This is a genomic window from Stenotrophomonas maltophilia (assembly GCF_023518235.1).
Classification (GTDB): domain Bacteria; phylum Pseudomonadota; class Gammaproteobacteria; order Xanthomonadales; family Xanthomonadaceae; genus Stenotrophomonas.
Genome location: NZ_CP090423.1, coordinates 57672 through 114743, shown reverse-complemented (window position 1 = coordinate 114743; position 57072 = coordinate 57672). Strand labels below are relative to the sequence as shown.

The window sequence follows — 57072 nt, the reverse complement described above, 5'->3', positions numbered from 1 at the left end:
CTCGATCGGCCACGCATCCTTGCCCGGCTGCAGCACCACCGCGTGGGCACCGAGCTGGAACGCCCCCAGCTCGAAGCTGGTGCGGGTGCGCATGGACGGGTTGAAGAACACCAGCGCGATCGACTTGCCCTTGAGCTGGTCGCCGAGCTTGTTGCGCTTGAACAGCGCGGCCTGGGTCAGCAGCGCGTCGAGATCACTGCGGCTCCAGTCCTGGGTGTTCAGGAAGTGCTTGGGGGACATCGGTTTTCCTTGCGTAGCGGCGCCGGGTCCGGCGCGGTGGAAGGGAAAAGCAGGAACCAAAGGTGGATCGAAAAGGTTGCAGTTGCAGCTTTCAGAACGCGTAAACGAAAAAACCCAGCCGGCGGGCTGGGTTTTTTTCGGACGAACAGCAAAAAGCTCCGGTTACCCAGCGAGAATGTGGGGTTCCGGTCGACGCGCACGCGAGGTCATGCCCGACGCCTGTCGGGCTGCGCTGCTGTCGTGCTGGAAGTCGGTGAGCTTCATGGCCGGCAATCTTTGCATGCGGCCGGAGCCGGCGCAAGGGGCAGCGGTCCCGAAATCAGGGATTGCTGGCGGTGCCCTGCTCGGGGCCGACCCATGGGGTGATCGACACCCGGATCTTGAGCCGGTTGCCGGGATCCTCAGGCAGCCGCGAGCGGTACTTGGTGCCCTTGTAGACATAGTCCACGTCATAGGCGATGGGACGGCGGAATTCACGCCCCACCGGCACGATGCGGCAATCACGGGTCAGCATCGGCCCATTGTTGGCCGGGGCCGGAGCCGGGGTCTCGGTGGCGGCCTCTTCGGTCGCCTCCTCGTCGCTGCGCTTGAACATCGAGCGCACCGAATCCCAGAAACGGCCGATCCGCCCCTTGTCCTCCACCGGCTCTTCACCGGTGACGTTGACCGGGGCCAGGGTGCGGGTCGATACCGGCTCGCAATGCTCCTCGGTACGGGTCGCGCGCAGCGTCTGGAACACCGGCTCCACGTTCAGCACCTGGGCATAGTCGAACTTCACGTTCTCCACGATCACCACCCGGTTGCGGGGCTCGGCCTCCTGCGCCAGGGCCACGGCGGGCAGCGCCGACAGGCAGGCCAGGGTCAGCAACGCGGTGGATTTCATTGGCGACGGGAGCAAGGACACGGCAATAGTGTAGGCAGTGACGAGCACAAGGGGCTGAACATTACCCGTCCACGCCGCTCCTGCCCACCCCACCCTGGGCGGGCGCGGCGTCCACCGGTGGCAGCGGGCGCCCCAAAGGGGCTCGACACGTTCTAAAATCGAAGGCTTGTCCCCCAGCCACAGCCCCATGACCCTGCGCCTGCACAACAACCTGACTCGCCAGCTCGAACCGTTCACCCCGCTCGACCCGGCCTGTCCGACGCTGTATGTGTGCGGCCCGACGGTCTACAACTACGTGCACATCGGCAACGCCCGTGGCCCGGTGGTGTTCGGGGTGCTGGCCGATCTTCTGCGCCGCCGTTTCGGCGCACTGCGCTACGCCCGCAACATCACCGACGTGGACGACAAGATCAACACGGCCGCGCGCGAACAGGGCGTGCCGATCAGCACCATCACCGACCGCTTCGCTGCGGCCTACCGTGAAGACATGGCCGCGCTGGGCGTGGCGCCGCCGGACATCGAGCCGGAAGTGACCGCGCACATGCCGCAGATCATCACCATGATCGAGCAGCTAATCGGCAGCGGCCACGCCTACGCCGCCGAGGGCCACGTACTGTTCGCGGTGGCCAGCTTCGATGGCTACGGCAAGCTCTCGCGCCGCGATCCCGAAGAGATGCTGGCCGGCGCCCGCGTCGATGTCGCCCCGTACAAGCGCGACCCGGGCGACTTCGTGCTGTGGAAGCCCTCCACCGACGACCTGCCCGGCTGGGAATCGCCGTGGGGCCGTGGTCGTCCGGGCTGGCACATCGAGTGCTCGGCAATGGCCGCCGCGCATCTGGGCCAGACCATCGACATCCACGCCGGCGGCGTCGACCTGCAGTTCCCGCACCACGAGAACGAGATCGCGCAGAGCGAATGCGCCCACGGCGGCAGGATCTTCGCCCGCTTCTGGCTGCACAACGGCATGCTCAACTTCGGCGGCGCCAAGATGAGCAAGTCGCTGGGCAACATCGAGCGCGTGCACGACCTGGTGCGCCAGCACCCGCCGGAAGCGCTGCGCCTGGCCCTGCTGTCGGCCCATTACCGGCAGCCGCTGGACTGGACCGACGGCCTGATCGAGCAGTCGGTGCGCACCCTGGACCGCCTGTACGGGACCCTGCGCGAACTGGCGTCGATCGAGGCCGCGGCGGTCATCCCGGCCAGCGTCGAAGCGACCCTGGACGACGACCTGAATACCCCGCAGGCGCTGGCCGAAGTGGCCCGCATCGCCGCCGATGCACGCCGCGCCACCGATCCGGCCGAGCAGGCGCGCCTGAAGGGCGAGCTGCTGGGCGCGGGCCTGGCGCTGGGCCTGCTGCAGGCCGACCCGGCGCAGTGGTTTGGTACCGCGGCCGGCGACGACGGCGATGATGCCCGCATCCAGGGCCTGATCGACGAACGCGCTGCGGCCAAGAAGGCGCGTGACTTCGCTCGTGCCGACGCCATCCGCGACCAGCTGGCCGCTGAAGGCATCGTGCTGGACGACACCCCGCAGGGCGTGCGCTGGTCGCGCAAGCGCGGCTGACCTGTCCTGCCCCGTGGCCGGTCCGCCGGCCACGCCCCCACTGTAGAGACTGCTGTGATCGACTCCCCGTTCCCGCTTGAACCCACCGCCGCCGAGGCCCAGGCCGCCATCGCCGAGGAATTCGGCTTCTTCGGCGACTGGTCCGAGCGCTACCAGTACCTGATCGACCTCGGCCGCAAGCTGCCGGCCTTCCCGGAAGACTGGAAGACCGAGGAGCATCGCCTGCTGGGCTGCCAGTCGATGGTCTGGATCGTGCCCGAAGGCAACGCGCAGTCGCTGCGCTTCCACGCCATCAGCGATTCGGCCATCGTCTCCGGTCTGATCTTCCTGGCCCTGCGCGTGTACTCCGGGCGCTCGGCGCAGGAGATCGTGGCCACCGAACCGAGCTACATCCAGGACATCGGCCTGGCCCGCCACCTCTCGCCCACCCGCAGCAACGGCGTAGCGGCGATGCTGGCCTTCATCCGCGAGACCGCGCAGGCGCAGCTGCAGCGCGAACAGCCGTGAGCGAGCCTGCCACGGCCGAAGACACCGCGCTGGGCCTGCTGTCCCGGCCCGGTTTCGCCAAGCTGCTGGCCTACCGCATCTTTGCGATGCTGTCCTACCAGGTGGTTGCGGTCACCGTCGGCTGGCATATCTACGAAGTCACCCGCAATCCGTTCTCGCTGGGCCTGATCGGGCTGGCCGAGGTGCTGCCGTTCTTCTGCGTGGCGCCGTTTGCCGGCTACCTGGTCGACCATCTGCCGCGCCGCCGGCTGGGCATGGCCGCCTGTTCCGGGCTGATCGCCACCGCACTGGTGTTGACCGGCGTCGCTACAGGCTGGCTACCCTTTGAAGGCGTGTGGCCGATCTATGCGGCCATCGCCTTGACCGGCATGGTCCGGGCGTTCCTCTCGCCCATCTACAACGCGCTGTTCGCCCGCGTGCTGGCCCGCGACCAGTTCGCGCGCGGCGCCGGCCTGGGTGCGGTGGTGTTCCAGGCCGGCATGGTCGCCGGCCCGGCACTGGGCGGCGTGCTGGTCGGCTTCGGCGGCAAGGGCCTGTCGTATGCGGTGGCCACCGCCTTCGCGCTGGTGGCGATGGCCTGCCTGGCCACGCTGAAGGTCGACGAACCGGTGCACACCGGTCCGGCCGCCCCGATCTTCAAGAGCATCGCCGAAGGTGCCCGCTTCGTGGTCGGCAACCGCATCATGGTCGGCGCGATGGCGCTGGACATGTTCTCGGTGCTGCTGGGCGGCGTGGTGGCGATGCTGCCGGCGTTCCTGCACGAGATCCTGCACCACGGCCCGGAGGGGCTGGGCGTCCTGCGCGCGATGCCGGCACTGGGTTCGGTGTGCGTGGGCCTGTGGCTGGCCCGCCATCCATTGCATCGCAATGCCGGCCGCGTGCTGCTGTGCGCGGTGGCCGGGTTCGGGCTGTGCGTGATCGGCTTCGGACTGTCCCAACACTTCTGGCTGTCGGCACTGATTCTGCTGTTCTACGGGGCGTTCGATGGCGTCTCGGTGGTGATCCGCTCGACCATCCTGCAGTTGGCCACGCCGGAGGAAATGCGTGGACGGGTGTCGTCGATCAACGGCATCTTCATCAGTTCGTCCAACGAACTGGGCGCGTTCTATGCCGGCACGATGGCGAAGCTGCTGGGCCTGGTGCCGGCAGTGGTGCTGGGCGGGTTCGCGGTGCTGAGCGTGGCCGGGATCACCGCGTGGAAGAACCCGACGCTGCGGAAGTTGAATCTTCGCGACCTGCAGTGATGCTGCGAACAGCGGATTCAGCGGAGCCGGGCGTTTGGCTGGGTCCGTTGCTCTCCCTCGATGATTGGGCTTGTCACTTTCTTTTCGCGAAAAGAAAGTAACCAAAGAAACGCTCCACCATCCGCGAGCCGGCGCTGCGCGCCGGTGCCCTGTGCTCCTCGGTGAATCAGGGGACGGCGCCGAACTCGCTGCGCTCAAACAGCGGCGCCTCTTCGCCCCTGATTCCCCTGCGGTGCTCGGCTCGCTACAAGGCGGACTCAAGTCAAGAGCCGCAGCCGCGCACGCAGGCTTCGGTAGCGCCGGGCCATGCCCGGCGAGCGAAGTGGCGGTCTTTACTCTCATTCCTCCCTCCAAGCCCGCGCCTTCGGCCCGAGCCGAGCATGGGCTCGGCTTTACAGCAACCGCGCACGCAGGAAACCGTCGAGAGCCTGCGGGTGGGTCCGGGCAGGACCGTCCACAGCATGGATGCCGCGGCCGAGCTTACAGGGATGTACTTGCAGCGTGTCCTGCCCGGACCCACCCGCAGGCTCCACCCGATACCTGGAAGGCGCCGTTCTACCCAGCCAACCACACCCAACAAAAAACCCGGCCGAGGCCGGGTTTTTCGCATGACCACACAACGATCAGGAATCAGTCGCCCTGCTGCTTCTGCAGGTGCTCCCAGCGCTCCTGGGCGTCGATGGTGCGCTCGGCGGTCAGGCGCGCTTCCAGGCGCTCCAGGCCGATTTCTTCACCGGTGTCCACGCAGTAGCCGTAGTCGCCGGCTTCCAGGCGCTTGAGGGTGCTGTCAATCTTGCCGATCAGCTTGCGGTAGCGGTCGCGGGTACGCAGTTCCAGCGAGTTCTCGGTCTCGCGGGTCGCGCGCTCGGCTTCGTCGCCGATGTCACGCACTTCCTCGCGCAGGTTCTCGATGGTCTGCTTGGACTCTTCCACCAGGTCCGCGCGCCAGTTCTGCAGGCGCTGGCGGAAATACTCCTGCTGCAGCGAGCTCATGTATTCCTCTTCCGAGGACGGCTTGTAACCGGCCGGCAGGATCGGGCGGCCGGTGGCCTCGTCGGTCTTGTACTCGACCACCTTGTACTTGCTGCGCGGGGCCGGTGCCGCCGATCGGGCGGCGACAGCGACGGCGACCTTGCCGACAGGGCGCGACACGGTCTTCGGGGCGGAATCGGATTTCACGGCGGTTTTGGCAGGCGATTTCGAAACGGGCACGGGATTCTTGGATTGCGGGGCCTTCGATGCAGCAGAAGCGGCGGCCGGGGCCGGCTTGGGAGCCGGTTGGGCTGCTGCCGCTGCCACGGTCTTGGCCGGGACAGGCTTGGCCGGAGCCGGCTTGGCAGCAGGCTTCGGTGCGGACTTCACTACGGGGGCCGGGGCCGGCTTGGCGGCCGGTACGGCGACATTCTTGGCAACGTTCTTTACAGCAGCAGGCGTGGCGGCCGGTTTGGCCGCAGCGACCTTCTTCGCCGCCGGCTTGGCAACCGGCTTGGCGGTGGCCTTCTTCACCACCGCCTTCGGCGCCGGCTTGGCGGCGGGCTTCTTCGCCACCGGCTTGGCGACGGCCTTCTTCACCGGCGCGGCCTTGCTCGCAGCCTTCTTCACCACCGGCACCTTCTTGCCGGCAGCAGCAGGTTTGGCCTTGGCGGGTGCGGCGGCCTTCTTTGCCACCGGCTTGGTCGCCTTGACCGGTGCTTTCTTCGCGGTGGCCTTCCTGGCCGCCGGTTGCGAGGACGTTGCCTTGGTCACCGCCTTGCTGGCCGGCTTTTTGGCAACGGGCTTTGCCGCCAACTTCTTCACAACAGGCTTGGCGGTTTTCTTGGCGGCCGTTGCGGCCTTCTTTGCAGTTTTTTTAGCAGCCACGAAACGCTCTTCCTTGGATTCCCCGGGGCCCGGGAAAGCGGGCCTTTATAGCCTACCCGACCCGCAGCAGCAACCTCGGCGCCCTGCTCCATTCAGTCCTGGAGCCAAGGCACCCAAAGCGCGGTCCGACGAACACGGACCGCCTTGCGCGGTACGGAACCTGGCCGGCACCCAGCGGTGCCGACAGCGGTCGCAGGCCATCGGCGACATGCGACCAACGGCCCATCCTGCACAAATGCGGCCTTCATGCCAACTGGCATAAGATGACTGGGTGATCTCGCGCCTGCTCATTGCCCTGCTGCGCTTCTACAAGCGCTTCATCAGCCCCCTGCTGGGGCCGCGCTGCCGCTTCGTGCCCAGCTGTTCTGAATACGCCATGGATGCCATCGCCCGCCACGGTCCGCTGCGCGGCAGCTGGCTGGCCGCGCGCCGGCTGGGCCGCTGCCATCCGTTCCACCCCGGCGGCTTCGATCCAGTGCCCGAGTCTCCCCACGCCCCCTCTTGCCGTTGCACAGGAAAACACTGACATGTCCTCCACGCTCATCACCAATGCCCGCATGGTCAACGAAGGCCGCACCTTCGACGGCGACCTGCGCATCGAGAACGGTCGCATCGCGCAGATCGGCAGCGGGCTGACGCCGCGCGACGGCGAACAGGTGGTGGACGCGGCCGGGCGCTGGCTGCTGCCGGGCATGATCGACGACCAGGTGCACTTCCGCGAACCGGGCCTGACCCACAAGGGCGACATCGCCAGCGAATCGGCTGCGGCCGTGGCCGGCGGCCTGACCAGCTTCATGGACATGCCCAACACCAATCCGCCCACGCTGGATTCGACCATCCTGGAAGCGAAGTACGAGCTCGCGCGCGGCCGCGCCTGGGCCAACTATGGCTTCTACCACGGCGCCAGCAATGACAACCTCGACGCGATCCGCGCCCTGGACCCGAAGAAGGCGCCGGGCGTGAAGGTGTTCATGGGCGCGTCCACCGGCAACATGCTGGTGGACAACCCGGAAACGCTGGACGCGATCTTCCGCGAGTGCCCCACTCCGATCATCACGCACTGCGAAGACACGCCGATGATCGATGCCAACCTGAAGGCGTTCCAGGAGAAGTACGGCGACGCACTGACCCCGGACATGCACCCGGACATCCGTTCGCGCGAGGCCTGCATCAAGTCCACCCGCCTGGCCATGTCGCTGGCCCGCAAGCACGGCACCCGCCTGCACGTGCTGCACATCTCCACCGCCGACGAGCTGGCATTGTTCGAGAAGGGCCCGCTGATCCGCGCCGACGGCAGCCGCAAGCAGATCACCGCCGAAACCTGCGTGCACTTCCTGCACTTCGCGCGCCCGGACTACGCGACGAAGGGCAACCTGATCAAGTGCAACCCGGCGATCAAGGAAGTGTCCGACCGCGAGGCGATCACCGCCGCGCTGGCCGACGACGTGCTGGACGTGCTGGCCACCGACCACGCCCCGCACACCTGGGAAGAGAAGCAGAAGCCCTACGCGCAGGCGCCGTCGGGCCTGCCGCTGGTGCAGTACGCGCTGGTGGCCGCGCTGGAGCGCGTGCACGAGGGCAAGCTGACCCGCGAGCAGGTGGTGCAGAAGTTCGCGCATGCGCCGGCCCAGCTGTTCGACGTGGAAGAGCGCGGCTTCCTGCGCGAAGGCTACTTCGCCGACCTGGTGCTGGTGGAAGACGTGCCGTTCACCGTCAAGCGCGAGGACGTGCTGTCCAAGTGTGGCTGGTCGCCGTTTGAAGGCACCACCTTCCGTTCGCGCGTGGCCTCGACCTGGGTCAACGGCCAGCTGGTGTGGGACGGCAGCACGCTGGTCGGCGAACCGGCCGGCCAGCGCATGACCTACGACCGCTGATGCGCGCGGCTCTCCTGACCGGGGCGCTGCTGCTGGCCGCGCCGCTGCTCTGCACATCTTCGGCAAGCGCACAGGATGCCATCGGCAGCCTGATCGACAGCCGCGTGGTGTTTCCGGCCAGCGCGTCGCAGGGCGCGCTGGTGATCGGCAAGGTCCCGGCCGGCAGCCGCGTGCAGTACGCCGGCCGCCAGCTGCGGGTGAGCAACTATGGCAGCGTGGTGTTCGGCATCGGACGCGACGAAAAGGGCCCGTTGCGCGTGCAGGTGCAGCGCACCGACGGCGGCAGCGAAACGGTGACCATCGCGGTGACGCCGCGCGACTGGCCGACCGAGCGGGTCAACGGCGTGCCGCCGAAGACGGTCAATCCGCCGCCGGCCATTGCCGAGCGGATCAAGCGCGAACAGGCACAGGTAACGGCGGCGCGTGCCCGCGATGACGACCGCACCGACTTCACCCAGACCTTCATCTGGCCGGTGCAGGGCCGCATCAGCGGCCGCTTCGGCAACGCACGCGTGTACAACGGCCAGCCGGGCGCGGGTCACTCCGGCATGGATATCGCGGTGCCGACCGGCACGCCGGTGAAGGCGCCGGCGGCCGGTATCGTCACCTTCGCCGGCCCGGACCTGTACCTGACCGGCGGCACGCTGCTGCTCGACCACGGCTTCGGAGTCAGCTCCAACTTCCTGCACCTGTCGCGCATCGACGTGAAGGTCGGTGACCGTGTGGAACAGGGCCAGGTGATTGCGGCGGTCGGCGCCACCGGCCGTGCCACCGGCCCGCACCTGCACTGGGGCATGAACTGGTTCGACACCCGTATCGACCCATTGCTGGTGCTGGAACGCAAATAACGCGCGCGAATCGGGCATTCATCCACGCATGGCGTGGATCTACCGCAATGCGACTTGGTAGGTGCCGACCTTGGTCGGCACGATCCCGCAGAACGTGCGGACCAAGGTCCGCACCTACCAGGAGCGATCAACCGCGCGCGGCCCACCACACGCGCAGCAAAGTGCGCATCGGTGTCGCTTCAATCGGCTTGCCCGCGGCCTGCGCGGCCACGCGGGCACGCGCCAGGCTGGACCACACGCGCCGCGGCCGAGGGCCGGGCACGCGGGCGCCCCACCCTTTCAACAGCGACTGCGCCCAGCGCTGCGCAGCACTGCTGGAATCTTCATCCAGCACGCTGCGCGGCACACCGGCCACGCCGGCGTCCTGCAAACGCTGGGCCAGGGTCTGCAGCAGCACCGCACGACCAGCGCCGGTGCGCGGCTTGTCGCTGAACAGCGCCGCTTCCACCGCCGCCACCGCATCGGCGTAGTTGGCCAGCGCGCGCTCGGCGCTGGCGGCATCGAGCGCGACGGTGCGCGCTTCGACCAGATCCGGCAGCGCGTCGGCCAGCTGCGCCCACGGCGCACGCACCGGTTCCAGCAAACGACCCAACGGGTGGCGCGACCGGCGCGCAGCCCAGCTGCGCAGCTCCTCGCCCCACCACGCCAGCTTGGCATCGGCCGGCAGCGGATCGCCGCCGGTGTTGAGCATGTCGTCGAACTCCTGCAGCAGCGCGAACCACGCCACCGCGAGTTCGCGTTGCGATTCGGCCACGAACGGGGCGGCCACCGACCATTCCGGCCAGCGGCTGCGCCACTTGTCGAGGAAACTTTCCAGCGCGGTACTGCTCACTACGGGGTTCCTTACGGCTGGGCCGGGGCTGCCGGCCGGGTCGGCCACAGACTGGCCAGTTGCAGAAGTCCGGCGTTCTCCACCAGCACGTCGGCCTGCCAGGCCAACGGGTCGTCGCTGTGCAGGCGATAGCCCCACAGCGCCGCCACCGAGGGCATGGCTGCGGCCCGTGCGGCGATGATGTCGCGCTCATCGTCGCCCACGTAGACGCAGTCCTCGGCAGCAATGCCGAGGGCCTGCGCAGCGTGCAGCAGCGGCAAGGGGTGCGGCTTGCGTTCGGCCAGGGTATCGCCGCCCACCAGCACCGCACAGCGCTGCTGCCAACCGTACTGCGGCACGATCAAGCGCGCCAGGTACTCCGGCTTGTTGGTGACGATGCCCCACACGGCACCGGCGGCATCGAGAGCCGCGAGCATGTCCGCCACACCCTCGAACAACACGGCGTGCTGCCCGATCAGGGCTTCGTAGCGCTGCAGGAACTCGGGAATCAGTGCATCACGCGCCGCCGTGTCCAGTTCGGGGAAGGCGGCCGAGACCATCGCACGCGAGCCCTTGGACACCACCGGGCGCAACAGGGCCGGATCGATCGGCGCGCGGCCACGTTCGGCCAGCATCGCATCGCAGGTGGCAACGAAATCCGGCGCACTGTCCAGCAGGGTGCCGTCCAGGTCGAACAGCACCGCGCGCGGGAAGCCTGCGCGGCTCATTGCGGCTTGACCGCGTAGGCCAGGTAGTTGATGTCGGTGCGGCTGCTCAGCCGCGCACGGTTGCGCCACGGCTCGTAGGCCATGCCACTGACGTCCACCAGCTGCACATCGGCCTCGCGCAGCCAGCGTGCCAGCTCGGCCGGCTTGATGAATTCCTGGTAGTGGTGGGTGCCCTTGGGCAGCAGTCGCGCCACGTATTCGGCGCCGACAATGGCCACCGCGAAGGCGGCGGCGGTGCGGTTGATGGTGGACAGGAACAGGTGGCCGCCCGGCTTCAGCAGGCGCTTGCAGGCCTCGATGATCGCGCCCGGGTCGGGCACGTGTTCCAGCATCTCCATGCAGGTGACCACATCGAAACTGCCCGGCTGCTCGGCAGCCAGATCCTCGGCGGCCTGCACCCGGTAATCGACCTTGGCACCGCTTTCCAGCGCGTGCAGGCGCGCCACCTTGACCAGTTCCGGGGCCAGGTCGATGGCCGTGACGTCGGCGCCGGCCTGGGCCAGCGCCTCGCTCAGCAGGCCACCACCGCAGCCGATGTCGAGCACGCGTGCACCGCGCAGCGGCACACGGTCGGCCACGTACTGCAGGCGTACCGGGTTCAGCGCATGCAGTGGCTTCTGCGGGCCGTCAGCGTCCCACCAGCGGTTGGCCAGCGCGGCGAACTTGTCCAGCTCGGCCTGATCGAAATTGGAAGAAGCGTGGGGGGCGGTCATGAGAAGTCCTTGCGGCGCTGGGGTTCAGGCGCGGATATGGCGGATGCGCTCGCGCCACTGGCGCGCGTTGGCGATGATGCCCGGCAGGTCCATGCCGACCAGCTCGCGCTGCACCAGCTTCGGCTTGCCGGCGATCCAGACATCGCTGACCTGCTGGCGGCCTGTGGCGTAGACCAGCTGCGAGAGCACGTTGTGCAGGGGCTGGGTTTCCAGCGCCGACAGGTCCACGCAGACCAGGTCGGCCTGCTTGCCGACTTCGATCGAGCCGATGCGCTCGCCGAAGCCCAGCGCACGCGCGCCGCCCAGCGTGGAGGCACGCAGCGTGGTGGCCGCGTCCAGTGCGGTGGCATCGTCGGCCACCGCCTTGGCCAGGATCGCCGCGGTGCGGTTCTCGCTGAACATGTCCAGGTCGTTGTTGCTGGCGCAACCGTCGGTGCCGATCGCCAGGTTCACGCCTGCGCGCTGCAGGGCGCAGGCCGGGCAGAAGCCGGAAGCCAGCTTCAGGTTCGATTCCGGGCAGTGCACCACGCTGACGCCGCGCTCGGCGCACAAATGGATTTCCGCGTCGGTCAGCTGGGTCATGTGCACCGCGATCAGGCGGTCGTTGACCAGGCCCAGGCGATCCAGACGCGCCAGCGGACGCTGGCCATGCAGCTTGATCGAATCGGTGATCTCCTGCGCGGTTTCATGGGTGTGCAGGTGCACCTGCATGTCCAACTGGTCGGACAGCATGCGCACGCGCTCGAAATTGGCGTCGTTGACGGTGTACGGCGCATGCGGCGCGAAAGCGGTGCCGATCAGCGGGTCGGTGCGCCACTGGTCGTGCAGTTCACCGGCCTTGGCAAAGTACTCGTCGTCGGTCTTGGCCCAGGCGGTGGGGAAATCGATGATGACCGCGCCGACCAGCGCGCGGAAACCGTGCTTCTTGTAGACCGCCGCCTGTACGTCGCCGAAGAAGTAGTTCTCGTTGGCACAGGTGGTGCCACCGCGCAACATTTCGGCGATGGCCAGCGTGGTGCCATCGGCGACGAACTCGGGGCCGATCACCGCCGCTTCCACCGGCCAGATGTGCTGCTGCAGCCAGGTCATCAGCGGCAGGTCGTCGGCGACGCCGCGCAGCAGGGTCATCGGGTTGTGCGTGTGCGCGTTGACCAGGCCCGGCATCAGCGCCGCCTCGGGGCGGCTGACCACCTGTGCGGCGCGGAAACGCGCGCGGGCTTCGGCACGCGGCAGGATGGCGACGATCTCGCTGCCACGCACAGCCACGGCGTGGTCTTCCAGCACCACCGCATGCGGCTCGATCGGAACGACATAACCGGCTTCGATGAGCAGGTCGCAGGCTTCGGGGAGGTGCGGGCTATCGCTCATGCGGGCTCACTGGCTGTGGGGGAAGGGCCTGGCTGGAGGCGGTAGCGCCGGGCCACGCCCGGCGGCTGTCCGTTGCGGCACCATCGGCGCCGGCAACGGGTTCCGGGCGGTGCCCGGAAAGCCGAGCATGGCTCGGCTCTACAGGTAATCCGGCTGTGCCGGATTACTTGACGCGTGCGGAGTATTCGCCCGAACGGGTGTCGACCTTGACGATCTCGTCCTGGTTGACGAACAGCGGCACGCGGACCACAGCGCCGGTTTCCAGGGTGGCCGGCTTGCCGCCGCCGCCCGAGGTGTCACCACGGACGCCCGGATCGGTCTCGGTGATCTTCAGTTCGACGAAGTTCGGCGGCTGCACGAAGATCGGCGAACCGTTGAACAGGGTGACGATGCAGGACTCTTCGCCCTTCAGCCACTTCTCGGCACCGCCCATGCCGGCCTTGTCGGCCTGCACCTGCTCGAAGGTTTCCGGGTCCATGAAATGCCAGTACTCGCCGTCGCTGTACATGTAGTTCATGTTGGTGTCGACCACGTCGGCCACTTCCACGTCATCGGTGGCCTTCATGGTCATTTCCACGGTGCGGCCCGACTTGATGAAGCGATAGCGCACGCGCGTGAAGGCCTGGCCCTTGCCCGGCTTGATGAACTCGGTCTCGGAGATGACGGCCGGTTCATTGTTGACCAGGATCTTCATCCCGTTCTTGACATCGTTCATGCCCGCAGTGGCCATGTTCAAGCTCCTCAAATGGCGAAACCGCCGCGCGTGCGGCGAGGCGGATAGAATGGAAAGCCCACCGAAGGCCGGTGGGCGACAGTTTTTCTGCCCCCATGATAACCGCAGGCCCCCTCCCCATGCAGCTTTCCGCCTTCCCCCGGCCCCAGTCGCCAGGCGCGCCCGCACGCTGGCAGCAGCTCTGGCGCCAGGCGCTGCGCGAGCCGCAGACCCTGCTGGCCCGGCTGGAGCTGGACCCGGCTGCGCTGGGCGTCTCGGAAGCGGCCATGGCCCAGTTCGCGCTGCGCGTGCCCGAAGGCTTCGTGGCCCGCATGCGCAGGGGCGACCCGGCCGACCCGCTGCTGCGCCAGGTGCTGCCGATCGACGCGGAAATGCGCCCCGCACCGGGGTTCAGCTTCGATGCGGTGGGCGATGGCGCGGCGAAGAAGGCCACCGGGGTCATCCAGAAGTACCGCGGGCGGGCCCTGCTGGTGGCCACCGGCAGCTGCGCGATCAATTGCCGTTACTGCTTCCGCCGCCACTTCGACTATGGCGCCGAGAACGCCGCCAAGGGCGGCTGGCAGGAGGCGGTGGCGGCCATCGCAGCCGACCCGGACATCGACGAAGTGATCCTGTCCGGCGGCGATCCCCTGTCGCTGGCCACGCACAAGCTGGTCGAGCTGACCGACGCGCTGCGCGCGATTCCGCACCTGCGCCGGTTGCGCATCCACACCCGCCTGCCGATCGTGCTGCCCGAGCGCGTGGACGAGGAGCTGCTGGCCTGGCTGGGCAGCCTGCCGTGGCCGCTGGCGATCGTGGTCCATGCCAACCACGCCAATGAATTCGACGCCAGCGTGGACACTGCGATGGCACGCCTGCGCGGCACCGGTGCACAGCTGCTCAACCAGGCGGTGTTGCTGCGCGGGGTCAATGACAGCGTGCAGGCGCTGCAGGACCTGAGCGAGCGCAGCTTTGCCGCCGGCGTGCTGCCCTACTACCTGCACCAGCTGGACCGGGTCGAGGGCGTGGCCCATTTCGAGGTGGACGACACCCAGGCCAAGGCGCTGATCGCCGGCCTGACCGCACGCCTGTCCGGCTATCTGGTTCCCAAGCTGGTGCGCGAACTGCCGGGCGACCCGAGCAAGCGCCCGGTGTAAGGGCACGGCCGGGGTCAGATCCCTTTTCCTGCGGAAAAGGGATCTGACCCCGGCACAAGACCCCGGTAGGTCCCCGCCGTGCGTGGATGGGGTGTCAGAGCCCCGATTCGATCATCCGCACCACTTCGGTGGCGGTCACCGGGTGGCTCAACCAGTAGCCCTGGCCGAGATCGCAGCCGCGCTGGGCGAGAAGTTCGAACTGCGCCTGCTGCTCGATGCCTTCGGCCACCACCGTGATCCCCAGCGCATGGGCCATGGCGATGATCGCCGTGGTCAAGGCCAGATCGTCCGGGTCGCGCTGCATGTCGGCGACGAAACTCTTGTCGATCTTGACCCCGTCCACGGGCACCTGGCGCAGGTGGCTCAGGCCGGAGAATCCGGTACCGAAGTCGTCCAGCCAGACTTTCACGCCGGTGCGGTGCAGCTTGTCCAGCAGCTGCGCAGCGACCATTTCATCGCCGATCACGGCGGTTTCGGTCAGCTCCAGATGCAGGCGCGAAGCCGGCAGCCCGGACTCGTGCAGGCACTGCGCCACCAGTGCCGGCAACTCCCCTCCGCGCAGCTGGCGGGGCGAGACGTTGACCGAAACGAACAGGTCATCACCGCCTGCCCCACGCGGCCACTGCGAGGCTTCCATGCAGGCCGCGCGCAGCACCTTCGGGCCGATGATCTCGATCAATCCGCTCTGCTCGGCCACTTCGATGAACACCGACGGCGGAATCGTTCCCAGGGTCGGATGCTGCCAGCGCAGCAGCACTTCCACGCCGACCATGCGGCGATCACGCATGCGGAAGATCGGCTGGTAGGCCAGCCGCAGCTCGCCGCGCTCCCATGCGCCACGCAGCTCCTGCTCCATGTGCACGCGGCGTTCTACCGCGTGATCCATCGCACGGCTGTAGTAGCGATAGCAGTTCTTGCCAGCCATCTTCGCCTGGTACATCGCGATATCGCCGTTCTTCAGCAGCGTGGTCGCATCGGCCGCGTCGTCGGGGAACAGGGTCACGCCGATGGAGGTGCCCAGGAACAGCTCCCTGCCCTGCACCACCAATGGCTTGCCCAACTCGCGCACCAGCACTTCGGCCAGCAGCCGTGCGTTGGCGGCCACGTCACCGTCGCCCACCAGGATCACGAACTCGTCGCCACCGAACCGCGCCAGCAGGGCCTCATCCCCACCAGCCTCGGTGACGGCGCGGCCGATGCGCTGCGCGAACTGCAGCAGCGCCTCGTCGCCGGCCTCGTGGCCGAGCGTGTCATTGACCCGCTTGAAATCATCGATGTCGGCAAACAGCAGGCCCAGCCGATGGTTGGAGGCACGCGCGGCCATCAGGCGATGGTCCAGTGCCTCCCGGAACGCCAGCCGGTTGGTCAGCCCGGTCAGGGCATCGGTATAGGCCATGTGCCGCACTTCGCGGTCGTGGCGGGCAATCGCATCGCGCATGCGGGCAAACCCGCGCACCAGCTCGCCGACTTCATCATCGCGGGTGTTCTCGGCCAGCGGTGCCTGGTAGTCACCGGCTTCGATGCGCCGCGCGGCGGCAGCCAGGTCACGGATCGGCGCGACCAGGGTGCGCTGCACGTACAGGATCACCACTACGCCGATCACCACCAGCAGGCCCAGCATCAGCAGCAGCCAGCCCAGGTGGCGGCTGCCGACCTGCTGCAGGCGTTCGCCCAGGGTGGCATTGGCGGCCTGTTCGCGCTGCTGCACTTCATCGAGCGCCATGCCGACGCGGACCCCACCGATGCGCTGGCTGCCGACCATGATCGGCATGGTGTTGTCGAGCACCTTCGGCGATTCCTGCACCACCAGCGCCCGCGCTGCAGCCGCCTTGGGCGCCAGCGGATCGGCCATCGGCTGGCCGAACCCGGAAACCTCCACCGAACCGTCATGCACCAGCCGGCCGCGCTCGTCGAACACCAGCACGTAGCGCACCACCGGCTGCCGCGCGGTGCTGCGCACCAGCGCGCCGACCTGGTCCAGGTCACGGTAATACAGCGGGTTGGCCAGCGCGTCGGACAGCTCGCGCGCCACCGCTTCACCACGGCTGCGCACGCTGCGGTCGAACAATTCATGGATGACGCCCCCGCTGAGGGTACGCACCTCGCTCTGCATCGCCGCCTGGCGTCCCAGCAGCACGGCCAGAATCGCCACCACCACGACCATCGCCCCGCCCATCGCGAGCAGGAACCTGGCCTGCATTCCCGAGCCGAGCCACTTCATTCCACTTCCATCCGCACGCGCGTCAATCCTTGTTTCAATTCATCCAACCGCTGCTGCGCATGCGCATCGACGCGGTGGAACCCAGAAGTGCCGAAAAACCGATGCAACGCCCCCTGCGCCCGTGGGTCGCTGGCCGCCTGCAGCAGCACCTGCTGCAGACGATCACCCACCTGCGGATCGAGGTCGGCGCGCACCATCTCCACCGCCCGCGGGTAGGGCTCGGTACGCCGCAGTTCGCGAAAATCGCGCCGGAATGCCGCCGGCACCCGCCGCTCGTCGTCCCAGTCCACACTGCTCACCGCCCCCGCTTCGACCAGCCCCTTGTGCACGAACGTAGCGATGTTCAATTCGCTGCGCGCAAACACATACCCAACGCTGTTGCGCCCCGGCGTGTCCCATTCCCCGGCCAGGATCTGCGGCGACAACCCTTCCTGCAGCAGGGTCATCACCGGCACCAGGTAGGCACTGGTGGACGCGGTGTTCTGCAACGCCAGACGATGGCCGCGCAGATCCTCCATGTTCTGGATCGGACTGTCGCGGCGGACAAAGAACACCGTCTGATACTGGCGCACGCCATTGCGTTCGGTCAGCAGCAACGGTCGTGCACCGCTTCGCTGGCCCAGCGCCATGGCCGTGCCGGACGTTTCCGTGACCCAGTCCACCCGCCCCCGCCGTAGATAGCTGGCCATCTGCTGCGGATCGCGCGCCATCAGGATCCTCCCCTCCCTGATGCCGACGTCGTGCATATGCGCCACCACATAGTCCAGCAACGGCTGCAGCTGCTCGTAGTGGGCCTTGGGATCATCACTGATCCGGCCCAGCACCAGCACCGGATCCGGTGCCGCATGCAGCGACCCGGCCAGCAGGAACATGGCCAGGCCCAGCAGTCCCCTCTGCACTGCCTTTCGCAGACCCGACACAGGTTTCATCCCCCCAGGGTATCCGGACAGACTACCCGAAAAAATGAGACCGTCGTCAGTCGTCCCTGCTGCCGGCACGGGCCAGCCGGGCCATGCGCTGGGTATCGGCCAGGATGCCGCGCAGCAGGCGCACTTCCTGCTCGCTCGGCTGATTGCGCAGGAACAAGCGGCGCAGCTTGCGCATCGCCGACTCCGGGGCACGCCCCTTGTGGAAATCGATCTCGTCCAGGGTGTCGCCCAGCTGGGCAAAGAAGCTCTCCATCTGTTCGTGGCTGGCCGGCTGCTCGCGGAAGCCCGGCTCGGTCTCCGCCACCGGCTGCGCGCCGAGCAGCTGCATGCGCGTTTCATAGGCCAGCACCTGCACGGCAGCGGCCAGGTTGAGCGAACTGAACGCCGGATCGGACGGGATGTGCACCGCGGCATGGCACAGCTGCAGCTCTTCGTTGGTCAGCCCGGTCCGTTCGCGACCGAACACCAGCGCCACCTCGGCGCCTTCGCCGGCCCGGGCCACCGCGCGGGCGGCGGCGTCGGCCGGCAGGTACTCCTCCAGCTGCACGCGACGGGCGCGGGCGGTGCAGCCCAGCACCAGGGTGCAGTCGGCCACGGCTTCGGCCAGGGTGGCGACCACCGGGGCATCCCCGAGCACATCCTCAGCACCAGCCGAACGCCGGAAGGCCTCCTCATCCAGCGGTTTTTCGGGGGCAACCAGCACCAGGCGGGCCAGTCCCATGGTTTTCAGGGCGCGGGCGGCAGCCCCCATGTTGCCGGGGTGCTGGGTGCCAACCAGGACGAAACGGAGGCGGGTGGCGGCAGGAAACTGGGACATGAACAGGGAAAAGGTCGAGCTGGACGATGACCAATGGTAAACTGTGCGGCCGGCCACTGCGCCGGACCCGCTCTTTTCCCCCGCCAGTCCATCTCTTCTGCCTTTCCGGGAGCCCACGCCATGCAGAAACCCGCCGTCACCGTCATGGTCAAGGCCGCCCGCCTCGCCGGCAACGTCCTGTTGCGCAACATCAACAAGCTCGAGGCGCTCAATGTGGTGCAGAAGGGCCGGATGGACTACGCCAGCGAAGTGGATGCGGATGCGGAAAAGGTCATCGTCAAGGAACTCAAGCGCGCCTACCCGGACTACGGCATCTTCGGTGAAGAAGGCGGCGTGCAGGGCGAGCGTCGCCAGATGTGGGTCATCGACCCGCTGGATGGCACCAGCAACTACCTGCGCGGCGTGCCGCACTACTGCGTGTCGATCGCGCTGGTGGAGAACGGCGAGCCGACCGATGCGGTGATCTTCGACCCGCTGCGCAATGAACTGTTCACCGCCAGCCGCGGTGCCGGCGCGGTGCTGAACGACCGCCGCATCCGCGTGGCCGACCGCAAGGACCTGGACGGCACCATGATCCACACCGGCTTCGCCCCGCGCGAGCGCAACCGTGCCAGCGCCCAGCTGAAGGCGGTCGACGCCCTGCTGGTGCACGGCGAAGACATCCGCCGCACCGGTTCGGCCGCACTGGACCTGGCCTACGTGGCCTGTGGCCGCGCTGACGCCTACTTCGAAGCCGGCGTGAAGGCATGGGACATCGCTGCCGGCCTGCTGCTGGTGCGCGAAGCCGGCGGCAAGGTCTGCGATTTCAAGGGCGCCACCCTGGGCCGCATGGACAACCGCGGTCCGGAGACCCACCAGATCGTGGCCGGCAACCTGAAGGTGGCCGAGTCGCTGCAGAAGGTGCTGGTGAACACCGGTTACGCCGCCGAGTTCGACGCGAAGTTCTGAGCTTCCGCGTAAAGCGGTTCACGGGAATGGCACCTGCGAAGGTGCCGTTTTCGTATCCGCGATGATCGTGCTTGTCACTTTCTTTGCTCGTGCAGAGAAAGTAACCAAAGAAACACGCCGCCAGGGCGCGAGCCGATGCTGCGCATCGGTGCCCTGCGCTCAAGGCGGACCCAAGGTCAAATGCCACAGCGGCACCCGTTAGATCCACGCCACGCGTGGATGCTGTTGCCCTTGATCTTGACCTTTCAGTCCGCCTTGAGCGAGCCGAGCATCGCAGGGGAATCAGGGGCGAAGAGGCGCCGGTGTCTGAGCGCAGCGAGTTCGGCGCCGTCCCCTGATTCGCCGAGAAGCTCAGGGCACCGGCGTGCGCAGCACGTCGGCTCGCGGACGGCGGAGCGTTTCTTTGGTTACTTTCTTTGCGCGCAAAGAAAGTGACACCCCTCCGCGCTCGCGGAAACGATCCCCAGGCATCGCCTGGCGCGCCAATGCATGCGCACGCAAACAAAAACGCCCGGCGCGGGGCCGGGCGTTCCTGCACTACCTTGAAAGCCGAGGCTTACGCCACCGTCGAAGCACGCAGCGCAGCGATGCGCTCTTCCAGCGGCGGATGGCTCATGAACAGCTTCTTCGCGGTCGAGCCGGCAATACCGAACGCGGCGATCTGCGTCGGCAGGGTGCTCTGGCCGTGGTTCAGCTGCAGGCGCTCCAGCGCGGCGATCATCTTCTGGCGGCCGGCCAGCGAGGCACCACCGGCATCGGCGCGGAACTCGCGGTGGCGCGAGAACCACATCGAGATCATCGTGGCGAACAGGCCGAACACCATCTCCAGCACGAACACGATGATGAAGTAGGCAAAGCCACGGCCACCGCCTTCGCGGTTGCCCGACAGCGCGCTGTCGATGATGCCGCCGACCACGCGGGCCAGTACGATCACGAAGGTGTTCAGCACGCCCTGCAGCAGTGCCATGGTGATCATGTCACCGTTGGCGACGTGAGCGATCTCGTGGCCCAACACCGCTTCGGCTTCGTCTTCGCTCATGTTGTGCAGCAGGCCGGTGGACACCGCCACCAGCGCGTTGTTGCGGTTGGCGCCGGTGGCAAAGGCATTGATCTCCGGGCCTTCATACACCGCCACTTCCGGCATGCCGATGCCGGCCGCCTTGGCCTGGCGCTCGACGGTGGCCAGCAGCCAGCGCTCGGTCTGGTTGCGCGGCTCGGTGATCACCACCGCGCCGGTGGAACGCTTGGCCATCCACTTGGACAGCAGCAGCGAGATGAAGGAACCACCAAAGCCGAAGATGCCGGCCATGACCAGCAGGCCGCTCATCGAACGGGAGTCCACGCCCAGGATGGACATCACGATGCCGGCGAGAATCAGCACCGCAAGGTTGGTGGCCAGGAACAGGGCAATGCGGGTAAACATGGGAGAATCCGGCTCTAAAAGGGTCGATATCGACCAATTTGCGGTGCAGTCAGCTTGAATTCAAGCGCCAACCTGACCGACGATTCAGCCAGCATGACCTCCCCCACTCCCTGCGGCCGCTTCGCGCCCTCGCCGACCGGCCTGCTCCACCCTGGTTCCCTGCTCGCCGCCTTCGGCAGCTGGCTGCTGGCCCGCCATCACGGCGGCCTGTGGCGACTGCGCATCGAGGATGTCGACCCGCCACGCACCGTGCCCGGCGCGGCCGAGTCGCAGCTGCAGGCGCTGGTCGCGTTCGGGCTGGCCCATGATGGCCCGATCCTCTGGCAGAGCACCCGCGGCCTGGCCTACCAGGCCGCCCTGGACGTGCTGCTGGCCAGCGACCTCGCCTTCGTCTGCCACTGCAGCCGCAGCGACCTGGCCGCCAGTGGCGGCATCCACCACCGCTGCGTCGCACGGCAGCCGCGACCGGATCCTGCCGTCCGCTTTCGCGTACTGTCCGGCAGCGTCGTGCACTTCGTCGATGGCCTGCGCGGGCCGCAACAGCAGGATGTACACGCCGAGGTCGGCGACTTCGTGCTGCGCCGCGCCGATGGCTGCTGGGCCTACCAGCTGGCGGTGGTGGTCGATGACGCCGCACAGGGCGTGACCGAAGTGGTGCGCGGCGCCGACCTGCTCGATTCCACCGCGCGGCAGATCCTGCTGCAGCAGGCGTTGGGCCTGGCCGTGCCACGCTACTGGCATCTGCCGCTGCTGCTGGATGCGCCGGGTCACAAACTGTCCAAGTCGCTGGCCGCGCTGCCAGTGGACACCCGGCGCCCGCTGCCGGTGCTGCGCCAGCTCTGGCAGCTGCTCGGTCAGGCGCCCGCCGCGCTGGATGCGGCCCAGGACCTGGACGCGCTGCTGGCCCGCGCGCAACAGGCCTTCGACCCGGCACGGTTGCCGCGCGCCGACATCCTGTTGCCGCCCGGCGCACTTTCCGCGCCGATGTTGCAGAATCCCCCTTCCCCCACCTGATATCCGGACAGCACTCCATGACATCTCGCGTCGCACTGGTCACCGGCGGAACCGGCGGCATCGGTACCGCCATCTGCCAACGCCTGGCCGACCAGGGCCACCGGGTCGCCACCAACTACCGCGACGAAGCCAAGGCACGCGCCTGGCAGCAGGCCATGACCGAGCGTGGCTACCGCGTGGCGATCTTCCCGGGCGATGTCTCCGATCCGGACAGCGCCGAAGCGCTGGTGCGCGCGGTGGAAGCCGAGCTCGGCCCGGTCGAGATCCTGGTCAACAACGCCGGCATCACCCGCGACACCACCTTCCACCGCATGCGCGCCGACCAGTGGCACGATGTGATCAACACCAATCTCAACTCGGTGTTCAATGTCACCCGCCCGGTGATTGAAGGCATGCGTCGCCGCGGCTGGGGCCGGGTCATCCAGATCAGCTCGATCAACGGCCTGAAGGGCCAGTACGGCCAGGCCAACTACGCAGCGGCCAAGGCGGGCATGCACGGCTTCACCATCTCGCTGGCCCGCGAGAACGCCGGCTTCGGCATCACCGTCAACACCATTTCGCCCGGCTACGTGGCGACGGACATGGTGATGGCCGTGCCCGAAGAGGTGCGCGCCAAGATCATCGCCGACATCCCCACCGGGCGGCTGGGCAAGCCGGAAGAGATCGCCTACGGGGTGTCCTTCCTGGTGGCCGACGAGGCCTCGTGGATCACCGGCAGCAACCTGGACATCAACGGCGGCCACCACATGGGCTGGTAAGCCGCGCAGGGGCCTGATGCGGCGTACGCCGGCGGCCCCTGCCGATGGTCATGCTGCGCAACACGCAAACCCTTGTTGCGCAACATGATCGCCCCTGAAAGCCAAGCCTGGCGGGGGCTGAGGCGGTTGCAACCGCTGCTGCACTGCGCCATGCTGCGCATCTACTGTGACGAGTGACCGCTTCAATGGCTGCGACCCGCATCATCAAGAAGTATCCGAACCGCCGTCTCTACGACACTGAGATTTCCAGCTACATCACCATCGAGGACGTGCGCCAGCTGATCCTGGACGGTGAAGACTTCGAAGTCCGCGACGCCAAGAGCGGCGACGACCTCACCCGTTCGGTCCTGCTGCAGATCATCGCCGACCAGGAACAGGACGGCGAACCGATGCTCTCCACCCAGCTGCTCAGCCAATTGATCCGTTTCTATGGCGATTCGCTGCAGGGCTTCATGGGCAATTACCTGGAGCGCAGCATGCAGGTCTTCCTCGACCAGCAGCAGCAGTTCCGCCAGCAGATGGGCAACCTGCTGGGGCAGACCCCGTGGGCGATGATGAACCAGCTGACCGAACGCAATCTGGAATTGTGGCAGGAATTCCAGCGCAGCATGGGCACCGGTTTCGGCGGCCCGCGCCCGGGCGGCACCGGCACCGGTACCGGCAACAAGCCGAACGAACCGGGAACCGGCACCGGCGGCAAGACCCGCCGCTGAGCCACGGTCCGGGCCGGAACGAGAACGGCGCGCCCCTGGCGCGCCGTTCTCGTTTTGTGGTTCAGCGGCGAGGCGTCAACGTTTCGCCTTGCACCCGGTGCACACGCGCTCGACCTTGTAGCCCTTGGTCTTCAGCTTCTCGACCACGCCGTCGCTGCCCAGCAGGTGCAGCGTGCCCACCACCACCAGCGTGCCGCCCTGCCCGGCCTGCAGGTACGGCACCAGCCTGGGCACCCATGCGTCGTTGCGCCCGGTGTTGATGCGCTGATACAGCTGCGGATACTGCTGGCGCATTTCCGCCGCCATCTTCGTCCACAGCAGGCGCTCATCACCGCGGCGCCACGCATCGTGCAGCTGGCGTGCCTGCTCGTCAGCCTTGCCGGCCTGGTCCAGTGCCTCGGCCAGCATCTGCCGCTGCTCCTGCAGCGTCATGCCATTGAGCGTGCCGATCTGCGTGTCGATGTCCTCCAGCCCTGCGGTCTTGCGGCCGGTCTTCTGCGCGCGCTCCATGAAATGCCGGTCCAGGCCCAGCGCCGGGTCCAGCCCCAGCTTCTGCATCTGGCCCACTGAAATGCTCAGGCCGACAAACCACGGCTTCATGCCCTGCATCTGTGCCAGCGGCAGCTGGTTCTCGGCGGCAAAGGCCTGCAGCTTCTGCCAGGTCGCGGCATCGAGATCGCGCTTGAGCTCGCTGCCATCGGTGCGGGTCGCGGCCTGCACCATGCGGCTGACCAGCTGCGGCGACTGCATGTCTTCCGGTGACAACTCGAACACCACCCGCTGCGAGGCCTCGAACGCCTGCTCGACATCGGCCGACAACGGATAGTCCTGCGGCTTCAGCAGATGGAACGACCCCAGCAGGTACAGGCGCGCATCGCCCGGGCCAGTGACTTTCCACAGCAGCGGCACCGGCGGCTTGGCGGCAGCTGCGGTTCCGGCAGGGGTGGACGGGGCGTCACGGGCCGGGGCCAGCGGCGCGATTGCGCAGGCCGCCAGCAACAAGGTGGCGCGGAACAGGTGTCTGATCGGCATGGTCAGCCTTCTCCTTCAGGCAGGTGATAGGCCTTCTCGCCCGCTTCCACGCGCAGGTCGAGCCGGTTTTCCGGCGGCGCCAGCGGACAGGTCGCGTAGGCGGTGAACGCGCATGGCGGGTTGTAGGCGTGGTTGAAATCGATACGCACCGTACCGTCGGCTGCGGGCGCGTCGGTATCCAGGTAACGACCGGCCGGATAACTGCCGCGGCCGCTGCTGCGGTCAGCAAAGATCAGGAACAGCGGTTGGCCGGGCGCGCCGATCGCCTCCAGGCGCCAGCGGCGGCCATCACGCTCGAATTCGACGGCGCCGGCATTGGGCATCTGCGTGGTCAAGCCGGTGATGTCGACGATGGGCAGGGTCTTGCCCGCCGGATGCGCGATGAAGCGCGCCTGCACCTGCCAGTCAGCGCCACCGGGCCAGTACTGCAGGCCGGCGAAATCGCGGCGCGCAGGTGCGTCGGCATGCTTCACCCGCAGTGCATCGCGCGGACCACGGCGGATGATGCTGAGCTGGCCCTTGCCACCATCGAAGGCGAGCAGGGTCGGCTGCGGATCCTTGTCGGTGTCGACCCGGATGCGTCCGCGCACCGGTTGCCCGTCATGGCTGACCTCGGCGCCCGCTTCCGGCGTGAACCACCACTGGCTGCCTTCCCGGCGCAACAGACCGAGCTTTTCCGGACCCACCGCCAGGCGGATGCCATTGGTGGCCCCGCTACCGACGAAGTGCGATTTGTTCTGCAGCCAATGCAGCCCCACCAGCGCCGTCCAGCCATCGGCCCGGGTCAGGTCCTGATAGCGCGCCACGCGCCACTGCTGCTGCGCGGCGGCAAACGCCGGATCCTCCACCGCCGCCGGTGCCGGTGGTGTCGCCGGGCTGCAGGCGGCCAACATCCAGGCGACCAGCAGGCCACTCATTGCCCAGTTACGCATCGATGCTCCCCTCAACGTCCGCGCAGGAACCAGCGGTCGATCTCCGCCAGCGAAAAACGGGCCCAGGTCGGTCGGCCGTGGTTGCACTGGCCGGACCGCTCGGTGATTTCCATGTCGCGCAGCAGCGCGTTCATTTCCGGCACGGTCAGGCGCCGGTTGGCGCGCACTGCGCCGTGGCAGGCCATCGTCGACAGCAGTTCGTCGCGCGCGCTGGCCACGCGCCGGCTCTGGCCATGTTCGCGCAGATCGGTCAGTACATCGCGCAGCAACCCTTCCGGCTCGGCATGGGCCAGCAGTGCCGGAAGGCTGCGTACGTGCAGCGCCCCCGGGCCGGCACGGGTCACTTCGAAGCCCAGTGCGGCCAGCGTTTCGGCTTCACTCTCCGCGGTGTCGGCCTCGCGTTCGCCCACCGCCAGCGTGATCGGCACCAGCAACGGCTGCGACTGCAGGCCGATGCCATCGTGCGCATTCTTCAGGCGCTCATAGCCGATGCGCTCGTGCGCGGCATGCATGTCGACCACGATCAGGCCTTCGGCGTTCTCGGCCAGGATGTAGATGCCGTGCAGCTGCGCGATCGCATAGCCGAGCGGCGGTACGCCGGCGTCTGCACGGGTGACCGGCAGGCCGTTCTCGGTCGGCATCGGCGGCATCGGCGCCGCGCGCTCGGCACCGGCCGGCGTGGCGTACAGCGCCGCATAGGCCGCTGGCGCATCGGCCACCTGCAGCCCCAACGGTTGCTGCGGGCGCCAGCCGGAGAAGCCTCCACTGCTGCCGCCCGAACCGGCACCGGGCGCAGGCCCGCGGACCAGGCCGAAGCCGGATGCGCCCACGCTCGAGGCCATCGGTGCCGCTGCGGTGTCGGCCGGGTGCGCAGCGCCTGCACCGATCTCCTGTGCCGACACACCGGCACGGGTCTCGGCCAGCGCATCCTTCAGGGTGCGGTAGACGAAATCGTGCACCAGCCGCGAATCGCGGAAACGCACCTCATGCTTGGCCGGGTGCACATTGACGTCGACGCGGGTCGGGTCCAGCTCCAGGAAAAGCACGTAGGCCGGCTGGCGGCCGTGGTACAGCACATCGCCGTACGCCATCTTCACCGCATGGGCAACGCTGCGATCACGCACCGAGCGGCCGTTGACGTACAGATACTGCTGATCGGCACTGGCGCGCGAATAGTGCGGTTGCGCGATCCAGCCGTGCAGGCGCAGGCCGGCACCGCTGTGGTCCACGCGCACGGCCTGGTTGGCGAAGTCCTCGCCCAGCGTCTCGGCCAGACGCGCATCGGAATACAGATCACCCGGCTTGTAACGACGCGAGGCCTTGCCGTTGTGCGACACGCGCAGCTCGACGTCCGGTCGCGCCAGTGCCAATGACCGCAGCCATTCTTCGATATGACCCAGCTCGGTGCGTTCGGCGCGCAGGAACTTGCGCCGCGCCGGCACGTTGTAGAACAGCTCGCGCACTTCCACCGTGGTACCCGGTGCATGCGCGCGCGGGGTGACCTCACCGATCTTGCCGCCTTCGATCTGCAACGCCGAGCCGTGTTCGTCATGCGCGCGGCGCGAGGCCAGGGTGAAGCGGCTGACCGAAGCGATCGACGGCAGCGCTTCACCGCGGAACCCCAGTGTCGCCACCGATTCCAGATCGTCCAGGTCGGCGATCTTGCTGGTGGCGTGGCGCGATACCGCCAGCGGCAACTGCTCCGGTGCGATGCCACTGCCATTGTCACGGATGCGGATCAGGCGCACACCGCCCTCTTCCAGATCGATGTCGACGCGGCTGGCACCGGCATCGATCGCATTCTCGACCAGTTCCTTCACCACCGACGCAGGACGCTCGACCACTTCGCCAGCGGCGATCTGGTTGATCAGGATTTCCGGCAACGGCCGGATCGGACGCGGGCCGGGCGCGCTCATGGGAGAGGATGGGCAGCAGACTTCATGGGTCGATGATAGCGGAGCCACACGCCCGCCGGGCATGGCCCGGCGCTACCCGGCACGCGGACCGGCTTACTTGCTGCCGCCTGCCATGGTGCCGGCTGCGTCGATCTCGGCCTGCGCACGCGCCGCGTACAACGTCCCCGGCGGCGGCTGCCGGCTGAAGAAGGTATGCACGCCATCGAGCACGGCGCCGGCGATCTTGCGCTGGTAGGCCGGGTCGATCAGGCGGCGCTCTTCATCCGGGTTGGAAATGAACGCGGTTTCCACCAGCATCGCCGGCATGTCCGAGGTGCGCAGCACCGCGAAGTTGGCGCGTTCGATGTTCGGTTTGTGGTTGTTGCCGATCCGCTTCAGGCCCCCCAGCACATGCCCGGCCGCGTCTTCGGAGGCCTTCATGTAACCGCTCTGGGCCAGGTCCAGCAGCACATTGGCCAGCGTGCCTTCGGTCTGCTGCAGGCGCACGCCACCGACCAGATCGGCCGCGTTTTCCTTGTCCGCCAGCCAACGTGCGCGCTGCGAGGACGCGCCCTTGGTCGATAGCACATACACCGACGAACCGGTTGCCGAGCGGTTTTCGGCGGCATCGGCGTGGATCGAGATGAAGATGTCGGCCTTGTTCGCACGCGCCTTCTGCGCACGCATCGGCAGCGGGATGAAGACGTCGCTGTCGCGGGTCAGGTAGGCCTTCAGGCCGGGCGTGGCGTTGACCTGGCGGGCCAGTTCGCGGGCCACCGCCAGGGTGACATCCTTCTCACGCTTGCCGGTCGGGCCGATCGCGCCCGGGTCCTGGCCACCGTGGCCGGGATCGATCGCCACCACCAGATGGCGCATGCCCGGCTGCATGCGGATGCGCGAGGCATCGCTGGGCATCGCCGGGCGTGGCGCTTCAACCGGCGCCGCTGGCGCCGGTGTGGGAACGGTGGCCGGCGGCGTGCTCACCACGGCAGCGGTGCGCTGGCCGGCGAGGATCGCGGCTGGCGAGGACGAAGGGGTACTGCTGGCCGTGGTCCCTGCCGCGGCGACCTGGACCGGCGCGGTGGACGGTGCCGGCGTCGGCGCGGCGGGCGCTGCAGCCGTGGCGCTGGCCTGCTGCTGCACCTGTGCAGTCAACAACGCGGTGGCGCGTGCGGCATCGGTACGCGACTGCGCACTTTCGGCCGCGCTCGGGGCCGGAGCGGTGGTCGGCGCCGGAAGTGTCGGTGCCGGACGCTGGGCGGCCACGGCCGGGCCATCGCCCGGCCACTCGATCACGAGCTTGGATTCGTTGCCCTCGCGCTGCATCTGCGGGCGGAACGGCGCCACCGATTCGGCAAGGTCGAACACCACGCGGAACGTACCCGGCACCGGCTGTCCGGTGCGCACGGCCGTGACCACGCCCTGTGCGGCCGGCATCTTCAGGTTGCGGATGGCGCTGGAGTCGGGGAAATCGACCACCAGGCGGTTCGGACCGGCCAGCGACAGGGTCTTGTAGCCGCCGCTGCCGACCAGCGAGATCTCGGCGCGGGTGCCGGTGGCACCGGTGTTCAGCAGCACCTGGCGGACTTCACCAGCCCACGCACTGACGCTCGCCAGACCCAGTCCGACGGCGGCACAGATGGCGATGAGACGGTTCCCCGGGCGCATGGCTCAGGATTCAATCACCGCGCTGAACGGAATGCAACACCTTTTTCCTTAATAATCCGTAACCTGCCGGTGTTTGTTCTCGTCAGCCGGCAGAAATGGCCTGCAAGTCGCCCCCTTGCGGGAGCCGTTGCAGCCATTCACGACCGATGTCGCTTGCCGCGGTGAGACGGACCCGACGGCCGTGACCCTCGATCTCCAGCGCCACCACCAGGTCGGTCGGCGGCAGCGCGCCGGCACCGCGCTCGGGCCATTCGACCAGCCACAGCACCGCACCGCCCTCGTCCAGGCCGAGGAAATCCAGCTCGCCGGCCTGACCGATCCGGTACAGGTCCAGGTGCCAGGCCTCGCCGCCGCTCGCCAGTGGATAGCGCTCGACCAGGGTGTAGGTCGGGCTGCGGATCGCGCCCTGCACGCCCAACGCGCGCAGCAGGGCGCGCGCAGTAGTGGACTTGCCGGCACCGAGGTCGCCGCGCAGTTCGACCAGCGCCTGCGGCGGCCGGCTGGCCGCCAGCCACTGCCCCAGCCGTTCGGTGGCGTCGCTGTCGGCAAGGAAGAAGTCAGTCATGGGGAGTGTTCCGGGTTGGCCAGTCGCCGCAGCGGCGCCAGCAGGTCGGTGGGAAGCAGGCCGCGCGCGCCTTCGGCCGCAGCGGCATCGCCGGCCAGTGCGTGCAGCAGCGCGCCGGCGGCGGCGGCATCGAACGCGCACAGGCCCTGCGCACGCAGACTGGCAATGATGCCGGTGAGCAGGTCGCCCATACCACCGACGGCCATGCCGGGGTTGCCGGCGGCGATCAGTCGCGGCAGCTGCGCGGGCGCGGCCACGATGCTGCCCGCGCCCTTCAGTACCACCACGGCATGGAAGCGCTCGGCCAGCGCCTGCGCACTGGCATAGCGGTCGGCCTGGATGTCGGCAGTCCTGCAGCCCAGCAGACGCGCAGCCTCACCCGGATGCGGGGTGAGGATGGCCTCGGGCAACGCGTGCGGGTCCTGCGCCAGCAGGTTCAGCGCATCGGCGTCGACCACCAGCGGCTTGCCACAGGCCAGCGCCCGCGCAGACAGCGCCCGCGCCCATTCGTCCTGGCCCAGCCCCGGACCGATCGCCACCACCCTGGCCCTGTCCAGCAGTGCGGGCAGCGCATCGCCGTCTTCCAGCGCGTGGCTCATCGCCTCGGGCAGGCGCGCCAGCAACGGTGCCACGTGATCGCGACGGCTGCCGACGCTGACCAGCCCGGCACCTGCGCGCAGCGCGGCGGCGGCGGCCAGCATCACCGCACCGCCGCTGCCATGGTTGCCGCCAATGCACAGCACGTGGCCGGATTCACCCTTGTGGGTATTGGCCCGGCGAGGTGGCAACAGCGCCGGCAGACGCTCCCCCGTCCAGCGCTGCGCGCTGGCGGCAATGCCGTCCCAGGCGGCGTCAGGCAGTTCCAGCGGCGCCAACCGGCGCTGGCCCACGTGTTCCAGTGCATCGCCGGTGTACAGGCCACGGTGGCAGGCGATGAACTGCAGTGTGACCTCGGCCTTCACCGCCCCCCCCGGCACGCGACCGTTATCGGCGTCGACGCCACTGGGCACGTCCAGCGCCAGTACCGGTGCCGTTGTGCTGTTGAGCGCCTCGATCAGCGCCAGGGCCTCGCCCGCCGGCGCCCGGTCCAGGCCAAGCCCGAACAACGCGTCCACATACACCTCGGCCGCCGGCAGCTGGCCGTCGAACGCGACGACGCAGCCACCTGCCGCCGCAAAGTCCGCCGCGGCCTGGCGGGCCAGCGCCGTGGCAGGTGCCTTGCCCGGCAGCGTGACCACCTGCACCGGGCGTCCCGACCGCAGCGCATGGGTGGCCAGCACGTAGCCATCGCCGCCGTTGTTGCCGGCGCCGACCAGCACGCACAACGCTCGGGCCTCGGGCCACTGCTGCAGCAGGCATTGCCAGCCGGCCAGGCCGGCCTGTGCCATCAGGCCCCAGCCACCGTCACCGGCCAATGCCGAGGCGCGCGCATCGAGCGTGCGCGCGGCGGCGGTGTCGAACAGAAGAGAGAGATCGGGCATGCCGGGATTTTATACTGGTGCTCATGTCCCCCGTCCCCGCCCCTGTCGATCCGGCCCAGGCCGTGCAGCGCATCCGCGAACTGGCCCGTGCGCATGGCTTCCAGCGCTGCGGCATCGCCGGCATCGAGCTGGGCGAGGATGAAGCACACCTGGCCGACTGGCTGGGCCAGGGCCTGTACGGCACGATGGACTGGATGGCGCGCCACGGCACGCTGCGCGCGCGACCGGCCGAGCTGCTGCCGGGCACGGTGCGGGTGATCTCGGTCGGCATGGACTACAGCCACAAGGACGATACCGAAGCGTGGGCCACCCTGGCCGACCCGGGCCGTGCCTATGTGGCGCGCTACGCGCTGGGCCGCGACTATCACAAGCTGATGCGCAACCGCCTGCAGAAGCTGGCCACGCAGATCAACGATGAAGTGGCGCCGCTGGGCTACCGCGTCTTCGTCGATTCGGCACCGGTACTGGAACGCGCGCTGGCGCGCAATGCCGGGCTTGGCTGGATCGGCAAGCACACCTGCCTGATCGATCGGCACGGTGGCTCGTGGTTCTTCATCGGCGAGATCTACATCGATATCCCGCTGCCGATCGACACCCCGGCCACCGCGCACTGCGGTACCTGCACGCGCTGCATCGATGTCTGCCCCACCCGCGCGATCACCGGCCCGCAACGACTGGATGCGCGGCGCTGCATTTCCTACCTGACCATCGAGCACGATGGCGCCATTCCCGAGGACATGCGGCCGTTGATGGGCAACCGTATCTACGGGTGTGACGACTGCCAGCTGGTCTGCCCCTGGAACAAGTTCGCCAAGCGCACCGACGAAGCCGATTTCCGCGCGCGCAACAACCTCGACACCGCGCGCCTGGACCAGCTGTTCGGCTGGGATGAAGCCGAGTTCCTCCGCCGCACCGAAGGCAGCCCGATCCGCCGCAGCGGGCATGAGCGCTGGCTGCGCAACATCGCGGTGGCGCTGGGCAATGCACCGGCCTCGGCCGAGGCGCTGGCCGCGCTGCACACCCGCATCGACGATCCCTCGCCGCTGGTACGCGAACACGTGCAGTGGGCGCTGGCCCAGCACGCCCCGCGCTGACGTGCGATCCTGAGCGCCCGTTCCACCTGCCGCACGCCGTTCCCATGCAGCCACGCAACAACGACATCCTCACCCCCAGCCAGCTCAACACCCTGGCCCGCGACCTGCTGGAAGGCAGCTTCCCGGCGATCTGGGTCGAGGCCGAGCTCGGCAGCGTGGCGCGACCTGCCTCCGGCCACCTGTACTTCACCCTGAAGGATGCGCGTGCCCAGCTGCGCGCTGCGATGTTCCGGATGAAGGCGCAGTACCTGAAATTCGTGCCGCGCGAAGGCATGCGCGTGCTGGTGCGTGGCAAAGTGACCCTGTACGACGCACGCGGCGAGTACCAGATGGTGCTCGACCACATGGAGGAAGCCGGCGAAGGCGCGTTGCGCCGTGCGTTCGAGGAACTGAAGGCCCGACTGGACGCCGAAGGCCTGTTCGACCCGGCACGCAAGCGCCCGCTGCCGGCCCATGTGCAGCGCCTGGCAGTGATCACCTCGCCTACCGGTGCCGCCGTGCGCGACGTGCTGAGCGTGCTCGGCCGCCGCTTCCCGCTGCTGGAAGTGGATCTGCTGCCGACCCTGGTCCAGGGCAGCACGGCGGCTGCGCAGATCACCCGCCTGCTGCAGGCCGCCGATGCCAGCGGACGCTACGACGTGATCCTGCTGACCCGCGGTGGCGGTTCGCTGGAAGACCTGTGGGCGTTCAATGACGAAGCCCTCGCCCGTGCGATCGCCGCCAGCCGCACTCCGGTGGTGTCGGCGGTGGGCCACGAAACCGACTTCAGCCTCAGCGATTTCGCGGCCGACCTGCGCGCTCCGACACCGTCGGTGGCGGCCGAACTGCTGGTACCGGACCAGCGCGAACTGGCCTTGCGCCTGCGCCGCACCGCCGCGCGCATGGTGCAGTTGCAACGGCAGGCGATGCAGCAGGCGATGCAGCGCGCCGATCGCGCCCTGCTGCGCCTGAACGCCCAGAGCCCGCAGGCACGGTTGGAGCTCCTGCGCCGGCGCCAACTGGAGCTGGGCCGGCGCCTGCATGCGGCATTCAACCAGCAGCAGGAGCGTCGTGCAGCCCGGCTGCGGCACGCGGTGGCCGTGCTGCGCGGTCATCACCCGCAACGCCAGCTCGACGCGATGCAGCGGCGCCTGGCGGCCCTGCGCGGGCGTCCGCAGGCCGCAATGCAGCGGCGGCTGGAGCGCGATGCGCTGCGCCTGCGCGGGGTAGCGCGCTCGCTGGAAGCGATCAGCCCGCTGGCGACCGTCGCGCGTGGCTACAGCATCCTCACCCGCAGCGACGACGGTACGCTGGTGCGGAAGGTCGATCAGGTACGGCCCGGCGATGCCCTGCAGGCGCGCGTTGGCGACGGCGTGATCGACGTGCAGGTCAAGTAGAGGCTTGTTCGGCAGGGCTGCCGCCCTGCACCTGCAGAGGCAACTGCAACGGCCGAAGCAACAGCGAATGCGGCGCTGGATTGCTGATGGCCTGGCGGGGCGGTGTGGCTGTGCAGGACACGCCATGAACCCGTCCTTGGGGGCTCGATGGCGCCATCCATGGCGCCAATGGTCCTGCACAGCCACACCGCCCCCCCCGCCCCCGACAGTTTCCAGATGACGGTCGGTAGATCCACGCCATGCGTGGATGAATCTCCATCGGAATCGAATATTTCGAATCAAGATCGAAAAGCATCCACACATGGCGTGGACCTACCGTGCCGACCAAGGTCGACACCTGCCAACAGCAGCAGGAACCTGTCGGAGGCGGGGTGGGTCCGGTTGCGGGGTCGTGAGCCGCATGGATACAGCGACCGAGCCTGCAGGGACGTATTTACGGCGTCCCCCGCAACCGGACCCACCCCGCGATCCCGCAGGAAGCCAGCTCTTGCCGTTGACGTTGCTCTGGCTCGAGGCTTCTGCAGGTGCAGGGCGCAGCCCTGCCGAACACCCTCCTACTTCGCCTGCTCGCAGAACTTCTGCCGGTACTCGAGCGCCTTCGGCATCAGCGCCTGCAGGTTCTGGATGCGGGTGCCCGGGTTGGGATGGGTGGAGGCAAACTCCGGCGGTGCCTGGCCACCGCTGGCCTGGCCCATCCGCTGCCACAACGGCACCGCCTCGCGCGGGTCGAAGCACGCCGCCGCGGCCAGCATCAGCCCCACTTCGTCGGCCTGGGTCTCGTGGCTGCGCGCATACGGCAGCAGGTAGCCGTAGCCCATCGCCGACATCATCATCTGTTGCTGCTGCGCATCCATGCCGCTGGCGGCGCCGGCCACCTGCCCGATCTGGGTCAGCTTCTGCTGCGCCATGCGCTGCGCACCGTGGCGCAACAGCGCATGGGCGATTTCGTGGCCCATCACCACCGCCATCGCATCGCGGGTGCGCGCCACCGGCACCAGCCCGGTATAGACCGCCATCTTGCCGCCCGGCAGGCAGAACGCATTGGCCTGCTCGGACGGAATCACGTTCACTTCCCACTGGAAATCACGCGCAAAGTGCGCCGGCTGCACGCCGTGTTCCTGCGCCAGCGCGGTCTCCACCACATCCACCTTGGCAATCAGTCGCTGCGCGATGTCACGCACGTCGCGCGCGATCGGCGCGTTCGGATCCATCGGCGGTTCCTGCGAGAGGATCTGCTGGTACGCCTGCAGGCCCAGCGCGGTCTCCTGGCGCGCATCCAGGCTGCTGTCGATCATGACCTTTTCGCCGGTATAGGGATCCACCGTGCGGTTGGAAAACCAGTAGAACGCGGCATAACCGGCGGCCAGCAGCAGCACCCACCAGCGGATGTTGCCGAACAGGCCGCGCCGTTGCGGGCCCTGTGGCGAGCGGGAAAAGGGATCGTTGCGCATCGGGCGGTCTTCCTGCTGGCCCCGCCGGCCGGCGGGCACGGCGCAATCTTAGTGCGCCGACGCCTGCAGCGGGTGAAGCCGCTGGCCGATCAGATACCGCGCACCAGGCGGAAACCGATGCGCGCGTTGGTCGTATCCGAATCCTGCGACTGCCGCCAGGCGGCACGGGTCTGCTCGGGCGCGTTGGCCCAGTTGCCGCCACGGATCACCCGCGCGCGGCACCCCGGGTTGAACCAGGCCACGCCATCGGACGGCGCACGCCGGTAGCTGGCATGCCAGCAGTCGGCCACCCATTCGCTCAGGTTGCCCGCCATGTCATGCAGGCCGAAGGCATTGGCCTGGAAGCTGGCCACCGGCGCCGGCCCCCACCAGCCATCACCGTAGCCGATGAAGGCGTTGTGCCAGTGCCGGCCGGAGGGCGACACGTCCTTGCTGCCGGTGAAGTTGCCGCTGCCGGGAGGAGGTGTACCGGCATCTCCCCACGGGTAACGGCCACTGCTGCCGGCACGCAGTGCATACTCGAACTCAGCCTCGCTCGGCAGCCGGTAGCTGCGTCCGGTCTGCTCGGACAGCCACGCTGCGTAGTTCTCGGCATCACGCACACTGACGTGCATCACCGGCGAGTTGCCCAGCGCTCGGCCGCCATCGTAGTCCGAGCGCCAGTCCACGCCACTGCGCCGGATGAAGTTGCCACTGCGCTCGTCATACACCACCGAATGACCACGGCGGGTGGCCCGGGGCCGCGCGTTGGTGGCCTTTACATAGCGCTCGAAGTCGCCGACGGTGACTTCGGTGATCGCCATCGCGAAGCCTCGGTCAAAGCGTACGTAATGCGAAGGTCGCTCCGAATCGGCCGAGCCCGGCTCGGCGTCGCCGGCGCCCATCTGGAATCCACCATGCGGCACCACCACCATCTGCGGGCCGCGCCCGCCATCGCGCATCGCATCACTGAACACCTGGCCCGGGCGGAAGCTGCCGTAGTGCGTGGCCAGGTCGATGCGCTCGCGCAGCTGGGCCACCGCCGCATCACCGGGCAGACCGATGCGCAGCGCCTCGGCCAGCTTCTCCCGCGCCGGTTTCAGGCCCTGCGGCGTGGCCAGCTCGCGCAGGCCGTCGTCGCGCAGCCGCAGCAGCGTGTCCGAGCGGATCTGCTCGATGCGTTCGAACGCATCGGCAATGGTCGGCGACGAGTCACGGACCTTGCTCGCCTCGGCCAGCCAGCTGCCGGCGCTGGCGAAGTCGCGGGCACGCGCGGCATCCTCGGCGCGGCGGATCAGGCCACTTTCGGCCGCCGCCAGACCCTGCTTGGCCCGGCTGTTGTGTTCATCCAGCGCCAGCGCCTCGCGGAAGTTGCCGATCGCGCCGTCCCCTTCCTCGCCGATCCGGTCCGAGCGCAGGTCCTCTTCGCCCGCGCGGTTGTAGGCCACCACGCGCTGGGCCCGTTCCACCCGCCCCTGCAGGGCGCGCACCTTTTCGTCATTGGGCGCCAGCGTCAGCAGCACCAGCGCCTGGCGGCTGGCCTCGGCCAGTGCCTCGCGCTGCTGCAGCGGACGCACCAGCAGCTGGTCGGCCTGCTGCTGCAGGCGCTGGCGCGCACGCTGCAGGCCCTGCCGCGCCTGGCGGTCATCCGGGTCTTCCTCCTGCACCGCCAGCCACAGCGGAATGGCTGCGTCGGCATCCTCGTAGAGCCGCCCCTGGGTGAACGCCTGCTCGGCCGCACGGCGCAGCTGGGCCAGGCTGCGCCCTTGCCGGTCCACGCGCGGCGGCGTCCACTGTTGAACATCCTCTGCGGCGTCCTCGCCGGCAATGGTCACGCGGCCCTGCTGCGGCGGCGATGCCGTGTCGGTGACGCTCGCCTGGGCCGGGCGCACATCGTCGCCGGCGGCCCGCTCGGCGGTCGTCGGCGGCGACGGCGTGCAGCCGGCCAGGGCCACGGCCAGGGCTGTGCACAGCACGGGCGACAACGAAAAACGCAAGCAGAGCCTCCTTCGGCACGGACGCGGACCGACGTTAGGCTATTCTCCCCTGCCTGAGCAAACCCGAGTAGTAGGCCCCCGACCCGTGGCAATCTGGATCACCACCCCCGCCGAGCTGGACGCGTACTTCCAGCAGCGCCCGACCCGCATCGGCCTGGACACCGAATTCATCCGTGAACGCACCTTCTGGCCGCAGCTGGCGCTGGTGCAGATGGCGGTCGGCCAGGACATCCTGCTGATCGACCCGCTGATTCCCGGCATGACCGACGCACTGGTGCCGTGGCTGGCCGACGAATCGATCACCAAGGTGATGCACAGTGCCAGCGAGGATCTGGTCGCGTTCAAGTGGGCCTGCGGCGTGCTGCCGCGCCCCCTGTTCGACACCCAGATCGGCGCCGCACTGGCCGGCATCGGCGGTGGCATGGGCTACCAGAAGCTGGTGGCGGAAATCACCGGGGTGACCCTGGCCAAGGGCGAGACCCGTTCGGACTGGATGCGCCGGCCGCTGTCCGAGTCGCAGCTGCAGTATGCCGCCGATGATGTCGAGCACCTGTTCGCCCTGCATGACGCGATCGATGCCAGGCTGCGGGCGCTGGGGCGCCAGCAGTGGCTGCATGACGATGGCGAGCGCCTGCTGGCCAGTGTCGCCAACGATGAGGATCGCTGGCCGCATCTGGGGATGCGCTCGGCACAGTTCCTCGATGCCGCCGCCCAGCGTCGCCTGCTCCGCCTGCTGCGCTGGCGCGACGTGCAGGCGCGCAACAGCGACCGGCCGCGCAGCTGGATCCTGGACAACGAACTGGCCGCCACCCTCGCACGTACGCCGCCGGCCGATGCGGACGCGCTGGGCAAGCTGTTCGAGCAGTTCCCGAAAGCACCGCGCAAGCTCGCCGGTGCCGTGTGGCAGGCCCTGCAGACACCGTTGGCTGACGAGGCCGACGCACCGCTTGCGCTGCCAGCCAATGACAGCAACAAGCAGGCCCTGAAGAAGCTGCAGGATGCGGTCGCCGAACGCAGCCGCGATCTGGGCCTGCCCGACGGCGTGCTGGCTTCGCGAAAGCATCTGGAGAGCTATCTGGAACGCCGCCAGTGGCCCACCGCGCTGGCCGGCTGGCGCCAGCAGGAACTGGAGTCACGGCTGCAGGCGCTGTTACCGCCACGCTGATTTCGGCAGGCGTCGGGCACATCCGGCGCCTGCGCAGTGGAAATGAGCCCCTGCCACGCTTGTCGGCGTCGGCACGGGCCTGTCCAATAGCGGCCCCGCCATGTTGGATTGCATCAGATGACAAACGGAATTGCGAAGGACGGCCTCTCTGTGGAGGATCTGGCCTGGCGCGCCCAGGCGCGCAGCGCACTGCAGGCGCAGGACTATGCCGCGCTGGATGCACTGCTGGCGCCCCACGAGCAGGTCTGGCTGGACGGCGTGCGACCCTTGCCCGGCATCCGCTGGCGCCTGCGCAACCTGCATGATGCCGAACTGAGCCTGGATGAGCGCCTGCAGCAGGCGCAGCAGTGGGTCGCCGCGGCCCCGCACAGCTACTACGCGCACCTGCGCCTGGGCGCCTGCTGGGAGTCCGCCGCAGGCGCGCTGCGCAGCGCCGACGTCGCCGCGCTGGTGGAGGACAGCCAGTGGCTGGCCGCACGCCTGGCCCGCGACCATGCGGTGCACGCCTACCTGCAGGCGATTCCGTTGTCATCCCGCCCGGCGCTGGCGCTGGATGGCATCAAGCGCATCACCAGCTACCTGCGTGAACCGAACTGGTTGCTTGCACTGCAGGCCGGCCGGCCGGCCGAATCCGATGAGCAGGTGCTGGCCGAGCGCTATCCGCAGGCGTGGCCGCAGGCAGTGCAGATGCTGTCGCGCTTCGGCGCGCCGCTGCAGACGCTGCCCAGCGCGCTGCCCGCGCTGCTGCAGGAGCGCGACCAGGACGATTTCGACGCACCGTTGGCGTACTGGATGCACCTGGTGCTGCAGCAACGTCCCAACGACCAGAGCACCCTGGAAGACACCCTGTACTACCTGTACCCGCGCTGGGGTGGCAGCCACGAGGCGATGGAGGATTTCATCGAAGGCAGCTGGTGCCGTGGCCTGGAGCTGGCGCAGCGCAACGCGTTGCGCTGGTGCAAGGAACAGGACTGGCTGGGCGAGCTGCCGCACCGCGACGATGCCGATGCTGTGGCTGCGCACGAACGTGCCTATGCGCAGATCCTCGACGGGCACCTGGAGCGCTTCGTACGTGCGGAGGTCCTGATCCAGCGCGCCGCGCTCCGCTTCCACCTCGGCCGCATCGAGGAGATCGAAGACCAGGTGCACTGGAACGCCGGCTGCATGCAGGCTGTTCTGGAAGACCTTCAGCAGGCCTGGACGCTGGATCGTGACATGGTGCTGCACGGCGGCTTCAGCGGCCTTGAAGCCTGCACCTGGTTCGCCCATGTCGACGGAGCCGGAGCCCTGTTCGCACAGGTGGTGGACTACGCCGCCCACGAAGGCGATTCGGCGCTCGGCCTGCTCTGGGCGGCTACCGCCATCGAGCACGGCCTGCTGGGCCAGACCGCCGACCCGGCGCGTGCGCAGCCCCTGCTGCAGCGCGCCCTGAAGATTGCGGCGGAACAGAAGACCTCCACGGTCACCTTTGCGTCCAACCTGTTCTGCGATGTCTCGCAGGATGCGGGCCTGTCGCTGCTGCAGCGCATGGCCGACGCTGGCGATGCCGGTGCGATGGCCGCGCTGTGCGACCTGTACAAGGGCCGGCTGGGTGGCCGCGACCAGCCGGACTTCGTGGATGCGCAGAAGGCCCTGTACTGGCAGGAACGCGCCGTGGAGGGCGGCGACCTGATCGCCACCTACAACCTGGGCGTGCGCCTGGTTGCCGCCGGTGGTGCTGACAACGAAGCGCGTGCACGCGAGCTGTACCTGCGCTGCCTGCGCGAAGCCGAGGCCGGCGAACGCGTGTGGGGCCCGACCTGCCGCAACCTGGCCTGCCTGGCATTTGATGGCCAGAACGACGCGCACAAGCGCGAAGCGGTCGAATGCGCCCTGATCCCGCTGTGGTGGCGTGGTGAGGACGACGACAAGCTGTGGGCCGCCGGCTACCTGGCCGACGTCTACCACTTCGGCAACGGCGTGCCGGCCAACGCCTTCCTGGCCCTGACCTGGCTGCAGCGCGCCAGCGAGATCGATACCGGGTACGTGGACGTGGTGCGCATGACGCCGCTGATCAACGGCGAAGGACGCTGGTTCGGCGCCAGCCGTGCGCGCAAACAGCAGGCGCAGGACCGCCAGCAGGTGGACAGCGCCACATGGGCTCTGACCTTCGGCCAGCGCAGCCAGGACAGCGACCTCACTGCGGTCTGACACAACAAAAGGGCGGCCCGGATCACCGGGCCGCCCTTTGCATTCACGCCGAGCGATGGCGGCACGTGCCGCCACCGCGAGCGCGGATTACCAGTTCATGTTCAGCGAGACACCCACGGTGCGCGGTTCGTTGTAGACCGCGGCCATGTAGTTCTCGATCACACCCTTGAGGTTCTTCTCGTTGGTGATGTTGCGCGCGAACAGCGCCACTTCGTAGGCACCGTAGTTGCCCGAGTAGCCGATCTTCAGGCCGCCCTCGAAATCACCCTTGGAGTTGAATTCCTTGCTGTCGTACAGCACGAAGCTGGTGTAACCCTGCTTGTTCCAGTCGGTGGACACGAACATGGTGCCGGCATCGCTGACCGGGAAGTCGTAACGGGCGGCCAGGTTGACGTTGTACTTCGGTGCGTTCGGCAGCGGATTGCCGTCGATCTGCGCGAAGGTGTTGGCACCAACCTTGATGGTCGGGTCATTCACGGTGCACACCACTTGGCCGTTGAGGCCGCAGACCTGCGCGTACACGCGCTTGTCCTTGATCTCGCTGTGCAGCAGGCTGACGCCGGCGCTCAGGGTCAGGTTCGGGATCGGGCGCAGCTCCATGTCCGCTTCAAAGCCGTAGGCCTTGGCCTTGTCGGCGTTGAACAGCACGCCGTTGCCGTCCGAATCGTTGCCGTTGAGCTGGATGTCGTTGACGGTGTAGGTGAACGCGGTGGCGTTCAGGCGCAGGCGGTTGTCCCACAGGCTGCTCTTCACGCCCGCTTCCCAGGACAGGATGGTCTCGGAATCGGCGGTGGTGAAGTCGGCATTGAACACCGCAGAGCGGCCCTGGATGGTCGGGCCACGGAAGCCGCGCGCGACCTTCGCATAGACGCTCACGTCCGGAGTGATCTGATACATCGCGCTCAGATCCCAGCTCGGGGTGGTGTCGGACATCTTGACGTCGGTGCGGCCCTTGTAGGTGACCACGCCGGCGGCGGTGTCGGCGGTCTTCAGCAGGCGGGTGTGCTTCTCGTCCCTGGTCTGGCGCAGGCCTGCGGTGACGGTGAACTTGTCGGTGAAGGCGTAGCTCAGCTGGCCGAAACCGGCCCACGAGGTGTTCTTGTTGCGCAGGCGCACCCAGTTGTTCGGGTTGCGGGCCGCGCCCTGCAGGAACCAGGCGCGCTGGTAGAAATCGGTGGTGTCGCTGCCATTGAAGTAGAACGCACCGGCCTGCCACTGCAGCGCGCTGTCGTCATGGCTGGCCAGGCGGAATTCCTGGGTCCACTGGTCCAGGTCGCGGATGCGGCCCATCGACTGGCCATAGCCGTTGCGCACACCGTTGACCGGGAAGTTCACCGCAGCGCCGCCGTCAGTATCACCACGGCTGTAGCCGGAGGTAGTCTCGTAGGCGGTGATCGAGGTGAAGTCGATCGCGCCGAAGTCGTAGCGCGCCTTCACCGAGCCGCCGTAGGTCTTGTAGGCCTGCGGGTTGTTGTCGGCTTCGTCGTAGGCCACCTTGTCGCGCGCCACGTCGGTCTTGTTCGAGCCCTTGGTCAGCGCGCTGCGCAGGAACAGGGTCGAGGTGCCTTCGTAATCGCGGGCATGGGCCGAGGCCAGGATCGAGAACTGTTCGCTCGGGGTCAGCAGCAGCTGTGCGCGCACGTTGCGGTCATCGAAGCCGCCCATGGCATTCTTCTTCGGGCTGACCGTGCCATCGGCGCTCGGGCCGGTGTAGGTGTTGTCGACGTAGTCATCGCGGTGCTGGTACAGCGCCGACACGCGGAACGAGGCGACGTCGTTGATCGGGCCGCCGAAACCACCGTCGATCGACACGCTGTTGTAGGTCGCATAGCTGGCGCTGACGCGGCCGGTGTAGTCCTGGGTCGGCTTCAGCGTGTCGAACTTGATGATGCCGGCGGTGGTGTTGCGGCCGAACAGCGAGCCCTGCGGGCCGCGCAGCACTTCCACCTGGTCCACGTCATAGACCGGGTTGGACTTCAGTACCACATGTTCCAGCACCACGTCGTCCTGGATGATCGACACCGGCTGCGAGGCACCCAGGTAGAAGTCGATGTTGCCCAGGCCACGGATGTAGAAGCGCGGGAAGATGCGGCCGGTGGTGGTTTCCGCATACAGGCTCGGCACGCGGCCAGACAGCGCCAGTAGCGTGTCATCGCCACCGGCGGTGAAGTCGCGCATGCGCTCGCCCTGCACCACGCCCACCGAGACGGGCACTTCCTGCAGGTTCTGCTCGCGGTGCTCGGCGGTCACGGTGATCGTGTCCAGCCCGGTGGGGGTCGGCGCGCTGTCCTGCCCGGCGGCACCGAAGCTGCCGACCAGGGCCAGACCGGCACAGGCCAGGGCCAGCGGGTGGTGGCGGAAGGAAACGGAGGAAGACGACGTACCCGACAGGCGGCGGGAATCGGTATGGGAGGGCATGCAATGCTCTGAGGAGGCGTCCGTGCGGCCTGCGCGAGCCGGGCGGCAAAAAGGAGGAAAACTGCGCAAGCGGCCATTATCCCCCAAATTGTTACGATTTCGTTGCGCGGCGCCCAAAGCCGGCGAAACAAGCGTTTTCGGCACAGTCAGCCAGCACCGCTTGGGGTCAGATCCGTTTTCCGAGGGAAACGGATCTGACCCCGGATCTCACGGCAGCGGAGTCAGCGCGACATCGACCATCGCCAGCAGGCGTTCGCGGCTGATGCCATCGCGGGCCTGCACCGAGATGCCGTGCAACACCGTGGCGAAGTGATCGCCCAGCGCCTGCACCGCCGCGTCGTCGGCCAGCTCGCCCTCGGCCTGCGCCTGCTGCAGCCGCGCGATGATCGCCGCCGTGCGCTGGCGACGATGGCTGGCCAGCCAGTCGCGCACGCCCTCGCCATCGGGCGACACGCTGCTGGCCGAAGACACCACCAGGCAGCCGTGCGGACGCCCGCGGCGGGTGTAGGTGAGCACCGCCTCGCGCAGCATCGAACCGATCGCCTCACGCAGCGACGCGTTTTCCAGCGCGCGCGGTGCGAACCCACCCTCGCCTTCTTCGTACAGCGCCACGGCCTCGCGGAACAGCTGCTCCTTGCTGCCGAACGCGGCATAGATGCGCGCCGAGGCGATGCCCAGCGTTTCGACCAGCGCCGACATCGAGGTTCCCTCATAGCCATGCTGCCAGAACAGCAGCATCGCCTTGCGCAACGCCTGGTCCCTGTCGAATTCGCGCGGTCGCCCTGCCATCTGTCCTGCCTGCTCCAGTGAGGCGCGCAGTGTAACGCGGGTGTTGACCATCACGAGAGTCGCGCCTATTCTTTGTCACCCGACAAACAATTGGAGCAACACATGCAAACCCTCAAGGGCCCCAGCCTGCACCTGGCACAGTTCGCCAGCGACCAGGCCCCGTTCAACAGCCTTGCCGGCATCGCCGCCTGGGCCGCCGGCCACGGCTTCAAGGCGCTGCAGATTCCCGCGTGGGATGCACGCCTGTTCGACCTGGCCACCGCCGCCGACAGCCAGGACTACTGCGACGACATCCGCGGCACCCTGGCCGAGCACGGCCTGCAGGTCAGCGAACTGACCACCCACATCCTCGGCCAGCTGGTGGCGGTGCATCCGGCCTACGATGAACTCTGCGATGGCTTCGCGCCGGAGGCGCTGCGCGGCAATCCGCAGGCCCGCAGCGAGTGGGCGCAGCAGCAGCTGCACCTGGCCGCCCGCGCCTCGCGCCGGCTCGGCCTGCAGGACATGGGCACCTTCTCCGGCTCGTTCGCCTGGCCGTACCTGTTCCCGTTCCCGCAGCGCCCGCCGGGCCTGATCGATGCCGCCTTCGATGAACTGGCCCGTCGCTGGCGGCCGATCCTCGATACCTGCGAGGACAACGGCGTCAACCTTTGCTACGAGATCCACCCCAGCGAAGACCTGCATGACGGCACCAGCTTCGAGCGCTTCTACGAACGCGTCGGCCAGCACGAGCGCTGCCGCATCCTGTTCGATCCCAGCCACTTCGTGCTGCAGCAGCTGGATTACCTGCAGTACCTGGACATCTACCACCCGCTGATCCGCATGTTCCACGTCAAGGATGCGGAGTTCCGTCCCAGCGGCCGCCAGGGCATCTACGGTGGCTATGCCGACTGGACCGAGCGGGCCGGTCGCTTCCGCTCGCTCGGCGATGGCCAGGTCGATTTCAAGTCGATCTTCTCCAAGCTGGCCCAGTACGACTACCAGGGCTGGGCGACACTGGAATGGGAGTGCTGCCTGAAGGACCAGGAAGCCGGCGCGCGCGAAGGCGCTGCGTTCATCCGCGACCACATCATTCCGGTCACCGACAAGATCTTCGACGATTTCGCCGGTGCGCCGATCAGCACCGCACAGATGCAGCACATGCTCGGCATCGCCTGAGCCCCCACGGAGCATTCCCCATGACCATGTCCCTTCCCGCTGGCGCTGCCGGCGATGACCCCCTGCGCCACCACTACCTGCGCATCGACGGCCAGCGCGTGCATTGCGTGTCCGCCGGCCACGGCGAACCGGTGCTGCTGATTCCCGGCTGGCCACAGACCTGGTACGCCTGGCGTCACGTGCTGCACGCGCTGGCCGAAGCCGGCTTCGAAGTGATCGCGGTCGATCCGCCCGGCATCGGCGAGTCCGACCGCCCGGCCCATGGCTATGACACCGGCAGCGCCGCCGCGGTGCTGCACCAGACCATGCTGGCACTGGGCCATGCGCGCTATCAGGTGGTTGGCCATGACATCGGCATGTGGATCGCCTATGCACTGGCCAGCGACCAGCCGCAGGCGGTGCGCCAGCTGGCCGTCACCGAGGCGGTGATTCCAGGCCTCGCACCGGAACCGGGCATCTTCGCCGCACCGGCCGACAACATCTTCCTCTGGCACTTCATGTTCAACCAGGTCGCCGACCTGCCCGAGGCACTCATCAGCGGCCGCGAGCGCGCCTACCTGGAATTCATGTTCGATCGCTGGTCGTACCGCCGCGATGCGGTGGCCGCCGATACCTACATCGCCGCCTACAGCCGCCCCGGTGCACTGCGGGCCGGCTTCGCCTGGTACCGCGCGATTCCGGAAACCATCCGCCAGAACAAGGAACGTGCGCAGCGCCGGCTGGCGATGCCGGTGCTGGCCATCGGCGCTGAGCACGCCACTGCCGATGCGCCGATGCTGACCCTGCAACCGCATGCCGACAATGTGCGCGGCAGCATCGTGCCCGGCTGCGGCCACTTCATCATGGAAGAAGCCCCGCAGGCGTTCCTGGACCAGCTGCTGCCGTTCCTGCGGGAGGCACGTCATGCGGCTTGAAGCGGCGCTGCAGCAGTTCGTCGATGCGGTCGCAGCCCATCCGCTGCCGCATGACCTGCGGGATCTGCGTGCGATCAGTGCAACGGCGCTGCCACAGTTGCAGGGTGCGCCGCAGCGGGTGGCACAGGTGGTCGAGTACAGCGTGACGGCGCGCGACGGCCACGCGTTGGAAGTGCGCCTTTACACACCGGAGGGGCTGCCCGAAGGACCGGCACCGGCCCTGTTGTTCGCCCATGGTGGCGGCTGGTTCCAGTGCTCGCTGGCGGTCTATGACGGTCCGTGCCGGGCATTGGCCAATGCCAGTGGCTGCGTGGTTGCCGCGGTCGGCTACCGTCTGGCGCCGGAACACCCCTTCCCAGTAGCGCTGCACGACGTTGCCGACGTCTGGTCGTGGCTGCAGGCCAACACCGAACGCCTTGGGCTGGACTCGCAGCGGCTGGCAATCGGCGGCGACAGTGCAGGCGGCAATCTGGCCGCCGCCTGCTGCCTGCTGCTGCGCGATCTCGGCCTGCCGCAGCCGCGCCGTCAGCTGCTGCTCTACCCGGCACTGGACGCCGGCATGGACAGCGACTCCTATCGCGAGTACGCCAGTGGCTACTACCTCAGCGCCGAACTGATGCAACGCTGCTGGCAGGCCTATCTCGGCGATCCGGGCGCACCGCCGGCACTGGCCTCGCCTGCCCATGCAACGGATCTGCATGGATTGGCGCCGGCCTCGGTACTCAGCTGCGAGCACGACCCGCTGCGTGACGAGGCCGAACAGTACGCGCTGCGGCTGCAGGCGGCAGGTATCGACTGCACGCTGGAGCGGCTGCCCGGGATGGTCCACGCCTGCATCCATCTGCACACGGTCAGTGCCTCCACCGACGTGGCCGTGCAGCGCGCCGGCGCCCTGCTGCGCCAGGCCCTGTGCTGAACCGGTCCGGGACGGTGGCAGACCCTGCACGGCCACCGTCCCGGCCGGCCGCTTGGCAAGCCCGGCAGGCGGCGCTACACTGAAAGCCTGCCGTGGGGCCATAGCTCAGCTGGGAGAGCGCGTCGTTCGCAATGACGAGGTCAGGAGTTCGATCCTCCTTGGCTCCACCACTATTCAGAAGAACCCGCAGATCCTCGCGATCTGCGGGTTTTTTTCTTTTCCGGGTGCTGGCTCAGGCAGGCTCCTGGCCGCCATCCTTGCGTTGCGGGCTGCGCGAATGCGCATCGCGCACCTGTTGATCGCGCTGGCCCGGCCGGCGCTTGGCCACATCATCCTGTTTCCGGTCCTGACGACTCTCCTGCACGCCCTGCTTCGGGTCCTGATCCTTGTCTCGCTCGCTCATCGAAATCTCCCACGCCGGTGGCGGGCCCATGTTGCCCCCCACGCTAGAGGTTGCCGGGTAAGCCGCAGGTCAGTCCTGTGCCAACGTCATGTGCAGGCACGGGCTTGCCGCCGCGGCCCTCGCGCAGCCAGAATCCGGGGCACCACGCCAACCTGTATGCCATGCCCTCTCCTGCCCAGCACACAGCGCACGCGTTGCCGATGCTCCTCAATGCGACTGACGGCAGCATCCAGCTCGGCAACCTGCCGACGCTGATCGGCGCCACGCTGTCACGGGATCAGGCGCGCATCGCCTTCGCCACGCTGATGCATGGCGAGCGCGATGTCGGCACCGGCTATCACTGGCTCAGCCTGCACCGGCTCAGCCTGGGCGGCGCGCCCGCCGGCATCAGCCTGTGTTTCCAAGGGCAACAGCTCGACATGGTGACGATGGGCGTCGACCTGCCCGGCGCAGCACTGCAGGACGGCTGGCCGACCCAGGCGGCGATCGACGCCGAAGTCGCGTTCATGAAGCGCACGCTGGGCGCAGCGCTGGGACGGAAGCTGGCGGGTGGCCACGCCCGGTTCGACTGGGGCGAAGCCTGGGCCCGTTTCGATCCGAAGGGGTTCATGGCCAGCAGCGGTCTCCGCTACGTTCCAAGCTCATGACCCCACTCAGGTACGCGTGATCGACACGCCGCCTTCCACGCGCATCGCGGTACCGGTAACGAAACTGCTCTCATCGCTGGCCAGGAACAGCGCCGCATTGGCGATCTCCTCCGGCTCGGCCATCCGCTTCAATGCGTGCAGCGAACGCACGAAATCACGCGCATCGCCAGTGGGTGCGGCCTGGCGCCCCATTTCGGTATCGGTGCCACCGGGCAGCAGCACGTTGCTGCGCACCCCACGCGCGCCATACTCGGCGGCGATCACCTGGCTCAGGCCGATCAACCCGGCCTTGCTCGACGCATAGGCCGCCATGCCCGGGAAGCCCACGGTGTGGCCGACGAAGGTACCGACGAACACCAGCGAGCCCCCGCCACGCGCCAGCAGCGCAGGCAACTGTGCACGCGCAGCGTGAAAGGCCGCATCCAGGTTGGTCGCCATCACCTCGCGCCACGCATCCACCGGGAACTCCGCCGCCGGCGCCCCGGGGCCGAGCATGCCGGCATTGTTGAGCGCGATGTCCAGGCCACCGAATGACTGCTGGGCCAGCTCCACCAGCGCCGCAGCCGTGCCCGCATCGGCCACGTCGGCGGCATGCACCACCACCTCGCCACCGGCCGCACGGATCTGTGCGGCCAGTTCCTGCAGCGGCTGTGGCCGCCGCGCGTTGAGCACCAGCTTTGCCCCTTCGGCGGCAAAGCGCAGCGCGCTGGCACGGCCGATGCCGGCGCTGGCACCGGTGATGAGGGCGATCTTGCTGTTCAGGCGCATCGTCGTTGTCCGGGTGATGAAGTGACCGCAACGATGCCGCGCTGCGGCGGCCGCGACACTCCGTTTCCGGGCCCTTTGCGCAGGTGCAGGAAACGGAGTTTTCCCGGGCGCGGGGCGTGCCAGAATCCGCCCATGGACAGCACTGCCTCTTCCCCCCTTGATGCCCGCATCGAACGCGTCTGCCGCCACCTGCAGGCCAGTCCTGAAGAACCCTCGCTGCAGGAACTGGCCGACCTCGCCGGCTGCAGCCCGACGCGGCTGCATCGCCTGTTCAAGCAGGCCACCGGGCTGACCCCGAAGCAGTACGCAGCCGCCCTGCGTGCCGACCGCCTGCGCACGGGTCTGCAGCAGACAGAACGCATCACCGACGCCTTCCACGATGCCGGTTTCGGTTCCAGCGGGCGCTTCTACGAAAATGCGCCGCGCCTGCTGGGCATGACTCCCAGGCAGTGGCGGGCGGGCGGCCGCGGTGAAGTCATCCATTTCGCGCTGGCCGAGAGTTCGCTGGGCAGTGTGCTGGTGGCCAGCAGCGGAACCGGGGTAGTGGCGATCCTGCTCGGCGACGATCCTGAAACGTTGCTGCAGTCGCTGCAACAACGCTTTCGCCAGGCCGAACTGATCGGTGCCGACAGCGGCTATGAGCAGCTCGTGGCACAGGTGGTGGGCCTGGTCGAAGATCCATCGCGGGGCGCCACCCTGCCGCTGGACATTCGTGGCACTGCCTTCCAGCAGCGCGTGTGGCAGGCACTGCAGCAGATTCCGCGCGGACAGACCGCCTCGTATGCCGACATCGCCGCACGCATCGGCGCGCCCCGTTCAAGCCGCGCGGTGGCACGCGCGTGTGCGAGCAATCCGCTGGCGGTGGCGGTGCCGTGCCACCGCGTGGTGCGCCGCGACGGCGACCTGTCCGGCTACGCCTGGGGCGTGGCCCGCAAGCGTGAACTGCTGCGCCGGGAAAAAGCCCCGACTGCCTGAAGTGGGTGCCGACCTTGGTCGGCACACCCTGCGGTAGCGCCGGGCCATGCCCGGGGAACACTCAATCCAGCTTCACCACCAGCTTGCCGAAGTTGCGCCCCTTCAGCAGGCCGAAGAAGGCCTCCGGCGCATTCGCCAGCCCCTGCACCACGTCCTCACGGTACTGGATGCGGCCCTCACGCAGCCACTGCGGCATCTCGCGTTCGAAGTCCGGCCACAGATGATTGAAGTCGTGCACGATGAAACCGCGCACGGTCAGGCGCTGGCGCAGGATCTGGCTGAACAACGCCGGCAACCGGTCCGGGCCGGGCTGTTCCACACCGCGGTCGTTGTAGGTTGCGATGGTGCCGCACACGGGAATGCGGGCGAAGTCGTTGAGCAATGGCAGCACCGCATCCAGTACATGGCCACCCACATTCTCGAAATAGACATCGATGCCGTTGGGCACGGCGCGGCGCAACTGTTCGGCGAAATCGTCCGCGCGATGATCCAGCGCCACGTCCACGCCCAGCGTCTGCAGATAAGCGCGCTTGGCTTCACCACCGGCGATGGCGACCACGCGCGCGCCCTGCAGCTTGGCCAACTGGGCCACGGTCGCGCCGACCGGACCGCTTGCGGCGGCCACCACCAGCGTCTCTCCCGGCTGCAACCGGGCGATTTCATGCAGGCTGGAATAGGCGGTGAATCCCGGCATGCCATACACGCCCAGCGCCGTACTCAACGGCAGTCCGGCCGGATCGAGGCGACGCCCCAGCGCCTTGGCCGGCAGCACCGCGTGGGTCTGCCAGCCACCCGCGGCCAGTACCAGGTCTCCCACCGATACCCCATCGGCCTTCGACTGCAGCACCTCGGCCACGGTCTGGCCTTCCATCACCGCGCCCACCGCCACCGGCGCCGCGTACGAAGGACCGTCGTCCATGCGACCACGCATGTACGGATCCAGTGACAGGTAGCGGTTGCGCAGCAGCACCTCGCCATCGGCCAGCGGCGGCAACGGTGCCTGCTCCAGGCGGAAGTTGGCCGCCGTCGGCGCGCCCTGCGGACGCGAAGCCAGCACGATGCGGGAGGTGGTCGGGGAATCGGACATGGCGGTCGGCTCTGCTGTTGCCAGCATCAGGAAAGGAACGCCGACACTACGCCGCCGCCTGCCCGGCCGGTGGCCGCGAAAACAGCGTTCCATGCCCCGCCCCGGCGTCGTCGGCGCGCATCCCTTGCCACTGCCGCTTTGCCCATCACCGTGGGTCGCTGATTTCTGCCGCCGGCGATGATCCGTGAATCGATGTTCAGGCGCTCCTGCCCTGCCACGCAACGGAGGATCAAGCACTTGCGGGTGCGCAGACGGCAATGTGAAGAATTCTTGGCAAAACCCTTGCCGAAGACAACCGACCTCCGTAATATACGCCTCCTCGGCAGCGACCTCGCTGCAACGAAACATGTGGCCGAGTAGCTCAGTTGGTAGAGCAGGGGATTGAAAATCCCCGTGTCGGCGGTTCGATTCCGTCTTCGGCCACCACTTTCGAAGGCCTGCAGAAATGCGGGTCTTTTTTTTCCGGAAACCGCATTCACCGCGGTCGCCACACAATTTGGCCGAGTAGCTCAGTTGGTAGAGCAGGGGATTGAAAATCCCCGTGTCGGCGGTTCGATTCCGTCTTCGGCCACCATCTTCAAAGACCTGCAGAAATGCGGGTCTTTTTTTTGTCTGCGCTTTGCCGTCCACGCATGGCAGTGGTGCGCGCCCCCGCTTGACGAAACATTTACACCGACACCGGCTGCGACACCTACGCTCCAGACTCCTGCCCGGAGTCCGCCGATGCACCTGCACCCCACCCTGCTCGCCTGCCTGCTGCTGGCCGCCTCACCGGTGATCGCTGCCGAGCCGGTGCGTGCGGTCGAGACCCTGGACATCGATCGCTACGCCGGCCAGTGGCATGAGATCGCACACCTGCCGGTGTCGTTCCAGAAGCGCTGCACGGGTGAGATCACCGCCAATTACGGATTGCGCCGCGATGGCCGCATTACCGTCACCAACGCCTGCCGCGCCGACGATGGCCAGCGCCTGGTGGCCGAGGGCGTGGCCCGCCCGGTCGCCGGGCACGCCGGCCAGTTGCAGGTGCGCTTCGTTCCGGACTGGTTGAGCTGGGTGCCACTGGTCTGGGCCGACTACTGGGTGCTGGCGCTGGACCCGGACTACCAATGGGCCCTGGTGGGCGAACCCGGCCGCCGATACCTGTGGATCCTCTCGCGCCTGCCCGAGATGGACCGGGCCCAGTTCGAGCAGCTGAAGGCCAAGGCCGAGGCAATGGGCTACGACCTTGGCCCGTTGCGGGTCATGGCCCCGCTGCGTGACGCGCCGGCCGATTGAACCGCGCCACAACCGGCGCATCCGGCGTGCCTGATCCGGCGCCGCGCACGCCCGGCCGCCATCTTCACACGCTACCCTCTGCGACAGGTCGCCAGCGGCGATCCACACAACCATACGCCGTAGTATGCTTAACCCAACGCACCCCCTTCAGAGGACTTGCGCCCATGCTCCACCGTGTCCGTACCGCCTTGATCATCCTGTGCACCCTCGCCCTTGTTGCCTGCAACAACGGCATCGTCAAGCGTGTGTCCGAACCGGCGGCCAGCCTGCAGCAGCTCACCGTACGCGCCGACGGCAACTGGACGGTGGCGCTGCGTCTGCAGAACTACAGTTCGATGCCGATGACCTTCGATGAGGTCTCGCTGGCGCTGACCGTTGGCGACGCAGCGGCCGGCACCCTGCAGGCCAGGCCGGCCATCTCCATCGGCGGCACCTCCGCCGACGTCATCAATGTCGAGCTGGTGCCCAGCTCGGCCGCACGCCTGGTGGTGGCCGACGCACTGGCCGGCAACCGCACCCTCGCCTATGGCCTGAAGGGTTCGGTGGCGGCCACGCCGCAGGAAAAGAAGCAGCGCAGCTTCGACATCAGCAGCCGCAGCACGCTCAACCAGGCGCCAGGCCTGCCCGGCGTGCTGCGCTGATTCCGCTTACCGATTTCCGCTGCGGCGCCGCGCGCCGCTCCCCCTGTCCCTGATCAATTCGAGACGTACCGATGAGCAGCTACACCGCCCCGCTTTCCGATCTCCGTTTCGCCCTGCACGACGTGCTCAAGGTCGAGCCCCTGTTCGCCCGCCTGGGCTTCACCGACGCCACCGCCGACGTGGTCGATGCCGTGCTGGAAGAGGCCGGTCGCTTCAGCGCCACCGTGCTGGCCCCGCTCAACAGCGTTGGCGACGAGATCGGCTGCGTGCTCGACCAGGCCAGCGGTGAAGTGACCACCCCGCCCGGCTTCAAGCAGGCCTACGACCAGTTTGTCGACGGCGGCTGGACCGGCCTGACCGCTTCGCCGGAACTGGGCGGCCAGGGCCTGCCGCATACCCTGGGCGTGCCGCTCAACGAAATGATCAACGCCGCCAACCTGGCCTGGGGCAACTTTCCGCTGCTCTCGCACGGCGCCATCGAAGCGCTGAAGCAGCATGGCGAGGCCTGGCAGCACGAGGCGTTCCTGAAGCCGCTGATCGAAGGCCGCTGGACCGGCACCATGTGCCTGACCGAGCCGCACTGCGGCACCGACCTGGGCCTGCTCAAGACCAAGGCCGAACCGAACGCCGATGGCAGCTATTCGATCACCGGCACCAAGATCTTCATCACCGCCGGCGAGCACGACCTGACCGGCAACATCGTGCACCTGGTCCTGGCCAAGCTGCCCGACGCGCCGCCGGGCGCCAAGGGCATCTCGCTGTTCGTCACCCCCAAGTTCAAGGTCGACCGCGACGGCAACGTGGGCGAGCGCAATGCGCTGCGCTGCGGCTCGATCGAGCACAAGATGGGCATCAAGGGCTCGGTCACCTGCGTGATGAACTTCGACGGCGCGCAGGGCTACCTCGTCGGCCAGCCGCACAAGGGCCTGCAGGCGATGTTCACCATGATGAACACCGCACGCCTCGGCGTCGGCCTGCAGGGCATCGGCCTGTCCGAGCGCGCCTACCAGAACGCGCTGACGTACAGCCGTGAGCGCCTGCAGTCGCGCGCCCTGAGCGGCGCCAAGTTCCCGGACAAGGCGGCCGACCCGATCCTGGTCCACCCGGATGTACGGCGCATGCTGCTGACGGTGAAGTCGCTGGTCGAAGGCAGCCGCCTGCTGGCCCTGCACGCGGCCACCCTGATCGACGTCGCCCACCACGCCGAGGACGCCGCCGAGCGCGAACGCGCCGACACGCTGGTGAGCTTCCTGACCCCGATCTCCAAGGCCTGCCAGACCGAATGGGGCATCGAGAACACCTACAACGCGCTGCAGTGCTTCGGTGGCCACGGCTACATCCGCGAACACGGCATGGAGCAGCTGGCGCGCGACGCCCGCATCACCACGCTGTATGAAGGCACCACCGGCATCCAGGCGCTGGACCTGATCGGCCGCAAGACCGCCTCCAGCCAGGGCGCCGGCCTGAAGCTGATGCTGGCCGAAATCGAAGCCTTCGCCAAGGAACACGAGGGCAACGAGGCCCTGGCCGAGTTCATCGGCCCGCTGCGTGCAAAGGCCGCCGAATGGGGCAAGCTGACGATGGACGTACTGCAGCGCGCGGCCGGCAACCCGGACGAACTGGGCGCGGCCAGCTACGACTACCTGTTCTATTCCGGCTACGTGGTACTGGCCTACTGGTGGGCACGCAGCGTGGCCGCCGCTGATGCCAGCGCACACGGCCCCGCCTTCGCCCAGGGCAAGCGCGAAACCGCACGCTTCTACTTCGCCCGCGTGCTGCCGCGCACCCTCAGCCACGCCGCCGCCATCCAGGCCGGCGCCGCCCCGCTGATGGCGATGGACGACGAACGCTTCGGCGCCTGAGCCGGGCTGCCGCCCGGCACCTGCGGTAGTGCCGGCCGCTGGCCGGCAACCTCAATAGCAACAGCTGTATCCCGGTGGATGGCGAGGCGGTGTGGGCTGGCAGGACACGCCGTAAACCCATTCTTGGGGGCTCGATGGCGCCATCGATGGCGCCAACGGTCCTGCCAACCCACACCGCCCCGCCTCTGACAGTTCCCCGCGCATGGCGCAGATCCACGCCATGCGTGGATGGAAACCACCGAAATGCCTCTGGAGATAAGCCCCCTTTTGTTGAAGGGGGCGCGCCGACAGGCGCGGGGAATAGGTGGAATGCGCGGACCTGAATGTTGACGATTTGCGTATCGCCCACCGGCGATACACAAATCGTCAACATTCAGGTATAAGCTGTTCTCCCGATGGAGACAGACACTACACGCTTGGGTCTGATCGAAGCCGGAGCTCCGATTTCTGCTCCGGGCGCCGAAGCATCGCCCAACGCCACGACGCTGCATCGACCCGGTTCCGTCCGGCTGCTCTCGCTGGATGCCCACGGACGCGTACTGGACTGGATCACCTGGCAGGATGCGGCCTGCCTCTATGCCCGTGAAGCGGTGGCCTGGACACTCGGCGATCCCTGCCTGCACATCCACGGCGGCACCAACCGCTTCAGCGGCCTGCAGAGCGGGCTGGACCTGCACCCGATCATCGCCGCGCGCGGCCACGCCCGCTCCCGCGCGATCGACCCCACGCCGAACCTGACCAATCCGGCCCTGTTCGCCCGCGACGCCCATCTGTGCATGTACTGCGGCCAGCAGTTCAATCGCCCCACGCTCACCCGCGACCACGTCATGCCGCTGTCCAAGGGCGGCCTGGACTGCTGGGAAAACGTGGTCACCGCCTGCTTCCACTGCAACTCGCGCAAGAGCGACCGCACCCCGCAGCAGGCCGGCATGCCGCTGCTGGCCGTGCCATACCGGCCCAGCTGGATCGAGCATCTGATCCTGTCCAACCGCAATATCCTGGCCGACCAGATGGCCTTCCTGAAGGCGCAACTGCCGAAGCGTTCAAAACTCAGCACCTGAACGACGGAAAATGCAACCCTCACCGTCCTGTCACGGGCGGCGGCGTTTGCTTGCCCCACCCCCGTTTGAGGGCGAAAATGGGCGTTCAGAACAAGTGCGAACATGATGATCGACTCTGCCCGCTATCCCCGCCTCGCGCGCATCCAGACCCCGGATGACCTGCGCACGTTCGACGAATCCGAAATGAGGGCGGTCGCTGACGAACTGCGCGCCTACCTCATCGAATCGGTGGGCAAGAGCGGTGGCCACTTCGCCGCCGGCCTGGGCGTGATCGAACTCACCGTGGCCCTGCACTACCTGTACCAGACCCCGCATGACCAGCTGGTCTGGGACGTCGGCCACCAGACCTATCCGCACAAGATCCTGACCGGCCGCCGCGACGAGATCCACACCGTCAAGCAGAAGGACGGCGTCGCGCCATTCCCGAAGCGCGAAGAGAGCGAATACGACACCTTCGGCGTCGGCCACTCCTCGACCTCGATCTCGGCGGCGCTCGGCATGGCCATTGCCCGCCAGTCCGAAGGCGACGATCGCAAGGTGGTGGCGGTGATCGGCGACGGCGCGATGACCGCCGGCATGGCCTTCGAAGCGCTGATGCATGCCGGTGGCATGGAGCCGGAGCCGAACCTGCTGGTGATCCTCAACGACAACAACATGTCGATCTCCGAGGCGGTTGGCGGACTGACCAAGATGCTCGGCCGCGCCACCGGCAGCCGCACGCTCAACGCGTTGCGCGAAGGCGGAAAGAAGATCCTCGGCGACAAGAAGAACAACCCCGCGCGCTTCGTCAAGCGCTGGGAAGAACACTGGAAGGGCATGTTCGTGCCGTCCACGATGTTCGAGGAAATGGGCTTCCATTACACCGGCCCGATCGATGGCCACGACATGCCCGCCCTGCTGTCCACGCTGAAGACGCTGCGCGCCTCCAAGGGACCCAAGCTGCTGCACGTGATGACCACCAAGGGCAAGGGCTACGAGCCGGCCGAGGGCGACCAGATCGGCTACCACGCCGTGGGTCCGTTCGATCCGGACAAGGGCCTGGTGGCCAAGGCCGGCGCCAAGAAGCCGACCTATACCGATGTATTCAGTGACTGGCTGTGCGATGCCGCTGCGGCCGAGCCGCGCCTGTACGGCATCACCCCGGCGATGCGCGAAGGCTCCGGCCTGGTGCGTTTCAGCAAGGAATACCCGCAGCGCTATTTCGACGTGGCGATCGCCGAGCAGCATGCGGTCACCCTCGCCGCCGGCATGGCCACCCAGGGCGGCAAGCCGGTGGTGGCGATCTACTCCACCTTCCTGCAGCGCGCCTACGACCAGCTGGTGCACGACGTGGCGATCCAGGATCTGGACGTGCTGTTCGCGATCGACCGCGCCGGCGTGGTCGGCCCGGACGGCGCGACCCATGCCGGCAACCTGGACCTGAGCTTCCTGCGCTGCGTGCCGAACCTGGTGGTGATGGCACCGTCCAATGAAGCCGAATGCCGGCAGATGCTCAGCACCGGCCTTCAGCACCCGGGCCCGGCGGCGGTGCGCTACCCGCGCGGCAGTGGCACCGGGGTGGATGCCGGCAGCGACCTGTCCACCCTGCCGATCGGCAAGGGCGAGCTGCGTCTGCAGGGCAGCCGCATCGCCCTGCTTGCCTTTGGCAGCACCGTGGCCGCAGCCGAACAGGTCGGCCGCGAACTGGGCCTGAGCGTGGTCAACATGCGTTTCATCAAGCCACTGGACCGCGAACTGGTGCTGGCCATGGCCGCCCAGCACGACGGTCTGGTGACGATCGAAGACAACGTGGTCGCCGGTGGCGCCGGTTCCGGCGTCGGCGAACTGCTCAATGCTGAAGGCGTGCTGCGCCCGATCCTGCATCTGGGCCTGCCCGACAGCTACCAGCACCATGCCAGCCGCGAAGACCTGCTGGCAGAAGCCGGCATCGATGCCGCGGGCATTCGCGCCGCGGTGCTCAAGCGCTGGCCGCAGCTGGCCTCGGGTACGCCGCCGCTCAGC

The 57072-nt window shown here is 68.0% G+C and carries 50 protein-coding genes and 3 tRNA genes (2 of these 53 running past the window's edge); 28 read left to right on the top strand and 25 right to left on the bottom strand.

What is annotated here, in order from left to right; all coding sequences use genetic code 11:
* Positions 1 to 240, bottom strand: partial view of an N-acetylornithine carbamoyltransferase gene (locus LZ605_RS00720; protein ID WP_249843459.1) — the start only. 771 nt of this gene lie to the left of the window's left edge; the window shows 240 of its 1011 coding nt (coding positions 1-240); its start codon is at positions 238 to 240; its stop codon lies beyond the left edge, outside the window.
* Positions 241 to 559: 319 nt separating this feature from the next.
* A complete protein-coding gene (locus LZ605_RS00715; protein WP_107230988.1) occupies positions 560 to 1123 on the bottom strand; it encodes a hypothetical protein in 564 nt (187 codons plus the stop codon).
* A gap of 187 nt (positions 1124 to 1310) precedes the next feature.
* Between LZ605_RS00715 and cysS the strand changes: the two genes are divergently transcribed.
* Genes cysS through LZ605_RS00700 form a run of 3 tightly spaced genes read left to right on the top strand, consistent with a single transcriptional unit; the run spans position 1311 to position 4438 of the window.
* A complete protein-coding gene (cysS, locus tag LZ605_RS00710) occupies positions 1311 to 2687 on the top strand; it encodes a cysteine--tRNA ligase (RefSeq protein ID WP_249843458.1) in 1377 nt (458 codons plus the stop codon).
* A gap of 54 nt (positions 2688 to 2741) precedes the next feature.
* Positions 2742 to 3194, top strand: a complete 453-nt coding sequence (locus tag LZ605_RS00705; RefSeq protein ID WP_107230990.1) for a SufE family protein — start codon at positions 2742 to 2744, stop codon at positions 3192 to 3194.
* A complete protein-coding gene (locus tag LZ605_RS00700) occupies positions 3191 to 4438 on the top strand; it encodes an MFS transporter (protein ID WP_249843457.1) in 1248 nt (415 codons plus the stop codon). The genes LZ605_RS00705 and LZ605_RS00700 overlap by 4 nt, the downstream gene beginning before the upstream one ends.
* 630 nt (positions 4439 to 5068) lie before the next feature.
* Here LZ605_RS00700 and dksA read toward each other — a convergent pair.
* Positions 5069 to 6298, bottom strand: coding sequence for an RNA polymerase-binding protein DksA (dksA, locus tag LZ605_RS00695; RefSeq protein ID WP_249843456.1), 1230 nt, complete (start codon positions 6296 to 6298; stop codon positions 5069 to 5071).
* Positions 6299 to 6569: 271 nt separating this feature from the next.
* Here dksA and yidD point away from each other — a divergent pair, with 271 nt between their 5' ends.
* Genes yidD through LZ605_RS00680 form a run of 3 tightly spaced genes read left to right on the top strand, consistent with a single transcriptional unit; the run spans position 6570 to position 9020 of the window.
* Positions 6570 to 6824, top strand: coding sequence for a membrane protein insertion efficiency factor YidD (gene yidD / locus LZ605_RS00690; protein ID WP_107230993.1), 255 nt, complete (start codon positions 6570 to 6572; stop codon positions 6822 to 6824).
* A gap of 1 nt (position 6825) precedes the next feature.
* Positions 6826 to 8172, top strand: coding sequence for a dihydroorotase (locus LZ605_RS00685; RefSeq protein WP_249843455.1), 1347 nt, complete (start codon positions 6826 to 6828; stop codon positions 8170 to 8172).
* Positions 8172 to 9020 (top strand): M23 family metallopeptidase, encoded by an 849-nt coding sequence (locus LZ605_RS00680; RefSeq protein ID WP_249843454.1) that lies wholly within the window; start codon positions 8172 to 8174, stop codon positions 9018 to 9020. The genes LZ605_RS00685 and LZ605_RS00680 overlap by 1 nt, the downstream gene beginning before the upstream one ends.
* A 127-nt stretch (positions 9021 to 9147) precedes the next feature.
* On the opposite strand, the gene LZ605_RS00675 is transcribed toward LZ605_RS00680, so the two are convergent.
* The 5 genes from LZ605_RS00675 to efp all read right to left on the bottom strand — a co-directional run bounded on the left by LZ605_RS00675 (position 9148) and on the right by efp (position 13370).
* Positions 9148 to 9852 (bottom strand): phytoene/squalene synthase family protein, encoded by a 705-nt coding sequence (locus LZ605_RS00675; RefSeq protein WP_249843453.1) that lies wholly within the window; start codon positions 9850 to 9852, stop codon positions 9148 to 9150.
* A gap of 11 nt (positions 9853 to 9863) precedes the next feature.
* A complete protein-coding gene (locus LZ605_RS00670; protein WP_249843452.1) occupies positions 9864 to 10559 on the bottom strand; it encodes a phosphoglycolate phosphatase in 696 nt (231 codons plus the stop codon).
* Positions 10556 to 11272: a bifunctional 2-polyprenyl-6-hydroxyphenol methylase/3-demethylubiquinol 3-O-methyltransferase UbiG gene (ubiG, locus tag LZ605_RS00665; RefSeq protein ID WP_107230997.1), complete on the bottom strand. Its 717-nt coding sequence runs from the start codon at positions 11270 to 11272 to the stop codon at positions 10556 to 10558. The genes LZ605_RS00670 and ubiG overlap by 4 nt, the downstream gene beginning before the upstream one ends.
* A 24-nt stretch (positions 11273 to 11296) precedes the next feature.
* On the bottom strand, positions 11297 to 12640 hold the full coding sequence (locus LZ605_RS00660; protein ID WP_099551878.1) for a TRZ/ATZ family hydrolase: 1344 nt from the start codon (positions 12638 to 12640) through the stop codon (positions 11297 to 11299).
* A gap of 163 nt (positions 12641 to 12803) precedes the next feature.
* Positions 12804 to 13370 (bottom strand): elongation factor P, encoded by a 567-nt coding sequence (gene efp / locus LZ605_RS00655; protein ID WP_107230998.1) that lies wholly within the window; start codon positions 13368 to 13370, stop codon positions 12804 to 12806.
* A gap of 98 nt (positions 13371 to 13468) precedes the next feature.
* Here efp and epmB point away from each other — a divergent pair, with 98 nt between their 5' ends.
* Complete coding sequence (gene epmB, locus LZ605_RS00650; RefSeq protein WP_409460266.1) at positions 13469 to 14509, top strand: EF-P beta-lysylation protein EpmB; 1041 nt, start codon at positions 13469 to 13471, stop codon at positions 14507 to 14509.
* Between the two features lie 94 nt (positions 14510 to 14603).
* On the opposite strand, the gene LZ605_RS00645 is transcribed toward epmB, so the two are convergent.
* From LZ605_RS00645 to LZ605_RS00635, 3 genes are all read right to left on the bottom strand, one after another.
* Positions 14604 to 16730: a putative bifunctional diguanylate cyclase/phosphodiesterase gene (locus LZ605_RS00645; protein ID WP_107231000.1), complete on the bottom strand. Its 2127-nt coding sequence runs from the start codon at positions 16728 to 16730 to the stop codon at positions 14604 to 14606.
* On the bottom strand, positions 16727 to 17602 hold the full coding sequence (locus LZ605_RS00640) for a phosphate/phosphite/phosphonate ABC transporter substrate-binding protein (protein ID WP_423172574.1): 876 nt from the start codon (positions 17600 to 17602) through the stop codon (positions 16727 to 16729). Before LZ605_RS00640 ends, LZ605_RS00645 begins: the two co-directional genes overlap by 4 nt.
* Positions 17603 to 17705: 103 nt before the next feature.
* Positions 17706 to 18476, bottom strand: a complete 771-nt coding sequence (locus tag LZ605_RS00635) for an RNA methyltransferase (RefSeq protein ID WP_249843449.1) — start codon at positions 18474 to 18476, stop codon at positions 17706 to 17708.
* A gap of 120 nt (positions 18477 to 18596) precedes the next feature.
* Between LZ605_RS00635 and LZ605_RS00630 the strand changes: the two genes are divergently transcribed.
* Positions 18597 to 19424, top strand: a complete 828-nt coding sequence (locus LZ605_RS00630; protein WP_107231003.1) for an inositol monophosphatase family protein — start codon at positions 18597 to 18599, stop codon at positions 19422 to 19424.
* A 556-nt stretch (positions 19425 to 19980) separates the two neighbouring features.
* Here the strand turns inward: LZ605_RS00630 and htpX are convergent.
* Positions 19981 to 20847, bottom strand: a complete 867-nt coding sequence (htpX, locus tag LZ605_RS00625) for a protease HtpX (protein WP_057495513.1) — start codon at positions 20845 to 20847, stop codon at positions 19981 to 19983.
* Positions 20848 to 20940: 93 nt separating this feature from the next.
* On the opposite strand from htpX, the gene gluQRS reads away from it, so the two are divergent.
* The 3 genes from gluQRS (at position 20941) to phaR (ending at position 23332) form a co-directional block, all read left to right on the top strand.
* Complete coding sequence (gene gluQRS, locus LZ605_RS00620) at positions 20941 to 21861, top strand: tRNA glutamyl-Q(34) synthetase GluQRS (RefSeq protein WP_249843448.1); 921 nt, start codon at positions 20941 to 20943, stop codon at positions 21859 to 21861.
* A 17-nt stretch (positions 21862 to 21878) separates the two neighbouring features.
* Positions 21879 to 22619: an acetoacetyl-CoA reductase gene (gene phbB, locus LZ605_RS00615; RefSeq protein WP_249843447.1), complete on the top strand. Its 741-nt coding sequence runs from the start codon at positions 21879 to 21881 to the stop codon at positions 22617 to 22619.
* A gap of 185 nt (positions 22620 to 22804) precedes the next feature.
* Positions 22805 to 23332 carry a polyhydroxyalkanoate synthesis repressor PhaR gene (gene phaR, locus LZ605_RS00610; protein ID WP_005410391.1) on the top strand — a complete coding sequence of 176 codons (528 nt, stop codon included), beginning with the start codon at positions 22805 to 22807 and terminating at the stop codon, positions 23330 to 23332.
* Positions 23333 to 23407: 75 nt separating this feature from the next.
* Here the strand turns inward: phaR and LZ605_RS00605 are convergent, their stop codons facing one another.
* The 6 genes from LZ605_RS00605 to LZ605_RS00580 all read right to left on the bottom strand — a co-directional run bounded on the left by LZ605_RS00605 (position 23408) and on the right by LZ605_RS00580 (position 30905).
* Entirely contained in the window at positions 23408 to 24364 is a 957-nt protein-coding gene (locus LZ605_RS00605) for a TraB/GumN family protein (RefSeq protein ID WP_249843446.1), read from the bottom strand.
* A gap of 2 nt (positions 24365 to 24366) precedes the next feature.
* Entirely contained in the window at positions 24367 to 25296 is a 930-nt protein-coding gene (locus LZ605_RS00600; RefSeq protein WP_409460268.1) for a DUF1684 domain-containing protein, read from the bottom strand.
* Between the two features lie 11 nt (positions 25297 to 25307).
* Positions 25308 to 27212: a DNA mismatch repair endonuclease MutL gene (mutL, locus tag LZ605_RS00595; protein ID WP_249843445.1), complete on the bottom strand. Its 1905-nt coding sequence runs from the start codon at positions 27210 to 27212 to the stop codon at positions 25308 to 25310.
* A 93-nt stretch (positions 27213 to 27305) separates the two neighbouring features.
* Positions 27306 to 28859: an N-acetylmuramoyl-L-alanine amidase gene (locus tag LZ605_RS00590; RefSeq protein ID WP_249843444.1), complete on the bottom strand. Its 1554-nt coding sequence runs from the start codon at positions 28857 to 28859 to the stop codon at positions 27306 to 27308.
* Between the two features lie 82 nt (positions 28860 to 28941).
* Positions 28942 to 29424: a tRNA (adenosine(37)-N6)-threonylcarbamoyltransferase complex ATPase subunit type 1 TsaE gene (gene tsaE / locus LZ605_RS00585; protein ID WP_249843443.1), complete on the bottom strand. Its 483-nt coding sequence runs from the start codon at positions 29422 to 29424 to the stop codon at positions 28942 to 28944.
* Positions 29421 to 30905, bottom strand: a complete 1485-nt coding sequence (locus tag LZ605_RS00580; RefSeq protein ID WP_249843442.1) for an NAD(P)H-hydrate dehydratase — start codon at positions 30903 to 30905, stop codon at positions 29421 to 29423. Before LZ605_RS00580 ends, tsaE begins: the two co-directional genes overlap by 4 nt.
* 23 nt (positions 30906 to 30928) lie before the next feature.
* Here LZ605_RS00580 and queG point away from each other — a divergent pair, with 23 nt between their 5' ends.
* Both queG and xseA read left to right on the top strand, forming a co-directional pair.
* Positions 30929 to 31999, top strand: a complete 1071-nt coding sequence (gene queG, locus LZ605_RS00575) for a tRNA epoxyqueuosine(34) reductase QueG (RefSeq protein ID WP_249843441.1) — start codon at positions 30929 to 30931, stop codon at positions 31997 to 31999.
* 44 nt (positions 32000 to 32043) lie between these two features.
* Complete coding sequence (gene xseA / locus LZ605_RS00570; protein WP_249843440.1) at positions 32044 to 33375, top strand: exodeoxyribonuclease VII large subunit; 1332 nt, start codon at positions 32044 to 32046, stop codon at positions 33373 to 33375.
* 554 nt (positions 33376 to 33929) lie between these two features.
* Here xseA and LZ605_RS00565 read toward each other — a convergent pair.
* A complete protein-coding gene (locus LZ605_RS00565; RefSeq protein WP_249843439.1) occupies positions 33930 to 34826 on the bottom strand; it encodes a M48 family metallopeptidase in 897 nt (298 codons plus the stop codon).
* An 89-nt stretch (positions 34827 to 34915) separates the two neighbouring features.
* A complete protein-coding gene (locus LZ605_RS00560; protein ID WP_249843438.1) occupies positions 34916 to 36802 on the bottom strand; it encodes a formylglycine-generating enzyme family protein in 1887 nt (628 codons plus the stop codon).
* A gap of 85 nt (positions 36803 to 36887) precedes the next feature.
* Between LZ605_RS00560 and rnd the strand changes: the two genes are divergently transcribed.
* Positions 36888 to 37967, top strand: a complete 1080-nt coding sequence (gene rnd, locus LZ605_RS00555; RefSeq protein ID WP_249843437.1) for a ribonuclease D — start codon at positions 36888 to 36890, stop codon at positions 37965 to 37967.
* Between the two features lie 117 nt (positions 37968 to 38084).
* Positions 38085 to 40157, top strand: a complete 2073-nt coding sequence (locus LZ605_RS00550; protein ID WP_249843436.1) for a DUF4034 domain-containing protein — start codon at positions 38085 to 38087, stop codon at positions 40155 to 40157.
* Positions 40158 to 40244: 87 nt separating this feature from the next.
* Here LZ605_RS00550 and LZ605_RS00545 read toward each other — a convergent pair whose 3' ends face one another.
* Together LZ605_RS00545 and LZ605_RS00540 are read right to left on the bottom strand one after the other, a co-directional pair.
* Positions 40245 to 42575: a TonB-dependent receptor gene (locus LZ605_RS00545; RefSeq protein WP_249843435.1), complete on the bottom strand. Its 2331-nt coding sequence runs from the start codon at positions 42573 to 42575 to the stop codon at positions 40245 to 40247.
* 207 nt (positions 42576 to 42782) lie between these two features.
* The gene (locus tag LZ605_RS00540; RefSeq protein ID WP_249843434.1) at positions 42783 to 43364 is read right to left on the bottom strand and encodes a TetR/AcrR family transcriptional regulator; all 582 of its coding nucleotides are present in this window, start codon (positions 43362 to 43364) and stop codon (positions 42783 to 42785) included.
* Positions 43365 to 43466: 102 nt separating this feature from the next.
* On the opposite strand from LZ605_RS00540, the gene LZ605_RS00535 reads away from it, so the two are divergent.
* The 4 genes from LZ605_RS00535 (at position 43467) to LZ605_RS00520 (ending at position 46522) form a co-directional block, all read left to right on the top strand.
* Complete coding sequence (locus LZ605_RS00535; RefSeq protein ID WP_249843433.1) at positions 43467 to 44522, top strand: sugar phosphate isomerase/epimerase family protein; 1056 nt, start codon at positions 43467 to 43469, stop codon at positions 44520 to 44522.
* Between the two features lie 20 nt (positions 44523 to 44542).
* A complete protein-coding gene (locus LZ605_RS00530) occupies positions 44543 to 45436 on the top strand; it encodes an alpha/beta fold hydrolase (RefSeq protein ID WP_249843432.1) in 894 nt (297 codons plus the stop codon).
* Complete coding sequence (locus LZ605_RS00525; protein WP_249843431.1) at positions 45426 to 46352, top strand: alpha/beta hydrolase; 927 nt, start codon at positions 45426 to 45428, stop codon at positions 46350 to 46352. Before LZ605_RS00530 ends, LZ605_RS00525 begins: the two co-directional genes overlap by 11 nt.
* A gap of 94 nt (positions 46353 to 46446) precedes the next feature.
* Positions 46447 to 46522: transfer RNA gene (locus LZ605_RS00520), tRNA-Ala, on the top strand.
* A 62-nt stretch (positions 46523 to 46584) separates the two neighbouring features.
* On the opposite strand, the gene LZ605_RS00515 is transcribed toward LZ605_RS00520, so the two are convergent.
* Entirely contained in the window at positions 46585 to 46755 is a 171-nt protein-coding gene (locus LZ605_RS00515; protein WP_249843430.1) for a hypothetical protein, read from the bottom strand.
* Between the two features lie 161 nt (positions 46756 to 46916).
* On the opposite strand from LZ605_RS00515, the gene LZ605_RS00510 reads away from it, so the two are divergent.
* Positions 46917 to 47402 carry a hypothetical protein gene (locus LZ605_RS00510; protein WP_249844973.1) on the top strand — a complete coding sequence of 162 codons (486 nt, stop codon included), beginning with the start codon at positions 46917 to 46919 and terminating at the stop codon, positions 47400 to 47402.
* A gap of 6 nt (positions 47403 to 47408) precedes the next feature.
* Here the strand turns inward: LZ605_RS00510 and LZ605_RS00505 are convergent, their stop codons facing one another.
* The gene (locus LZ605_RS00505; protein ID WP_249843429.1) at positions 47409 to 48170 is read right to left on the bottom strand and encodes an SDR family oxidoreductase; all 762 of its coding nucleotides are present in this window, start codon (positions 48168 to 48170) and stop codon (positions 47409 to 47411) included.
* Positions 48171 to 48302: 132 nt separating this feature from the next.
* On the opposite strand from LZ605_RS00505, the gene LZ605_RS00500 reads away from it, so the two are divergent.
* Complete coding sequence (locus LZ605_RS00500) at positions 48303 to 49145, top strand: bifunctional transcriptional activator/DNA repair enzyme AdaA (protein WP_249843428.1); 843 nt, start codon at positions 48303 to 48305, stop codon at positions 49143 to 49145.
* A gap of 61 nt (positions 49146 to 49206) precedes the next feature.
* Here LZ605_RS00500 and LZ605_RS00495 read toward each other — a convergent pair whose 3' ends face one another.
* Complete coding sequence (locus tag LZ605_RS00495) at positions 49207 to 50232, bottom strand: NADP-dependent oxidoreductase (RefSeq protein WP_249843427.1); 1026 nt, start codon at positions 50230 to 50232, stop codon at positions 49207 to 49209.
* Positions 50233 to 50582: 350 nt separating this feature from the next.
* Between LZ605_RS00495 and LZ605_RS00490 the strand changes: the two genes are divergently transcribed.
* The 7 genes from LZ605_RS00490 to dxs form a co-directional block, all read left to right on the top strand.
* Positions 50583 to 50658: transfer RNA gene (locus tag LZ605_RS00490), tRNA-Phe, on the top strand.
* A 72-nt stretch (positions 50659 to 50730) separates the two neighbouring features.
* A tRNA-Phe gene (locus LZ605_RS00485) sits at positions 50731 to 50806 on the top strand.
* A gap of 149 nt (positions 50807 to 50955) precedes the next feature.
* The gene (locus LZ605_RS00480) at positions 50956 to 51507 is read left to right on the top strand and encodes a lipocalin family protein (RefSeq protein ID WP_249843426.1); all 552 of its coding nucleotides are present in this window, start codon (positions 50956 to 50958) and stop codon (positions 51505 to 51507) included.
* Between the two features lie 164 nt (positions 51508 to 51671).
* Entirely contained in the window at positions 51672 to 52148 is a 477-nt protein-coding gene (locus LZ605_RS00475) for an LEA type 2 family protein (RefSeq protein ID WP_249843425.1), read from the top strand.
* A 71-nt stretch (positions 52149 to 52219) separates the two neighbouring features.
* A complete protein-coding gene (locus tag LZ605_RS00470) occupies positions 52220 to 54010 on the top strand; it encodes an acyl-CoA dehydrogenase C-terminal domain-containing protein (protein ID WP_249843424.1) in 1791 nt (596 codons plus the stop codon).
* Between the two features lie 395 nt (positions 54011 to 54405).
* Positions 54406 to 55071 carry an HNH endonuclease gene (locus tag LZ605_RS00465; protein ID WP_249843423.1) on the top strand — a complete coding sequence of 222 codons (666 nt, stop codon included), beginning with the start codon at positions 54406 to 54408 and terminating at the stop codon, positions 55069 to 55071.
* A gap of 105 nt (positions 55072 to 55176) precedes the next feature.
* Positions 55177 to 57072, top strand: partial view of a 1-deoxy-D-xylulose-5-phosphate synthase gene (gene dxs / locus LZ605_RS00460; protein ID WP_249844972.1) — the 5' portion only. The gene runs 12 nt beyond the window's last position; only the first 1896 of its 1908 coding nucleotides appear in the window; it begins with the start codon at positions 55177 to 55179; the stop codon falls past the right edge of the window.

Coding starts and splice junctions, on each gene's coding strand:
- LZ605_RS00715 (WP_107230988.1), bottom strand. CDS start 1,123: ATGAAATCCACCGCGTTGCTGACCCTGGCCTGCCTGTCGGCGCTGCCC.
- cysS (WP_249843458.1), top strand. CDS start 1,311: ATGACCCTGCGCCTGCACAACAACCTGACTCGCCAGCTCGAACCGTTC.
- LZ605_RS00685 (WP_249843455.1), top strand. CDS start 6,826: ATGTCCTCCACGCTCATCACCAATGCCCGCATGGTCAACGAAGGCCGC.
- LZ605_RS00680 (WP_249843454.1), top strand. CDS start 8,172: ATGCGCGCGGCTCTCCTGACCGGGGCGCTGCTGCTGGCCGCGCCGCTG.
- LZ605_RS00670 (WP_249843452.1), bottom strand. CDS start 10,559: ATGAGCCGCGCAGGCTTCCCGCGCGCGGTGCTGTTCGACCTGGACGGC.
- ubiG (WP_107230997.1), bottom strand. CDS start 11,272: ATGACCGCCCCCCACGCTTCTTCCAATTTCGATCAGGCCGAGCTGGAC.
- LZ605_RS00660 (WP_099551878.1), bottom strand. CDS start 12,640: ATGAGCGATAGCCCGCACCTCCCCGAAGCCTGCGACCTGCTCATCGAA.
- efp (WP_107230998.1), bottom strand. CDS start 13,370: ATGGCCACTGCGGGCATGAACGATGTCAAGAACGGGATGAAGATCCTG.
- epmB (WP_409460266.1), top strand. CDS start 13,469: ATGATAACCGCAGGCCCCCTCCCCATGCAGCTTTCCGCCTTCCCCCGG.
- LZ605_RS00645 (WP_107231000.1), bottom strand. CDS start 16,730: ATGAAGTGGCTCGGCTCGGGAATGCAGGCCAGGTTCCTGCTCGCGATG.
- LZ605_RS00640 (WP_423172574.1), bottom strand. CDS start 17,602: ATGTTCCTGCTGGCCGGGTCGCTGCATGCGGCACCGGATCCGGTGCTG.
- LZ605_RS00635 (WP_249843449.1), bottom strand. CDS start 18,476: ATGTCCCAGTTTCCTGCCGCCACCCGCCTCCGTTTCGTCCTGGTTGGC.
- LZ605_RS00630 (WP_107231003.1), top strand. CDS start 18,597: ATGCAGAAACCCGCCGTCACCGTCATGGTCAAGGCCGCCCGCCTCGCC.
- htpX (WP_057495513.1), bottom strand. CDS start 20,847: ATGTTTACCCGCATTGCCCTGTTCCTGGCCACCAACCTTGCGGTGCTG.
- gluQRS (WP_249843448.1), top strand. CDS start 20,941: ATGACCTCCCCCACTCCCTGCGGCCGCTTCGCGCCCTCGCCGACCGGC.
- phbB (WP_249843447.1), top strand. CDS start 21,879: ATGACATCTCGCGTCGCACTGGTCACCGGCGGAACCGGCGGCATCGGT.
- phaR (WP_005410391.1), top strand. CDS start 22,805: ATGGCTGCGACCCGCATCATCAAGAAGTATCCGAACCGCCGTCTCTAC.
- LZ605_RS00605 (WP_249843446.1), bottom strand. CDS start 24,364: ATGCCGATCAGACACCTGTTCCGCGCCACCTTGTTGCTGGCGGCCTGC.
- LZ605_RS00600 (WP_409460268.1), bottom strand. CDS start 25,296: ATGCGTAACTGGGCAATGAGTGGCCTGCTGGTCGCCTGGATGTTGGCC.
- mutL (WP_249843445.1), bottom strand. CDS start 27,212: ATGAGCGCGCCCGGCCCGCGTCCGATCCGGCCGTTGCCGGAAATCCTG.
- LZ605_RS00590 (WP_249843444.1), bottom strand. CDS start 28,859: ATGCGCCCGGGGAACCGTCTCATCGCCATCTGTGCCGCCGTCGGACTG.
- tsaE (WP_249843443.1), bottom strand. CDS start 29,424: ATGACTGACTTCTTCCTTGCCGACAGCGACGCCACCGAACGGCTGGGG.
- LZ605_RS00580 (WP_249843442.1), bottom strand. CDS start 30,905: ATGCCCGATCTCTCTCTTCTGTTCGACACCGCCGCCGCGCGCACGCTC.
- queG (WP_249843441.1), top strand. CDS start 30,929: ATGTCCCCCGTCCCCGCCCCTGTCGATCCGGCCCAGGCCGTGCAGCGC.
- xseA (WP_249843440.1), top strand. CDS start 32,044: ATGCAGCCACGCAACAACGACATCCTCACCCCCAGCCAGCTCAACACC.
- LZ605_RS00565 (WP_249843439.1), bottom strand. CDS start 34,826: ATGCGCAACGATCCCTTTTCCCGCTCGCCACAGGGCCCGCAACGGCGC.
- LZ605_RS00550 (WP_249843436.1), top strand. CDS start 38,085: ATGACAAACGGAATTGCGAAGGACGGCCTCTCTGTGGAGGATCTGGCC.
- LZ605_RS00545 (WP_249843435.1), bottom strand. CDS start 42,575: ATGCCCTCCCATACCGATTCCCGCCGCCTGTCGGGTACGTCGTCTTCC.
- LZ605_RS00540 (WP_249843434.1), bottom strand. CDS start 43,364: ATGGCAGGGCGACCGCGCGAATTCGACAGGGACCAGGCGTTGCGCAAG.
- LZ605_RS00535 (WP_249843433.1), top strand. CDS start 43,467: ATGCAAACCCTCAAGGGCCCCAGCCTGCACCTGGCACAGTTCGCCAGC.
- LZ605_RS00530 (WP_249843432.1), top strand. CDS start 44,543: ATGACCATGTCCCTTCCCGCTGGCGCTGCCGGCGATGACCCCCTGCGC.
- LZ605_RS00525 (WP_249843431.1), top strand. CDS start 45,426: ATGCGGCTTGAAGCGGCGCTGCAGCAGTTCGTCGATGCGGTCGCAGCC.
- LZ605_RS00515 (WP_249843430.1), bottom strand. CDS start 46,755: ATGAGCGAGCGAGACAAGGATCAGGACCCGAAGCAGGGCGTGCAGGAG.
- LZ605_RS00510 (WP_249844973.1), top strand. CDS start 46,917: ATGCCCTCTCCTGCCCAGCACACAGCGCACGCGTTGCCGATGCTCCTC.
- LZ605_RS00505 (WP_249843429.1), bottom strand. CDS start 48,170: ATGCGCCTGAACAGCAAGATCGCCCTCATCACCGGTGCCAGCGCCGGC.
- LZ605_RS00500 (WP_249843428.1), top strand. CDS start 48,303: ATGGACAGCACTGCCTCTTCCCCCCTTGATGCCCGCATCGAACGCGTC.
- LZ605_RS00495 (WP_249843427.1), bottom strand. CDS start 50,232: ATGTCCGATTCCCCGACCACCTCCCGCATCGTGCTGGCTTCGCGTCCG.
- LZ605_RS00480 (WP_249843426.1), top strand. CDS start 50,956: ATGCACCTGCACCCCACCCTGCTCGCCTGCCTGCTGCTGGCCGCCTCA.
- LZ605_RS00475 (WP_249843425.1), top strand. CDS start 51,672: ATGCTCCACCGTGTCCGTACCGCCTTGATCATCCTGTGCACCCTCGCC.
- LZ605_RS00470 (WP_249843424.1), top strand. CDS start 52,220: ATGAGCAGCTACACCGCCCCGCTTTCCGATCTCCGTTTCGCCCTGCAC.
- LZ605_RS00465 (WP_249843423.1), top strand. CDS start 54,406: ATGGAGACAGACACTACACGCTTGGGTCTGATCGAAGCCGGAGCTCCG.